The following is a 56,634-nucleotide window of genomic DNA, read 5'->3' as shown; positions in this document are numbered from 1 at the left end:
CGGTCTGGTTCCTGCTCGACGCCGGCTACCAGCTCATCAAGGGCCGGGTCGCCGCCCGCCGGATCGTCGCCCTGCTCACCCTGACCCCGGACGAGGTCGCCGATCCGGCGGCGGAGCCGGTCCCGGTCCCGGACCGGCCGGCCGAACTGCACGACCCGGTCACCGGTCTGACCGTCCGACCCGGACAGCTGGTCGCGGTCGCGGCCGACGACCCCGCCCAGGCGGCCGCGCTCGCCGACCGGCTCGGCCGGTACGTCGTCAGCGGGGCGACCTGGGGCGGCCGGCGGCTCACCGGGATGCCGCTGGCGCAGGTACGGTCCCGGATCCTCGTCGCCGACCACGACTCGTACCTCTTCGCCGGCACCCTGCGGGAGGTCCTGCGGATCCGGGACGACCAGGACGACCACCGGCTCCGGGACGCGGTACGGGTCGCCTCGGCCGACGACGTCGTCGACGCGCTACCCGACGGGCTCGACACCGCGCTCGACACCCGGGCCCGGCGACTCTCCGGCGGTCAACGGCAACGGGTACGCCTGGCCCGGGCCCTGCTGGCCGAACCGGAGGTGCTCATCCTGCTCGACCCGACGTCGGCGGTGGACGCGCACACCGAGGCGCGGATCGCCGCGCGGCTGCGGGACGCCCGGGCCGGCCGGACGACCCTGCTGCTCGGCACCTCGCCGCTGCTGCTCGGCCACGCCGACACGGTGGCGTACCTGGCCGGCGGTCGGATCGTCGCCATCGGCACCCACCCTGAACTGCTGGACCGGGAATCCGGCTACCGGGCCCTGGTCGCCCGCGACCCGCAGCCGCACCACGCCGACACCGACACCGTCGGCGAGCCCAACGGTGGTCCCGCCGGGCCCGGCCGTGAGGTCGACGGGTACCGCGACGTCGGCGAGCACGGCGGCACCCGGGAGGTGCTGCGGTGACGACCGGACCGGCACTGACCGAGCAGCCCCGGCTGCCGGTGGCGGAGAAGAGCACGGTCCGTGGGGCCGCGGTGGAACTGCTCCGCGGCGACCGCCGCACCGTCGTCGTGCTGCTCCTGTTGCACGCCGTCGCCGCGGTCGCCGGGCTGGCCTCACCGTGGCTGCTCGGTGTGATCGTGGACGAGGTCACCGCCGGGGCCGGGATCGGCACCATCGACCGGCTGGCCCTGGCGATCGTCGGCTGTGTGCTGGCCCAGGGCCTGCTCAACCGGTACGCCCAGTACGTCGGCTACCGGTTCGGCGAGCGGGCCGTGGCCCGGCTGCGCGAGGAGTTCGTCCGGCGTACCCTCGGGCTGCCCGTCGGGGTGGTCGAACGGGCCGGCACCGGTGACCTCGCCACCCGCAGCTCGGTCGACGTGAACATGGTCGGCACCATGGTCCGGGACGCGCTGCCGGTGGTGGTGATCTCCTCGGCGCAGCTGCTGCTGCTCTTCGGAGCGGTGTGCCTGCTGCATCCGATCTTCGGGTTGGTTGGGTTGGCCGGGGCGCCGACGATCGCCGTGGCGGTCCGCCACTACCTGCGCCGGGCCCGGGACGCGTACCTTGCCGAGGGTGCGGCGATGGCGGAGCTGACCGAGACGATGACCGCCACCGCCGAGGGGGCCCGGACCGTCGAGGGGCTGCGCCTCACCGACCAGCGGATCACGTACGGCACCGGGCGGATCGGCCGGCTCTGGGCGACCCGGCGGGCCACCCTCCGGCTGCGGTCGGTCTTCTTCCCGACGGTGGAGGCGAGCTACGCGCTGCCGGTCGCGATTGTGCTGCTGGTCGGCGGGTTCCTGCTGGACCGGGGCGCGGTCAGCCTCGGTGCGGTGGTCGCCGCCGCGCTCTACCTGCAACAGTCGATCGGGCCGCTCGACGCCCTGCTGCAGTGGATGGAACAGACCCAGCGGGGCGTGGCCTCGTTCGCCCGGGTGCTCGGCGTCGGCCAGGTGCCGCCGGAACCGCGCGGTGGTGCCGTCGTACCGTCCGACCAGCGGCTCGTGGTCCGCGACGCCCGCTTCGGTTACGCCGACGGCCCGGACGTGCTGCACGGCATCAACCTGGAGATCCGCCCCGGTGAACGGCTCGCGGTCGTCGGCCCGTCCGGGGCCGGCAAGTCGACCCTGGCCCGGCTGATCGCCGGCATCGACCGCCCCCGTACCGGCGAGGTGCTGCTCGGCGGCTGCCCGGTCACCGACCTCGACCCGGCACAGCGACGTCGGGAGATCGCCCTGGTCACCCAGGAACACCACGTCTTCATCGGCACGCTGCGGGACAACCTCGCCTTCGCCGCCCCGGAGGCCACCGACGGGCAGATGCGCTCCGCCCTGGTCGCGGTCGGCGCCGACTGGTACGCCGACCTGCCGGACGGTCTCGACACCGTGCTCGGGGACGGGGCCCGGGAACTCAGCCCGGCCGACGCCCAGCAGCTCGCCCTGGCCCGGATCGTCCTCGCCGACCCGCACACCCTGATCCTCGACGAGGCGACGGCGGCACTCGACCCGACCACGGCCCGGCGTACCGAGCGGGCGCTCGGCGCGGTGCTGGCCGGTCGTACCGTGATCGCGATCGCGCACCGGCTCAACACCGCGCACGACGCGGACCGGGTGGCGGTGCTGGACGACGGTCGGATCACCGAGCTGGGCAACCACCACGAACTGCTCGCCACCGGTGGCGCGTACGCGGCGCTCTGGCGCTCCTGGCACGCCTGAGGTGTCTCCTCACCGGTCCACAAGCCCGCGTTCCGTCCGGAGTGGACGGAAGAAGGCCCGTACGTCGGCGACGAAGAGGTCCGGCTCCTCCATCGCCGCGAAGTGCCCGCCACGGTCGAACTCCGACCAGTGCACGATGTGGTTGTCCCGTTCGGCGAGCCGACGGACCGGGGCGGCGAGGTCCGCGCCGAAGACCGCGACCCCGGTCGGCACGGTCGACCGGCGCGGCGGAGCCGGTGGCCCGGCCGGATGGGCGTGCTCGTAGTAGAGGTTCGCCGAGGTGCCGGCCGTGCCGGTCAGCCAGTAGACCATCACGTTGGTGAGCAGCAGGTCGCGGTCGACGGCCTGCTCGGGGGCGTCGACCGCGTCGGTCCACTCCAGGAACTTCTCCGCGATCCAGGCGAGCTGCCCGACCGGCGAGTCGGTCAGCGCGTACGCCAGGGTCTGCGGCCGGGTCGACTGGAGCGCGGCGTACCCGGCCATCTCCGGTAGCGCCGCGGCGACCCGGGCCAGCCGGGCCCGGTCGGCGTCGGTGAGCGCGGCGGCCTCGGCCGGATCGTCGGGCGGCAGGGTGAGCAGCGTGTTGAGGTGTACACCGACGACGTGCTTCGGGGCGAGGAGACCGAGGTCCCGGCTCACCGCGTGACCCCAGTCGCCGCCCTGGACGCCGTACCGGGAGTAGCCGAGCCGGTGCAGCAGCGCGGCCCAGGCACGGGCGATCCGGGGTACGTCCCAACCGGTGTCGACCGGCGGGCCGGAGAACCCGAAGCCGGGGAGCGACGGTACGACCAGGTGGAACGCGTCGGCCGGGTCGGCGTCGTACCGGCGTGGGTCGCTGAGCGGGCCGATCACGTCGAGGAACTCCACCACGGAGCCAGGCCAGCCGTGGGTGACCACCAGCGGCAGCGCGTCCGGTTCCGGGGAGCGTACGTGCAGCAGGTGGATGTCGGCACCGTCGATGGTGGCGGTGAACTGCGGAAACTCGTTGAGTCGCGCCTCGTGCCGTCGCCAGTCGTAGGTGCTGTGCCAGTAGTCGACGAGGTCCCGCAGGTACGCCTGCGGCACACCGCGCCGCCACGGGACGTCGGGCACCTCGGCGGGCCACCGGGTGGCGGCGAGCCGTCTGCGCAGCTCGACCAGGTCGGCCTCGGGTACGTCGAGCCGGAACGGTCGCAGGTCCACCGTCGGGGCGGTCATGACGACGCCCCCTCGGCGCGGTCCGGCCGTGCCGCGAGGTGGTGGTCGCCGCCGCGGGCGCCGGTTGCCGCCTCGTCGCCGGCCGGTTCCTGTTCCACGAGCCAGCGTTGGTGGGTCTCCCAGGCGGACTGTTTGCTGACGGTGAGGGCCGCACCGACCTGGGTCCAGGAGGCGCCGGTGGCCCGGGCGGTCCGGACGGCGAGCTGCCGCCCGTAGGCCGCCTTCCGGATCAGGACCTCGCCGAGGGCGAGTAGTTCCAGGGCCTCGTCACGGCTCAACGGTCTGGGTTGGTCAGGGTCGGGAGTGTCCTGATCGTCGGGGTCCGGGTGGGCCGGGGCCAGCGTGTCCCGCATCCGCAGCTGGTCGAACCGGGCCGCGGCGGTGAGCAGGGTGTGCTGGCGTTCGAGTTCGTCGGGGGTGATCGCCATGCCCCCAGCCTTCCGTCAGGCTGACTTGACGTCAAGTCAACCTGACGGAAGGGCCAGTGAATTCGCGGTCAGCGAACGGTCACCACGGCGCCGGCGCCGGCGGCACCACCACCGGCGGTCGGTCGTCGCAGGTGATGGTGTTCGGCAGCAGCCACGGCGCCAGCCACCGGCCGGTCGTACCGCCGCCGTCGTTGCCGCCCAGGTCGACGAGGGTGAACTCCGAACCGGTCGGCGGGAAGTGGAACGAGCCGCAGTTGTTCACCCCGACCGCGCCGACGTTGCGGGCGTCCACGTTCTCGAACGAGGCGGACCCGGCGACCCGGGCGCTGACCACCGAGGTGCCGGTCCCGTCGACCCGGATGTCCTTGAACCGCACCCCGGTGATCGACCAGAGATCCTTCACCGACCACTCGCTGACCAGCATGATCGCGTTGTACGTACTGTCCAGGTAGTGGTCGCCGGTGACCCGGACGTCCGCGTTGATGTCCCGGTCCAGGGCGTAGAGCCAGATCGCGCCGAGCCCGATGTTCCAGTTCAACTCGTACGTCCCGGCCCGCACCACCGTGTTGTCGGTGAATCGCAGCGTGCCGGTGAACGGCTCGGCGCCGAACCGGGATCCGGCGTGCAGCCCGCTGCCCTCCCGGACCGGGTCGGCGACCAGGTTGCCGGAGACGGTGTTGTCCCTACCGCCGTAGATGGCGATGCCGTTGGCCAGGGTCGGCGACTGGATCGTGTTGCGGCTGAACGTGTTGCCGGCGTTCGCGGTCCTCTCCGACCACATCGCCAGCGCGTCGTCGCCGGTGTTGCGGATGACGTTGTTGTGCACCACCGAGTTGGTGACCCCGGTGTGGAAGTTCAGTGCGTCGGCGATCTGGTCGACGATCATGTTGTCGGTGACCCGGACGTTGTCCATCGGCCCGTCGAACCAGATACCGACCTTGGTGTGCCGGATGTGCAGGCGGCTGATGGTGGAGTCGCTCATCGCCCCGCCGATGCCGTTGACCTGGTCGGTGTCGATCCGCTCCCGTACGTCGCCGGAGATGGCGAAGTCGGCGAGGTGGACGTTGCGGCTGCCGCCGTCCGCCGCGTCCCGGCCGTAGAAGCCGACCCCGGTGTGCACCGAGCCGTCCGGGGCGGGCTCGTCGAGCGCCACCGAACGTCCCTTGATGATCGTGTACCAGTTGCCGGCACCCTCGATCGTCACGTTGTCGACGATGATGTGCCGGTTCACCTGGTACGTCCCCGGCGGCACGTACACCTTGAGCCGGGTGCGCTGGGCGACGGCGATCGCCCGGTCGAAGGCGTCGGCGGAGTCCCGCCGCCCGGTCGGGTCGGCGCCGAGGGCGCGGACGTTCACGGCGAGCAGTCGTACCTTGGGCGGCGCGACGAGTTGGGAGTCGAGCAGGTCGACCACCGTCCAGGCCGCGTTGCTGCGGACCGGGGCGGTCAGCCGTACCGTGTCGCCGGCCCGGTAGGTCCGGTCCAGCAGCAGCCGTTGCTCGTCGTAGAAGTGCATCGGCCGGAACGGCTTGCTGATCGTCGGGTACGGCGTGGTAACCGCCGGTACGCAGCTGCACTCGGTGATCCACCAGTCCGAGTGCAGCAGGTCGGCGTTCGGGTCGTTGGTGAACGGGTACTGGTTGTAGAGCCAGGCGTACTCGGAGGTGAGCGTCATGGTCTTCCGGGCCTTGCCGTTCACCGTCACGTCCAGCGGCGCGGTGATGCCACCACCGTTCGGCGCGTCCGGAATGCTGTAGCGGACGGTGATCGCGTTCGCCGCCCTCGGCAGGACGAACTCGACGTACTGGCCGGGGAGCAGTTTGACCGCCCGCCGGCCGGACGCCTCCGACGGCAGGGTGTACGCCGTCCGGTCCGGCCCGATGACGCTGCCGTTCGTGCGGGCGTTCTCCGCCTCCTGTTCCAGGAAGTCCACGGTGGCGCCACGGTCGGCGACCAGGGCCGGGTCGAGCCCGGCGCGGGTCACCACCGGGGCGGGCTTGTTCTTCGGCCCGGCGTGGCCGGCCGCGGCGGCGGGACCGGCGGTCGCGCCGGCGGTGACGCCGATCGTGAGTAGGCCGGCCAGCGCGATCCGGCTGGACTTCCGGAGCACCTGGCTGGACCGCCGGAGCGTCCGGCCGGGTCGGTCTGTCGACTCCGGATCGGGGTTCGGCACTGCACTCGTCTGCTGGGGCATCGCGTGACTCGTCTCTGGTCGGGGGTGGGACGACGCGGTGAGTGCCGGTCATGTTATTTCACAGAGTTGTTCCGATCCAGACATTGAATGGTGCAGAACTTGCGCCGGGTCGGTGCCAGGGCCCACCCTCCCGGGCAGCCGGAACGGCTGGACACCCCGTACGCCGTCACGGAACGAGGATCGTCTTGCCCCTCATCCGGCCTGCCTCCGCGTCCCGGTGCACCCCGGCCAGGTCGGCGAGCGGACGGGACGCGGCGATGTCGAGTCGGAGTTCGCCGGAGTCGACCAGTTTCACCAGTTCGGTGAGCTGCGCCGGCTCGTTGCGGGTGACGAGGTGGGTGGTCGTCACGAGGCCTTCGGCGGGGGCCTCGACCGGGACGGTGACGGAGACCAGCCGGCCACCCGGCCGAACCAGGCGGAGCAGTTCCGCAGCCCGGGTCCGGTCGATCGGGACCAGGTTGAGCAGTACGTCCACCGGCCCGGTCAGCGCCCTGTCGAGGGCGGTGCCGGTGTAGTCGACGACCTGGTCGGCGCCGAGCTGGCGTACGGTGTCCGCGCTGCGCGGACTGGCGGTGGCGATGACCCGGGCACCGGCCCGGCCGGCGAGTTGCACGGTGAAACCGCCGACCCCGCCGCCCGCCCCGTTGACCAGCACCCGTTGCCCGGGGTGGAGGTCTGCGTGCTCGTACACCGCCTGCCAGGCGGTGAGCCCGGCGATCGGCAGGGCGGCGGCGTGCGCCAACGGAACCGTCCGCGGGGCGGGGACGACGGCGTCGGCGTCGGCGACGACGTACTCGGCCGCCGTGCCACCCGAGTCGACCCGGCCGACGACCCGGTCCCCGACCTTGTGGGTAGCCACCTCCGGGCCGGCCGCGACCACCGTGCCGGCCACGTCGACCCCGAGCGTGTACGGCAGGTCCAGCGCGAAGACGGCGCGGAGCAGGCCACGCCGCAGTCCGACCTCCGACGGGTTGAACGAGGTCGCGGCAACCTGGATCAGCACCTCACCCGGGCCGGGCGTCGGTACCGGCACGTCGTCGAGGCGGATCACGGAGGCGTCCCCGTACCGGTGGATTCTCGCTGGCCGTCGGGGATGTGCTGTTCCAACCGCACGGCCGGGGTCACGCGCTCGTGGACAGTCCGTCGACGCCGCTCACCGCCCCCGCGTGCGACCCCCGGGACCCGGCCGTCGCCGCCCGCACCGCGGTCGTCGACACCGTCGGTGTCCCGGTCCCCGGCGACGACACCCCAGCCACCGTGACCCTGTGCGGGGCGTACGAACTGGAGCCGTCCCGGGTCCATCCGCTGCTGGACGACCTGCCCGACCTGGTCCACCTCCCGGCCCACCTGGGCCGGCATCCCGAGTTGCGGGCCGCCGTGGAACTGCTCGCCGCCGAACTGCTCCGGCCCCGGCTCGGCGTCGATGCGCTGGTGCCCGCCCTGCTCGACACGCTGCTGGTCTACCTGCTGCGCACCTGGTTCGACGAGCAGGCCGCCACCGGGGTCGGCACCGGGTGGGCGGCGGCGCTCAACGACCCGGTGGTGTCCAGGGCGTTGCGGGCCATGCACGGCGAACCCGCCCGGCCCTGGACGGTCGCGACGCTGGCCGCCGAGGCGGGACTCTCCCGGGCCCCGTTCGCCCGTCGGTTCGCCGCGCTGCTCGGGCAGCCGCCGTTGACGTACCTGACGTGGTGGCGGATGACGCTGGCGGCCCGACTGCTCCGGGAATCCGACGCGCCGCTCAACGTGGTGGCGGCCCAGGTCGGCTACGGTTCCGAGTTCGCCTTCGGCAACGCCTTCAAGCGGCGGTACGGCACCGCCCCCGGACGGTACCGCCGGACGGCACCGGGGCAGGTAGGGTCCGCTCGTGCACATTCGGCCCTACCAGCCCGGTGACCGGGACGCCGTCCACGAGATCTGCATCCGTACCGCCGACGCGGGGCAGGACGCCTCCGGCTCGTACGTCGACCCGGGTGTGTTGCCGAACATCTTCGCCCACCCGTACACGCACCTGGAGCCGGAACTGGCGTTCGTGGTGGACGACGGCGGGCGGGCGGTCGGCTACGTGCTCGGTACCGCCGACACCGCCGTCTTCGTCCGGCGGTTCCGGGCCGAGTGGCTGCCCCTGGTCGGCGACCGGTACCCGGCGCCGGCGGGCGAGCCGGGTAACCCGGACGAGGTGATGGCCCACCTGCTGCACACCCCGGAGCGGATGATCCTGCCGGACCTGGCGGACTACCCGGCGCACCTGCACATCGACCTGTTGCCGGAGCACCAGCGCGCCGGCTGGGGGCGAAAGCTGATCGATACCTTCACGGACGCCCTGCGCCGGGCCGGTGCTCCCGGTGTCCACCTTGGGATGCTCAGTGAGAACCGGGCGGCCCGCGCCTTCTACGACCGTCTCGGGTTCCACGTCGTCGACGTCGTCGACCCCGGGCTGCTCACCTATCTCGGTCTGCGTCTCTGACCGACGGCGGTGCGGTTCAGGGCGATGGCGGCGTGGTCAGGGGCGGCGGCGGGTGTCGGCTCGGTACGGGGAACGGCGCGTCGTACCGGTCTGACAGGCTGGCGGCGTGACGGACACGGCAGCAGCACTGGAACGGCTCATCCGGCACGGTGGCCTGGTTGACGACGAAACCGATGGCGACGACCTGCCCGACGACGGTGACGACGGTTTCGGCGAAGCCATGGCGGTCGTCGACGCACTGGTGGCGAGTGGGGACCGCGGCCTCGTGCCCCGGGCGCGGGCGGCCTTGTTGACGTTCCTCGACGACCGCAACTTCTACGGCCGGGACCTGATGGCACAGCTTCTGGCTGGTCTGCTCGGCCCCGAGGCCCTGCCGATCCTGCTCGACGCGGCTGCCCGGGACCTCGGCGACGACCAGGACAGCCTGGCGGCAGAGATCGTCGACCTGTTGCAGGGGCACCGTGCGGTGGCCCGGTCGGTGGTACTCCGGTACGCGACCGACCCGGACCCGACCCGCCGCCGGGAAGGGCTGTGGGCCCTCGGTTTTGTGGTCGACGTGGCGGATCTGGACCTGCTGGCGTCGGCGGCGGTCGACCCCGACCCGGAGATCCGGTCTGTCGCCCTCGGCTCGCTCGGCGGCCTCTCCACCGAAGACCGGGCCTTCGCGGTCCTCGTCGCCGGGTTGAACGACGTCGCCGCGAGCGTCCGGAGCAGCGCGGTCAGTGCGCTCGGCTACTCCGGGCGGCGGGACGCGGTGGCACCGCTGCTCACCCGGGCCACCGACCCGGACGGGCAGGTGCGTCGGCTGCTCGCCCACGCGCTCGGTTCACTCGGCGAGCCGGCTGCGACGCCGGCCTAGGGACCCGGTACGGGAGTCCGGGTCGGTACGGCCGCAGGCGACACAGGTGGCCGGCGGACCGGATCGCCGGTCTCCGGTCAGCCCGCTGACTCGTTGGTCCCGGTGACGACCCCGTTCACGGACCAGGGAGCACCCGTGCCGACCCGACTCAACCCGTACCTCAGCTTCGACGGCAACGCCCGGCAGGCCATGGAGTTCTACCAGCGGGTCTTCGGCGGCTCGCTGCGGATCACCACGTTCGGCGAGTTCGGCGCCGAGGGCACCGTCGAGCCAGACAAGATCATGCACGCCATGCTGGAGACCGACAGCGGCTTCACCCTGATGGGCTCGGACACGCCGCCGGAGATGTCCCACCGTCCGGGCGACACCATCACCGTCAGCCTCAGCGGGGACGACGGCGACGAGTTGCGTGGCTACTGGCGCGAGCTCGCCGACGACGGCGTCGTCTCGGTGCCGCTGGAGCGGCAGATGTGGGGCGACGAGTTCGGCGCCTGCGTGGACCGGTTCGGCGTACCGTGGATGGTCAACATCAGCCAGCCGGGCTCCTGAGCTGTCGGGCAGTCCTGAGCTGGGCCACCGTGGCGAGGCTGACCCGGTCGCCCGGTCGGCGCTGGCTAGGCTGGTGACATGCCCGAGGGTCACACCGTCCATCGCCTGGCGGCACGGCACGCCGAGCTGTTCGCCGGGGACAAGGTGCTGGCCAGCAGCCCACAGGGTCGGTTCACCGAGGGCGCCGCGCTGCTCTCCGGCACCGTCCTCGACCGGACCGAGGCGTACGGGAAACATCTGCTGCACCACTACGACGGCGGCCAGATCCTGCACGTGCACCTCGGGCTGTACGGCAAGTTCGCCGACGGTGACGGGGAGCCGCCGGACCCGGTCGGTCAGGTACGGCTCCGGCTCACCAGCGACCTGCACTGGCTCGACCTGCGGGGTCCGACCGCCTGCGACCTGCTCACCCCACCCGAGGTCGAGGCGTTGCGGGCCCGGCTGGGGGCGGACCCGTTACGGGCCGACGCCGACCCGGACGCCGCGTACGCCCGGATCCGGCGCAGCCCGACCCCGCTCTTCGCGCTGCTGCTCGACCAGTCCGTGGTGGCCGGCACCGGGCTGATCTTCGTGACCGAGGCGCTGTTCCGGGCCGGTCTGCCGCCGACAACTCCCGGCCGGTCGCTGACCACGGAACAGTGGTCGCGGATCTGGGTCGATCTGCGGGAGCTGATGGTGCTCGCGGTCGCGTCCGGCCGGATCGACACCGTACGTCCGGAGCACCTGCCGGAGGCGATGGGCCGGCCGCCCCGGGTCGACCGGCACGGCGGCGAGGTGTACGTCTACCGCCGTGCCGGCCAACCGTGTCACGTCTGTGCCGGCCCGGTCCTCCGGGCCGACCTGGTGGGGCGGAACCTGTTCTGGTGTCCGTCCTGTCAGCCGGTCCGCCCGGCCGCATGAGTCAGCAGGGAGCCTTGCGTTACCGAACGCGTTGACAGGGGCCCCTTCCTTGCACCGCTCAGGCGGTGACGCGACGGATGGTGAGGTAGCCGGCACCGGCGGCGAGCGCGCCGAGGATCAGCGGCCAGCCGGCGACCAGCAGCGCGTCCGGCTGCTCGGTGATCCAGCGCCAGACGGCGCCCCACCAGTCCTGCCAGGTGGTCAGCACGATCAGTCCGCCGAAGACCACCACGGAGCTGGCGGTGAGCACGAACATGCCGGTCATCGCCCAGCGCAGGTAGCTGATGGAGAGGAACGCGGCGAGGAAGCCGAGCACGACAAACGGCACCGCGTAGACGACAACCTGGAGCAGCGGGTTGTCCTGGTTCAGCGGGCCGACGCCGAAGAAGGTCATCCCGATGCCCCAGCCGCCGGTGGCGTCCTCGGCGAGCTTGCAGAGGGTGAGCAGCAGGCCGAAGACCAGCGACTGGCCCAGCAGAAGCAGCGCGAAGGCGGCGTAGAAGGTGCGCCGGATCACGCTCAGCGCCAGGGCGAACGGGAAGACCTGGGTGAAGGTGGTGAGGCCGCCGACGAACATGATGATGTAGATCGAGATCACCGCGCCGGTCTGCGGACCGCTCTCGGTCATGTCGCCGATGTCACCGATGGCGACGAAGAGCCCGAGGTTGACCAGGAAGATGAGGGTGAGCAGCACCCAGGCTCCGCCCAGGCTGCTCGGCCAGCCGACGAGCTGGAGTCGGACGACGCTGCCGATGCGGTTCATCGGGCTGCCTCCCGGGTGGTGTGGCCGGCGTCGCCGGGTGCGGTGTCGAGGTCGGGCCGGGTGTCGGCGCGGCGGGCCCGGGCGGTGGTGAGTCGGATGACGATGTCCTGGAGCGAGACCGGTTCGACGTCGAGGCCGAGTTCCCGGGCGCGGTGGTGTTCGGCGGGGCCGAAGCTGCCGCGCAAAGTGGCCCGGGCGTACCGGCCGAGGGACTCGCGGTGCAGTTCCTCGGCGGCAGCGGCGAAGGTGTCGACCGCGGTGACCGGGCCGGACGCGGTGACCACCTGGCCCCGCAGTGCCTCGGCGGTGGTGTCGAGCAGGAGCCGGCCGTTGTCGAGCAGGAGCACGTTCTCCAGCAGGTCGCCGACCTCGTCGATGAGGTGGGTGGAGAGCACGACGGTGCGGGGGTGTGCGGCGAAGTCGGTGAGCAGGTGGTCGTAGAAGAGGTGCCGGGCCACCGCGTCGAGTCCGAGGTACGGCTCGTCGAAGAGGGTCAGCGGAGCCCGGGAGGCGAGCCCGATGGTGATGCCGAGCATGGAGTGCATGCCCCGGGAGAGTCTGCGGATCTTCCGACCCAGCGGTAGCCGGAAGTCCGCCAGCAGGGTGGCGGCGAACTCCTCGTCCCAGTGCGGGAAGAGCAGCCGGGCGGCGTCCAGGGCGTGCCGGACCTTGAAGTGCTGGGGGTACGTCTGGCTCTCCTTGATGAAGCAGACCCGGGAGAGGACCTTCTCGTTCTCGTACGGCGGTTCGCCGAAGACCGTGAGCCTGCCGCTGGTGGCGAAGTTCTGACCGGTCAGGATCTGCATCAGGGTGGTCTTGCCGGCGCCGTTGCGGCCCAGCAGGCCGTGGATCCGGTTCTCGGCCAGCGAGAAGCTGACCTGGTCCAGGGCGGTCACGTCGCCGTACCGCCGGGTGACGTCGTGGACGTCCACCACCGTGCTCATCGCCCCTGCTCCCATCGATCGATCAAACGCTTGAGCTCGTCGGCGCTGATGCCGAGCTTGTGCGCCTCGGTCAGCAACGGGTGGAGGAACTGCTGGGCGAACTCCTCGCGACGCCGGTCCCGTAGCCGGGTACGGGCTCCGGTGGCGACGAACATCCCGATACCTCGCTTCTTGTAGAGAATTCCGTCGTCCACCAGCTGGTTGACGCCCTTGCCGGCGGTCGCCGGGTTGATCCGGTGGAAGGCGGCGAGTTCGTTGGTGGAGGGCACCTGGCTCTCCTCGGCGAGCGTGCCGTCGATGATCGAGTTCTCGATCAGTTCCGCGATCTGCAGGAAGATCGGCCGCCCGTCGTCCATCACCGCGCCCCGGCCGGAGCTGACGCGACGCCGGGCGCGGGCCCCGGCTCTCGTCGCTTCCCTGGTTCACTACTCATGTAACTAACCATCTAACCAAGGGGTCCTGGTGTCAAGAGGTTTGTCCGGGTCATGCCGCGCGTTCGGCGATGCCGGGCACGGGCACCGGCGGTGCCGTTGCCCACCCGGGGGAACAGGGCGTTTCTCCGGAGAGGTCACACCGGGACGCCGACGGGAGCGCCGTCAGCACCGGCGCGCTGGCCCCGCCGTCAGTGGTGTGTCGGGGGACGTACCGTCACCGAGCCGAAGACCACCCGGACGTTGATCTCCAACACCGGCGCGCCGGGCGGCGGCGGCCCACCGCGCAGCTTCGACTCCTTGCTGCCGAAGACGGCGCTGCCGGTCAGCCGGACGTCCACACCCTCCGGTACGAAGACCGTCACCGACCCGAACACCACGGTCGCCTCGATCCGGGTCACCGGGGACTGCAGCTGGGCGTCCTGCAGCTCGATGTGACAGTCGCCGAAGACCGACCGGGCGGCCAGCCGGGCCGGGACCGACCAGTGTCCCTTGCGGGACTCGTTGCCGAAGATGGCGATCAGCCGCTCCGGCTCAGGACCAGCCAGCGTCGCGCCGGGACGCTGGACGGGCAGCCGGGCGGCCGGCAGCTCCGCCGGAAGGTCGTCGGTGAGCCGGGCCAGCTCACCACGGGTCTGGGCGGCGTGCGCCGCGCCGGCCCGGTCCGCGTACTCGTCGAGGGTCAACCGTCCCTCGGCCGCCGCCCGGCCGAGCAGCTCGACCACCTGCTCCCGCTCCCGGTCGGAGACGCGTACCCGGTCGGGATCGTCGCGTGGTTCGAGCGTCACGGTTGCCCAGCATATCGGCGTGCCGCCATTCCCGGGCTCCGCCGGACGGCGGATCAGCGCAGCTCGGCGGCGGCCTTCCGGGCCGCGACCAGCACCGGATCCCAGACCGGGGAGTACGGCGGCGCGTAGCCGAGATCCAGGTTCGCCATCTCCTCCACCGTCATCCGGTTCCACAGCGCCACCGCGAGTACGTCGATCCGCTTCGCCGCCTCCGAACGGCCGACGATCTGGGCCCCGAGCAGCCGACCGGTGTGCCGTTCGGCGATCAGCTTCACCGTCATCCGCTCCGCGCCCGGAAAGTAGCCGGCCCGGTTCGTCGACTCCACCCGGGCGGTGACAAACTCGAAGCCCGCCGCCGCCGCGTCCCGCTCGCGCAGCCCGGTCCGGCCCACCTCCAGGTCGCAGACCCGGGTGACGGCGGTGCCGACCACCCCGGCGAAGGTCGCGTACCCGCCGCCGATGTTGATCCCCGCGACCCGGCCCTGTTTGTTGGCGTGGGTGCCGAGCGGTACGAAGACCGGCTGACCGGAGACCCGGTGCACCGACTCCACGCAGTCGCCGGCCGCCCAGATCCCGTCCTGGCCCATCACCCGCATCCGCAGGTCGACCCGGATCGCCCCGGTCGGGCCGAGCGGCAGCCCGGCCCCGGCGGCGAGCCCGGTGTTCGGGCGTACCCCGATCCCGAGGACCACCACGTCGGCCGGGAACGTGCCGGCGTCGGTGTGCACGGCGACGACCCGCCCGTCGCGACTCTGCAGGCCGGTGACGCTGGCGCCACTGCGGACGTCCAACCCGAGCGCGCAGAGCGCCTCGCGGACCAGTACGCCCATGTCCGGGTCCACGGTGGACATCGGCTCCGGGCTCCGTTCGACCAGGGTCACGGTCAGCCCTCGCTGGATCAGTGCCTCGGCCATCTCGACGCCGATGTAGCCGCCGCCGACCACCACCGCCCGTCGTGGCGGCGGATCCTGGGTCAGCCAGTCCAGCAGCGCGGCACCGTTGTCGAGGGTCTGTACCCCGAAGACGCCGGCCGCGTCGGTCCGGGCCCACGCCGGGGTGACCGGAACCGCGCCGGCGGCGTACACCAGTTGGTCGAAGGGTTCCCGGACCTCGCGCCCGCCGTCGTCGAGGCTCCGGGCCACCACCTCGCGCCGGTCCAGGTCGATCGCGGTCACCTCGTGCCGGGTCCGGACGTCGATCCGGTACTCGTTCCGGAAGGTGTCCGGATCCCGGCTGATCAGGTCGTCGATCCTGCTGACCTGCCCACCCACCCAGTACGGGATGCCGCAGGCCGAGTACGAGGTGAAGTGGCCCCGTTCGAACGCCACGATCTCCAGTTCGTCCGGGCCACGGCGGCGTCGGGCCTGGGACGCGGCCGACATCCCGGCCGCGTCACCGCCGATCACCACCAGCCGGTCAGCCATGGTCGGCGGTGTCCCGGGTCCGCCGGATCAGGTCGTCGAGTACGTCGGAGAACTCCTGCCGGCGGGCGTACGCGGCGCGCTGCCGGGCGGCGCCGGTGCCGTGCGCCTGCAACCGGGTCAGCAGGGCGGTGACCACGGCCAGGTCACCGTGCCGTTCCAGGGCCGGCCGGAGCCGGTTGACCAGCCGGCGCAGCAGTTGCCAGGCGGGCCGCAGGCCGTGGCCGTCCAGGTCGACGGCGAGTCCCTCGAGACCGTCGTGCGCGGCCCGCCAGTGCGCCGCGGCCAGCAGGTGGTGCGGCACCGGATGTGCGGGCCGTCCGGCGGCGATGTCGGTGAGCGCGGTGTCGACCAGGGCCCGGACCAGGGCGGCGATCAGGATGGTGTCGTCCAGGCTCGGGCAGACGTCACCGATGCGGATCTCGACGGTCGGGTAGTTGGCCGACAGGCGGGCGTACCAGTAGAGCATGCCCTCGTCGAGCATCATCCCGGTCTCGATCAGTTTCGCGACCAGCCGCTCGTAGTGGGCGTGCGACTCCAGCCAGGGGGTCGGCGCCACCGAGGGCCAGCGCTCCCAGAGCACCGACCGCCAGCTCGCGTATCCGGTGTCCCGGCCGGCGTAGAACGGTGAGTTCGCGGTGGCCGCGTGCAGCAGGGGAAGGGCGGGGCGGAGATGGTTGAGCACCTGCACGCCGAGTTCCGGATCGGGGACTCCGACGTGGATGTGCATGCCGTTGACCCCCGGCGACGGTACGACCAGCCCGTACCGTTCGATCATCCGGTCGAACCGGGGGTTCTCCACCACCGGCGGCATCGGCCCGGCGACCGGACCCGTACCGACCGCCACCAGTCGGGTGCCGGCGGCCTCGGCGGCGTCGGCGAGCCCGGTCCGGAGCAGGCCGAGGGAGTGCCGCAGGGCGGCCAGGTCCAGTCCCGGCGGGGTGCCGATCTCGATCTGGCTGGTCTGGAACTCACGCTGGACCTGGCCGCGCAGCTCGTCCGGCACCTCGGCCAGCACCGCCTCGACCGCCGGGGCCGCCTCGCCGGTGGCCGGGTCGACCAGGAGAAACTCCTCCTCGACCCCGACCGTCAGCAGGTCGCAATCGACCTCCGACCGGTCGGCCGTCCCCGGCACCTCCGCTGACCCAGCGGTCCGGGCCGCCTCTGCCGTCTCGGCTGTCTCTGCCATCTCTGCCATCTCAGCTGTTTCCGCCGGTCCGCCGAGGACGTCGTGCACCGGACGGGCCTGCGCCGCCACCCCACCAACCATCGAACCCACCGCCTGTCGGTCGTTCGCTTCCGCGGCCGTCGCGTGACCCGCGTCGGTCTGGCTGGTGTGTACCCCGCTGAGAGCCGGTGGGAAACGCTGGGCGGTCACGATTGGTGAGGGCGTTTGCGCCGGCCGTTCCGGCCGGATCGTCACCGTCGTGGCCGACCGTCCCGTACTGTCCGGTGCCGGCGGTGACCGGGCGGGCCACGCGGTGCCGACCGTGCTGGCCCGCCCTGGTTTTCCGGCCCGGTCCGGTCAGCGGGCGGTACAGGTCGGGGTCATGCCTGTCCCGCTGCCGCTGGCCTGGAAGCCGAACTCGGTGGACTGCCCGGCGGCGATCCGACCGTTGTAGCTCACGTTCGTGAAGGTGACCGCGCCGCTGTTGCCGCTGCGCTCGGTGTTCCAGGAGTTGGAGATGGCGGCACCGGACGGCAGGGTGGCGCCGACCGTCCAGCCGGTGGTGCCGGACGAGCCGGCGGTGACCCGTACGGTGGCCACGAAGCCGCCGTTCCAGGAGTTCAGCGAGACGGCGGCGGTGCAGCCGGCGGTGGCCGGGGGAGTGGTCGCTGGCGGGGTGGTCGGCGGGGGCGTGGGACCGGTGGTCGGCGGGGTCGCCGTCGGCGTCGGGGTACCGCCCTCGGTCAGGCTGCCCGGTACGGCCAGCAGTGCGTTGTACCAGGTGGTGGCCATCTTGCTGTAGCCGGTCGCGTTCGGGTGCACACCGTCGGCCAGGTCGGCGGTGGTCAGCGCGGAGTACATGTCGACCAGGTACACCTGACGGCCGGCGTCCGCCCGGCTCCGGACGATCTGCGGTATCGCCGCGTTGAAGCTGCGTACCTGCGCGTCGGCGAACGAGAGCGGGACGATGGTGGCCACGAAGAGTTTCGTCTGCGGCGCGGTGGTGGTGATCCGGTCGATCAGCGCGGCGAGCCGGTTCGGGGCGTTCGGCAGGTCCCGGTTCTGCGAGATGTCGTTGGTGCCGATGTGCAACAGGATCGTCCGGGGCTGGTAGGTGTTCAGCCAGCCGACGATGTTGGCGTCGATCTGGTCGATCCGCCAGCCGGAGTGGCCCTCGTGGTTGCGGTCACCGAGGCTGGCCGGCCCGTTCGTGCCCGAGCCGACGAAGTCGACGGCGTAGCCGCCGGCCACCACCTTCTGCCAGAGGTCGATCCGGTATCCGCCGGGCACGTTGAAGCCGTCGGTGATCGAGTCACCGAGCGGCATCACCTTCACCCCGGAGTCCGCCCGCACATGGTCGACGGTGTACGTCAGGACGGCCACCGTCACCATCACGGCGGCGAGTAGTACGCCGGCGACCCGGCGAATTGTCGTGGTCACGACCCGCTCCTCCCAACTCTTCAATCAATAACTTTCGATTTAATGCGGAACGGCTCGATGCTGCCCACCGAGTTGCCGGTCGGAGCGGCGAACGGACGTCCGAGTGCGCCGAACGCATCTGGCGGTGTCGATTTGCCGGCGCCGGCTAGCCTGGCGGCGTGCCGGCGACCCGACCGAGGTTGACGTCCGGCCGGGCGGGTCAGCCCGGCGGGACGGCCTCGCCGCTGCGCCGGCCGGCAGCCCTGCTGTGCTGGCCGGTGCTGCTGCTCGGCTGGGTCGGCTACCTGCTCCTGCAGGTCGACGCGCCCGGCATCGGCACCTCGACCGGCCAGGCCGTCGAGTCCCTGGCCGGCGCCGCGATGGCCGCCGCGACGGCGCTGCTGCTCGCCGCTTCCGCCGGCTGGTTGCCGTCCGATCGCGATTCCGGCGGCCACCTGGTACGCCACGGCGTGGCGCTGCGGCACCGTTCGCGTCGGTTCCGGACGCCCCGGCAGCTCGACCCGGACGCGGCCGGCCGACCCCGTCCGCGAGCACCCTCGGCCCGCCGCTCGGTCCGGTAACCGCAGCTCCGTTCGCTGCGGTTCAGGCCGATCCGGTTTTCCCACCTCCCGTTCCCACCGTTCGCGGCCAGCGCGTCCGGTGAGGTCCGGTGCTGCCTGATCCCGCTGATCCGGGCGGCGCCGATCCCGGTCGCGTCCGCCCGACGGACCGGGGACGGGAGTTCCCGCGGATGTGCCTCCGCGCATCTGGCGTCTCCGGACCGAACCGAGGGGTATCCCCATGCTCGCCTTCGCACCACTGGACGGCACCGTAGGTGTCGCCGCCCATCTCGTCTCCCTGCTCGCCGGCCTGGTCGGGCCGGTCACCGGCAGCGCCGCCACCGCCGTCGCCGTCGTGCTGTTCACCGTCCTGGTCCGGCTGCTGATCTCGCCGTTGAGCTGGGCACAGATCCGTGGCCAGCAGCGCACCGCCGCGATCGCGCCCCGGATCCGAGAACTTCGCCGGCGGTACGCCGACCAGCCGGATCGGCTGCGCACCGAACTGCTCGACCTGCAGCGTCGTACCGGCGCGTCCCCGGTGGGTGGTTGCCTGCCGGCCCTGCTGCAGTGGCCGTTCTTCCTGGTCATGTATCGGCTGTTCGCCCTGCCGGGCGGGGCCGGTGACCAGGCCGGGCTGCTGCGCGAGCAGCTCTTCGGCGTGCCGCTCGGTCATCACGTCGCCGACGGTCTGGGCGGTTCGGCGGGGCCGTTGTACGCCGTACTGGTAGCCCTGCTGGTGCTGCTGGCCTGGCTGTCGTCACGCCGGATGCGTCAGGCCCAGGCGGCAGCGGGTCAGTTGTCGGCGGGTTCCGCCCCGGGGCGTTCCGGTTCGACGGGGGAGGAGGTGCTGCCGGGTGCCGCCACGCTGGCCCGGTTCTTGCCGCTGCTGCCGTACGCGACGGTGCTGGCGGCGGCGGTGGTGCCGCTGGCAGCCGTGATCTACCTCGTCACCACCACCGCGTGGACCGTGCTGGAGCAGACCCTGCTGCGTCGCCGGATCCAACCGGTCGGCGCCGACCGGTCCTGAGCGGTGTTCGGGGTCCGGCGGTCGGGTCGGCTGTCGACGGTGGGTTGCCCCGGGTCCCGACGATGGGTTCATGACGGACTGGGAGCCCCCGTACGAGTCGTCGGGCAAGCTCGGCCTGCGGATCCTCCTTGGCGTGGCCGGCCTGCTCCCGTTGGGTGGCTACCTCGCAACGCCGGGCCGCACCGTCGGGACCACCCTCGGTGTCGTGGGCTTCGTGGCCCTCTGGCAACTGCTCGTCTGGCGCATCCTCGCGGTCGACGTGTTCGTCGGGGCCAAGGGCGTGCGGGTGTGTCATCTGGCCCGGACCCGGACGATTCCCTGGTACGCGGTGCGGCAGATCTGGATCGGGCAGGCGCGTGACTTCGAGGCGACGGCAATCTGGATCACGGTCTCCGGCCCCGACGGGCCGTGGGAGCTGGAGACCCCGGTGTGGCGGCGTGGATCCGTCCGCCACCAGAACCGGATCATCCTCGAGCCGGACGAGTTCTACCAGGTGTACGTGCGGCTGCACGAGGCGTGGCGTCGGCACGCCGGGGCCGTGCCGCAGGCGTGACGGCAGAGGTCTGGACATCAACAGTTAACTATCCTAATAATTAGCGGACAGTTGATGGCGGTGGATGCCCGACCCCCGGTGGAGGAGCCCATGAGACGTCGCAGAAGCCTGGCCCTGTCCGTTGTCGTCGGCCTGTTGGCAGCGGTCGGCGTCGCCTGGGGCGCGGGCCCCGCGTACGCCGCCGGCCCGACCGCGACCTTCGTCAAGACCGCCGACTGGGGAACCGGCTGGGAGGCCAGGTACACGATCACCAACGGTGGGACCAGCACCATCAACGGCTGGACGCTCGCCTTCGACCTGCCGGCCGGCACCACCGTCGGCAGTTACTGGGACGCGCTGCTCAGCGTCAACGGCCAGCGGCACACCTTCACCAACCGGTCCTGGAACGGCACCCTCGCCCCCGGCGCGTCGCTCTCGTTCGGCTTCCTCGGCGCCGGCCCGGGCAGTCCGGGCAACTGCACCCTCAACGGCGCCGCGTGCGGCGGCGGGACCGACCCGACCACCCCACCGACCACCGGACCGCCGACCACCCCACCCACCACGCCGCCGACGACCCCGCCCACGACCCCGCCCACCACGAACCCACCGAGCCAGGGTCTGCCCCGGCACTTCCTCACCGGGTACTGGCACAACTTCGACAACCCGGCCGTCGAGCTGCGGCTGCGGGACGTGCCGGCGGAGTACGACCTGATCGCGGTCGCCTTCGCCGAGGCGACCAGCACGCCCGGTGCGGTCACCTTCGGCATCGACCCAGGCCTGTCCGCCTCGCTCGGCGGCTACACGAACACCGACTTCGGCACCGACGTACGCACCGTCCAGGCGCGGGGCAAGAAGGTCGTCCTCTCGGTCGGCGGTGAGACCGGTCGGGTTGCGGTCAACGACGCCGCCTCGGCCACCGCGTTCAGCACCAGCGTCCACAACCTGATCCAGCAGTACGGCTTCGACGGTGTCGACATCGACCTGGAGAACGGACTCAACCCGACGTACATGGCCCAGGCGCTGCGTACGCTGCGAAACCGGGTCGGCGCCAACCTGATCATCACGATGGCGCCGCAGACCATCGACATGCAGTCACCCTCGGTGTCGTACTTCAAGCTGGCGCTCGACATCCGGGACATCCTCACCGTGGTGCACACCCAGTTCTACAACTCCGGTTCGATGCTCGGCTGCGACCAGGCGTTCGCGTACAGCCAGGGCACGGTGAACTTCATGACCGCGCTCGCCTGCCTCCAGCTCGAGGCCGGACTCCGGCCCGACCAGGTGGCGCTCGGCCTGCCCGCCGGGCCCGGGGCGGCCGGCGGTGGCATCGTCGCCCCGACACTTGTCAACCAGGCACTCGACTGCCTGGCCAAGGGGACCAGCTGTGGCAGCTTCCGGCCGCCGCGCACCTATCCGGGGATCCGGGGCGCGATGACCTGGTCGATCAACTGGGACGTGGCGAACGGCAACGGCTTCGCCCGTACCGTGCGACCGCACCTCGACACGCTGCCCTGACCGGGTCGCCGGCCCGGCGCCGACGCTTCCGGACCTTCTTCGCCACCCACACCGTGATCATCAGTACGAAGGCCGCGAGCAGGCTGTAGTCGAAGAACCGGGTGTAGCGGTCGATCTGCTGCCACTGTGCGCCGAGCGCGTAGCCGAGCGCCACGAAGATCACGTTCCAGAGACCGCTGCCCAACGTGGTGAGCGCGACAAACCGGCCCAGCGGCATGTGGTTGGCGCCGGCCGGCACCGACACCAGGCTGCGGATCACCGGGATCATCCGTCCGAAGAGGACCGCCCAGCTGCCGTACCGCTCGAACCAGCGGTCGGCGCGGTCCAGGTCGTCGGTGTCGACCAGTGGGATCCGGTCGAGCCAGCGTTTCAACCGGTCCTCACCGAGCCGGGCGCCGACCCAGTAGAGCGCGAGCGCGCCGAGCACCGAACCGGCGGTCGCGGCGACGACCACGAGGAAGACGTTCGTCCGCCCCTCGCCGGCCAGGTAACCGGCCATCGCCAGGACGATCTCGCTGGGTATCGGCGGGACGATGTTCTCCAGCGCCACCAGCAGACCGACCCCGGCGGCACCGAGTGAGTCGATCACACCGGCGATCCAACCGGTCAGCCCGCCGAGTCGGGTCGGGCCGACGTCCTCGGCGAGGGCCACGGTTACTCCCCTCCGTCGGGGAACGTCTCCGTACCCGGGGTCGACGACGGCTACACCTGGGTGCCGGTGTGCCACCCGTACGGCGGACGGTTTGCGGACCGGCCGAACCGGAGAAGTTCCCGTCCCATGACGGACCGGTGGTACGCCGAGGCGGTGGTCTACTGCCTCGACATCGACACGTACGCGGACTCGGACGGTGACGGGGTCGGCGACATCAACGGGCTGATCGGCCGGCTCGACTATCTGGCCCGGCTCGGCGTGACCTGCCTGTGGCTGCATCCGATCCACCCGACCACGCACCGCGACGACGGCTACGACGCCACCGACTTCTACGCCGTCGACCCCCGGCTCGGCAGCCTCGGTGACTTCGCCGAACTGCTGCACCAGGCCGGCAACCGGGGCATCCGGGTGATCATCGACCTGGTGGTCAACCACACCTCGGACCAGCACCCGTGGTTCCGGTCCGCCCGCTCGGCACCGGACTCGCCGTACCGGGACTGGTACGTCTGGTCCGAGCAGGAGCCGCCGGACCGTCGACAGGGCATGGTCTTCCCCGGTGAACAGGACGAGACCTGGAGCTACGACCGGACCGGCAAGGCCTGGTTCTACCACCGTTTCTACCGGTTCCAGCCGGACCTGAACTTCGCCAACCCGGCGGTCCGGGCCGAGATCAAGAAGATCATGTCGTTCTGGCTGCAGCTCGGGGTCGCCGGGTTCCGGATCGACGCGGTGCCGTTCATCATCGAGCTGACCGAGCCCGGCAACCCCGACTCGCCGAAGGACTTCGACTTCCTCACCGAGCTGCGCCAGCACGTGCAGTGGCGGCGCGCCGACGCGCTGCTGCTCGCCGAGGCGAACGTGCCGCCGGCGCAGCTCGTCGAGTACTTCGCCGACCGGGGCGGCTCCGCCAACCGGCTGCACATGCTCTTCGACTTCATGCTCAACGGCCGGCTGATGCTGGCCCTGGCCCGCCAGGACCCCGAACCGATCATCGAGGCGCTGCGGGACACCCCGATGCTGCCGCCCGGTGCCCAGTGGGCCACCTTCCTGCGCAACCACGACGAGATCGACCTGTCCCGGCTCACCGCCGACCAGCGCGCCGACGTCTACCGGGAGTTCGGCCCGGAGGAGGAGATGCGGATCTACGAGCGGGGCATCCGACGCCGGCTCGCCCCGATGCTCGGCAACGACCGGCGTCGCATCGAGTTGGCGTACTCGCTGCAGTTCTCGCTGCGCGGGACCCCGGTTCTCCGCTACGGCGAGGAGATCGGCATGGGGGAGGACCTGTCGCTGCCCGGCCGGGAGGCGATCCGTACCCCGATGCAGTGGTCGACGAAGCCGAACGCCGGGTTCTCCAGTGCCGAACCGGAGCGGTTGGTCCGGCCGGTGGTCAGCAACGGCGAGTACGACTACCGCCGGGTCAACGTGACCGCACAGCGGCACGACCGGGGCTCGCTGCTCGGCTGGTTCGAGCGCATGATCCGTACCCTGCGGGAGGCGCCGGAGGTCGGCTCCGGCTCCTGCACCCACGTCGACCAGGAGCTGCCGCCCGGGGTGCTGGCCCACCGTGCCGACGGCCCGACCGGTTCGATGCTCTTCCTGCACAACCTCGGCACCGAGGCGGCGACCGTCGACCTCGGCAGCCTGTACGCCGACGCCGACCTGCCCAACGACGTCCTCGCCGACCAGGAGTACGCCCCGGTTGGCAAGCTCGACGCCCTGGAGATCGCCGGTTACGGCTACCGCTGGATCCGGTTGTGCCGCGCCGACAGCTACGCCTGACCGTCGCCGGTACCCGGGCCGGCCCGGCCCGCCGGTGGGCTCAGGTCCGTCCGGGGCGGGTGTGCCGCAGCCAGAGCAGGCCGAGCACCGGCAGCACCAGCGGGACGTACCCGTAGCCGCCGCCGAAGTCCGACCAGACCGTGTCGTCCGGGAAGAGCGCCGGGTCGACCAGGCTGAGCGCCCCGACGGCGAGCACCCCGGCGAACTCCACCGAGCAGCAGACCAGCGCCGTGCGCCGTCCGACCGCGTCACCCCGGGCCAGCCCGACGGTGGCCACGATGTAGATCGCCGCGGCGAGCGCGGAGAGCAGGTACGCCACCGGCGCCTCGTCGAACTTCGTGATGATCTGGACCGCCGCTCGGCAGCTCGCCGCGATCGCGAAGAGGATGTAGACGGCGACCAGGGCCCGTCCCGGGCCACTGTTGATCCGCCGCGTCCCGGTCGGCTCCGCGGCCTCGGGGCCGCCGTCCGGTGGCGTCGGGCGGGTGCCCGACCGGGGGGTCGGCTCAGACACCCGGTACCTGCCAGGTCTGCTGCAGGCGCAGCACGACAACCGGAATGACCAGGCAGACCACGGTGACGATGACGGATCCCCAGCGGGTCGGTTCCATCCGGCCCAGCACCCCGGCCAACGGCGGCAGGCAGACCAGGGTCAACAGGTAGCCGGCGAAGGTCCCGGCCTCGGCGGGCTGTGCGCCGCCGGCCCAGGAGACCAGCGCGGTGACCGCGAGCGCGAGCACGGCCAGCTCCACCACCGCCAGGCCGGCGAGGTGCGAACGGTCCGGCGGCCGGTTGCGGATCGTGGTGACCAGACTCCAGACCGCGAGTACGAGTGACAGGACGATCGTCAGCGCGACCAGGAACTCGTTCACCGGTCGACCCCGGGGCGGGAGCCCGCGCGAGACGGCGGCACGGCGGCGCGGGACCGGTATCGACTCACCGGCGCAGTCTACTAACCGGCGTAGTAGCGCGGGTCGAAGGGGTCCGCGAGGTGTGCGATCATGGCCAGGGCATCAGGATCTTCTATGATTGGGCCGCACCCGTACCCCCACCTCACCGGGAGCCCAGGGCGTGGACCTGTCCGGCATCGACGCGCCCTCCGCACTGCTGATCGCCGGTGGCGCGGTGCTGTTCTCCCTGCTCTTCCTCGCCGTGGTGACGGACCGGCAGCCGAGGAAGCGGCGACCCGACCCGGAGCGGCTGCGCGCCGCCGCCGAGCAACTCGAGGCGTACGCGATCGGGGTCCAGACCGACGCCGGCCGCGCCGCCGCGATCGCCGGCGCGGCCCGGGTCGCGCTCGCGGCGGCGGAGCGGGAGCGGCACACGGCGTGGCTGGCCCAGGAGGCGGCCGAGCGGGACTACGAACGGGCCTGGCAGGCGGTGCTCGCCGGCCGGGAGGCCGCCGACCGGGCGCCGGCGCCCGCCGAGCCCGACCCGGAACAGGACCGCGCGGTGTCCCGGGCCGCCCTGGCGGCGTACAAGCGCGGGGACCTCTCGTTGGCGCAACTGCGTGAGGTGTTCGGTCGCTCCGGGCACCGGGACCCGGCGCAGGAGCAGCGGGAGCGGCTACTCGAACGCAGCCGGATGCTGCTGGCCGAGGCACGCCGGGCGTACGAGCGGGCGGCGGCGATGGCCCGGCGCGCCGAACAGGAAACCTCGGCCGCCGAGGCCGTCGCCTGGGAACTGCACTCCGAGGCGAACCGGGCGGTCGCCGAGGCGCGGGAGGCGTACGACATGGTGCGGCGGTTCGGTCAGCGGCGCGGCGGCCGGAACCGGCGGCGCAGGCGGCGGGCTGGTTAGGTCTGCCCGGTTCGTCCGACCAGGTGTGTTAGGAAGATCTGGCCACCCGACGCCCAACCACAGAGGGGCCCCGCCTTGCTCACGTTCGGACTCTTCGGCACCGGTCACTGGGCCGCCCAGGTGCACGCCCCGGCGCTCGCCGCCCACCCCGGGGCCCGGCTCGCCGGCGTCTGGGGCCGAGACCCGGTCAAGACCCGGGCGCTGGCCGACCAGTACGACGTACCGGCCTTCGACGACGTCGACGCCCTGATCGGGGCCGTGGACGCGGTGGCCGTCGCGTTGCCGCCGGACGTGCAGGCCGACATCGCGGTGCGGGCCGCCACCGCCGGCCGGCACCTGCTGCTGGACAAGCCGCTCGCGTTGACCCTGCCGGCCGCCGACCGGGTGGTGACCGCCGCGCAGACGTCCGGCGTCGCCTCGATCGTCTTCTTCACCAACCGGTTCCATCCCACGATCGCCGGCTTCCTCGCCGCCGCGGCGGCCACCGGGGGCTGGCACGGCGCCCGGGGCGCCATCTACGCGTCGATCTTCCAGCCCGGCAACCCGTACGGCGGGTCGGCCTGGCGCCGCGCCCACGGCGGACTCTGGGACATCGGCCCGCACGCGCTCTCGTTGATCATCCCGGTGCTCGGCCAGGTCGTCCGGGTCGCCGCGATGGACGGTCCCCGGGACAGCGTCCACCTGATGCTGGGCCACGCCGACGGCGCGACGAGCACGCTGTCCCTGGCCCTCGACGCCCCACCCGCCTCCACCACGTTCGACGTCGTCTTCCATGGCGAGAACGGCATCGAGGTGGTACCCCAGCGGGACGCCCCGGCGGTGCAGGCGTACGGCCTGGCGGTCGAGCAACTGCTCGCGGAGGTGAACGCCGGCACCCGGGACCACCGCTGCGACGTACGGTTCGGCCGCGAGGTGGTGGCGGTGCTCGCCGCCGCCCAGACCGCCCGGGAGCAGGGCCGGACCGTCGCCATCCCCGCCTGACGGCGGCCGACCCGGTACATTCGGCGGCGTCGTCGAACCGCGCCGCCGTCGTGACCGTGGAGGGCCCCGTGCGTGTTGTCCTCGCCGAGGACCTCTACCTGCTGCGGGACGGCCTGTCCCGGATGCTGACCGCACACGGGTTCGAGGTGGTGGCGGCGGTCGAGACCGGACCGGAGCTGTTGGCGGCGCTGCTCCGGCTCCGCCCCGACGTCGCCGTGGTGGACGTACGGCTGCCGCCCACCCAGACCGACGAGGGGCTGCAGGCCGCGCTGGCCGCCCGTCGGGAGGTCCCCGGGCTGCCGGTGCTCGTCCTCTCCCAGCATGTGGAGCAGCTCTACGCCCGAGAACTGCTCGCCGACGGCAGCGGTGGGGTCGGCTACCTTCTGAAGGACCGGGTCTTCAACGCGGAGCAGTTCGTCGACGCGGTACGCCGGGTGGCCGGCGGTGGGATGGCGATGGATCCGGACGTGATCGCCAAGCTGCTCGTCCGTCACGGCCGGAACGCGCCGATGACCCGGCTCACGCCCCGGGAACGGGAGGTGCTGGGACTGATGGCCGAGGGGCGCTCCAACCACGCCATCGGCCAGCGGCTCCACCTCAGCGAGAGCGCGGTCGGCAAGCACACCGCGAGCATCTTCGGCAAGCTCGACCTGATCCAGTCCGACGATGACAACCGGCGGGTGCTGGCGGTGTTGGCGTACCTGAACAGCGCCGGGGAGTGACGGTCTCGGCCGGTTCGACGGTCGGCCGACGAACCCGAACCGGCCGATCCTTGCGGGCTGGTTCGGGATAATCCTTTTCCGGTTCGCCGCGCAATCACTTTTCCGACAATGGTCGTGATGACATTGGATGATGTCCGACCTGTTCATGGGGCGAACCGGGACAACTGCCATAACTGACCTGATCGGCCCGTGATGCCGTGTTTCGATCGTGCTAAATCGAAATTGACGATGATCAACGTCTTGACAGGCGTGAGACGGCCGTACGACTATTGCTTCTGGCTGGCCGGCCTTCACTCCTCATTCGGGGAAGGAGGTGAACGGAAGATGGCTGAAGTCATGGTCCAGGAGACCACTCGCGAGGCCGCCGTGGAGGAAACCGCGACGGCGATGGAGAACCTCGACGTGGTCGAGGAGACGTCGGCGTACGACGTCATGCTGATCCAGTCCAGCGCGTACTGATCCGCTGGTGATGGCCGGCGTCATGGTGCCGGTGTGGATGCCCGCACCATGGCGTCACCGTACGGTGGATTGCGAGGAGAGCTGATGGTCGTGCGCCTGAACCCCGCGGTGCGCCTGATCCCTCCGTCCGAGGTCTCAGGTGAACAGTGGGTCGCCGAGAATCTGTTGGAACGCAAGCGTTACCGAATTTCGCCTGCTGCGGCGGCGGCCCTGGTGGCCGCGAATCGCCCGCAGAAGCAGCAGGATCTTGCCAAGCGCCTGATGGAGATATCGGACAACGAATCCGGCGACTCCTGGGAACGTCTGATCGTCTCACTGTGCGATCGCGGGCTCATTGTCCAGGCGGCTTCGATCAGAGACGATCCGCAGTTGGCGTGGCTGGTCGCGCTTCGGCGCAATTGGAGCAGGTTCGGCTGGCACGAAGCGGCTGAATATCACCTTCTGTCGTACGACTATCCGTGTATCGACTACTCCGAAGCCGTCGCCTTCCTGACCGACCAGGCGCGGATGCGGGAGTACCAGACCACGGAACCCGACGCCGACCGGTACAAGCTCGACTACGTCGACCGGCCCGCGACGACACTGCCCGAGCCGACAGTGCAACTGCCCACCGCCGGCGCCGACGCGGCGTGGAGTGGCACGGTGACCCCGGTCGCGGTGGACGCCAGCACGCTGTCCACGGTGCTCTCCCTGACGTTCGGGCAGACCGGCACGCTCGTGCCGCGAACCGACTCCGCGCCGTTGCTGCGGCGCACCAGTCCCTCCGGCGGTGGTCGGCACCCGTCCGAGGGTTACCTGGCGGTCCTCGACGTCCCGGGACTCGACAACGGCTGGCATCACGTCACGATGAAGCCGTTCAGTCTCCGGCGGCTCGACCTGCCGCCCCCGGACGACGTGCTCGGCGAGCTGTTCCCGGAGACCGTCGAGCGCTTCCCGTTCCCCGCCCGGGCGCTTCTCGTCGTCACCAGCGTGTTCGAACGCAACATGTACCGCTACCGCGAGCCCCGCACCTTCCGCACCGTCCACATGGACGCCGGGCATCTCGCCGGAACGGCCTGGATCGCCGCCCGTTCATGCGGGCTCACCGCCGGCATCTACTACTGCGACCACGCGCCCCGGATAGAGGCGGCGCTCGGGCTGGACGGCATGGAGGAGGGCTACATGCTCACCGTGGCGATCGCGGACGGCGTCACCACCGGGAGGCCGTCGTGACCGGCTGGCCGGTGGGCTTCCGGGTACGCCCGAGCGCGGATCCGGACAGCGCCGACGTCGAGGTGACCGACACCGTGACCGGTCGGCGGTTCCGGTGGTCGCCGGAGGCGCTGGCCCGCTACATCCGGCATGGTGCGGACTGGGCGCCGACCGGCGACGGCGGAGGGTGGGCGACCGCCGTCCACGCCGACGACGATCGTCGCCACCTGGTCGCCGGCTGGCGGCATTGGCAGCGCCGCGGCTGGTACCCGTCCGACCAGTACTACGTCGCCTCCCGCCGGTGGGACTACGCCGACACGGTCGACGCGGACGAGGCGATCCGCACCGCGACCCTGCAGCGCTACCTCGAGGTCGACGGTCGACCGCCGGAGGAGCGCCCGCTCGACGGGCTCCGTACCGCGCTGGGGAAGCCCGCCGAGCCGACCGGGGATCCGGTCGCGCAGCTGATGGTCAGCCGCCGTAGCGGCCGGGCGTACGTGCCGAAGCCGGTCCCGGTCGAGCGGCTCTCCGGCCTGCTCTGGTACGGCCTCGCCGACGTGCGGGCCCGCCGCCACGGCACCGACCACGCCCGCCCGATGTCCTACTTGGACAGCTACGGCTCGGCGTGGGACTTCCACGTCTGTGTCTACGATGTCGCCGGGGTGGAACCGGGGGCGTACCGGTACGACATCCGAACCCACGAGCTGATCTCGGTCCGGCCCGGCAACCACCGGCAGGCGATGACAGACGTGCTGCAGGGCATGCGTTCCCCGGCGACGGCGGCGTGGACCCTCGGCATGGTGGCCGACTTTCCCCGCTACCAGTGGCGGTACCGGCATGAGCACGGTCTGCGTCGGCTGTACCTGGAGAGCGGGATCCTCGGCCAGCAGCTGGTCGTGCTCGGTTCCGCATACGGGCTGAGCACCCTGGTCACTCCGGCCCAGCGGGATCGGCCCTATCTGGCGTTGCACGGGCTGACCGAGGATCGGTACGCCCCGGTGTACACACTCACCACGGGCTGGTCCCGGGGTAGCGCCGGGGTCGACTTCATGGACGAGTCACGTCGTACGGATCTTCTGGCCCGCACGGACGCGTCGGGTCGATGAGCACGCTCGCCGAACTGAGACGGGAACTGCTCGCCTACGAGCGGAACACCTCGCTGCGACTCTCCCCGGACGGGCTCTCGATAGGGTTCGTGCGTACCGTCGACGCCGGGCAGGAACTCTGGCTGCGGACCGCCGACGGAGCGGAGGAGCGGCTCGCGGCGCATCACGGGGAGATGCTCGCGGACCTGCGCTGGGCCACCGACGGCACCACGTTGCTCTACCGGGCCACCCAACGGGGTCGGGAGGCCTGGCGGCTGCTGGCGTTCCGGTGTGCCGGGCAGGGCCAGGTGGAGTTGGCCGACCGGGTCTCCGAGTACTGGCTGTCCGTCGACGACCCCGACGCGGTGGTGTACTGCAGCCGGGGCGAGCTGTACCGGGTCCGGCTCGGCGGGCAGCCGGAGCAGGTGGCGCAGAGCGCCGGCTACCACCGCTGGCTGGTCGACGGCTCGCTGCGGCCGCGCGGCGGCACCCGGTTCACCCGGAGCGGGTCACTGCAGGTCCTCCTCGGCGAGGATCCAGGCGCGGCACGGGTCGTACTGGAGATCGACGTCGAGGGGGTCGTGGACCTCGCCATCGCGGGCTTCGGCCGGGACGGACGGCGGCTGTACCTGCTGACCAGCCACGGTGCCAAGACCCGGCGGTTGATCACGATCGACGCCGCCAGCGCGGTGGTGACCACGGTTTTCGAGGACCCGGAGCTGGACGTCGACAGTTATCCGATCGCCGGAGAGGGTGTCTGGTTCGATCCGACGACCGGCGAGCCCGACCTCTGCGCGGTGATGGACCAGCGGCTGCGATACCGACCGCTGGGACCCGGGCCGCGGGCCGCGCTCGCCGTGCTCGCCCGGACCCCGGACGAACCGCTGGTTCTCGTCGACCGTAGTGCCGACGACCGGACCTGGCTGGTGGTCCAGGTCCGGGACGACGGCCCGATCCGATATCGGCTGTTCAGCCCGGGCACAGGACGGTTTCGGGAGGTCTTTGTCAACCGTCCGGGACTGTCCGGGCGGCGGTTGCCCCGGCTCGCGGACTTCCACTTCGTCACCGGCGACGGCTGGAAACTCGGCGGATACCTGATGCGCCCGCTCGACACCAACCCGCCCCTGCCCACGGTCGTCATGGTGCACGGCGGGCCGGCCGGGCGGGACCTGTGGCGGTTCCACGCGGACGCGCAGTACCTCGCCTCGCTCGGATACCTGTCCCTACACGTCAACTACCGGGGGTCGAAGGGGTTCGGCATCGACTTCCGGCAGGCCGGCAACGGTGAGTGGGGTGGACGGATGCAGGACGACCTCTACGAGGCGCTCGGCGCCGGAGTGGCCGCCGGCCTCGTCGACCCGGCCCGGACAGCCTTCCTCGGCGCGTCGTACGGCGGCTACGCCTCGCTACTCGCCGCCTGCCTGCGCCCGGACCTGGTGCGGTGCGCCGTGGCGATCAGCGCCCCCTGCGACCTGGTGTCCTTCGTGGAGAAGCCACCGGTGTACTGGCAGCCGTTGTCGATCCTGCTCCAACGGCAGGTCGGCCGGGCCGGGCTGGAGCAACGCTCGCCGCAGCACGTACTGACCCCACGGTGCGCACCCGTGCTGCTCGCGCACGGAACCCGCGACCCCCGGGTGCCGATCGCCGAGATGGACCGGTTCGCCGCCCGGGCCGAGGAGATCGGCGTGCCGGTGCGCTATCTGCGCTTCGCGGACGAGGGCCACCACGTCAGGTCGAACGTCAATCGGGTCCGACTCTTCGCGGCCATCAAGGACTTCTTGGAGGAACACCTTGCAGACCGCTAGATTGCAGCTGCGTCGGCGCTACACACGTAGCGACCCCAAGGGCATCTTCCCGCACGTCGACGGCGTTCAGCCGGTCGAACACAACCGGCTTGCGGCGTTCTGGCGCCCGATCATCGACATGACCGACAGCGACCTGGCGCCGATGCGGCTGCGGATGGTCCAGCCGGTCTCGCAGTGGCTGGCCGAGCCGCCGGCGGACGGCTGGTCCTGGTTCGCGATGATCGGGGTGGCCGGACTACGCCACCAGGTGCTCCGGCACGCCGGCCTGACCGGGTACGACTGCCGTGAGCCGACCGGCCTCGACCCCGAACTGCGTACCCCGCAGTGGCAGCGGCTGCTCGACGCGATCGCCCGGTTCCCAGCCCTCGACCACCTCACCCGGTCACTGGTCGTCTTCCAGTTGGCGCAGCTCTCCTACTGCGAGTACGTGTTCAAGTTGGCCGGCGTCGTGACACCTGACGGCGACCCGGCCCACGACCGGTACGCCTACGAGGTGGCCCGGGTGCACGCACGGTTCCCCGGTCATGCCGCCCGGGCGCTGCCCGTCTTCGAGCAGCTCGCGACGATGGCCAAGGATCCCCTGCTCGCCCTCGCCTCCTGCGCGCAGGGCATCGGCCACACCATCCGCAGCGGCACCGAGATCCAGCTGGCCCAGCGGTTCGAGCGGTACGGTCAGCAACTCATCGACGCGGGCCTGCCCGACCGGTGGCACGCCTGGCTGGTACGCAGCCGGTTTCACCGGGCGGTGGCGCTGCTGCGCCTTGCCGAGCGGCGGGCGCCGATGATGCGGGCCGAGCTGGACCTGGCGCTGGAATACAGCGACCGGCTGTTCCCGGCGGTCGGCACCGACCTGACGGTGGCCCAGGAGAACCTGCGGATCCTCACCGAGTCGCAGATCAAGGCGGCGGCGCGGGCGCGGAGCCGGGAGTCGGCCGACGAGGTACGACGACTCTGCGAGCGGCTGGACGCGCTCGACCCGTACTGCATCGAGGCCCGACTGGTCGTGGCGGACGGGTTCGTCGAGATCGGCGACTACCCGGAGGCGGCCCGGCGGTACGCGCACGCCGGCGAACTCGGCACAGTCTCCGGTGCGATGGGCTGGTTCCGCGCGGCGCAGTGCTACGACTTCGTCGGCGACCGGGCCAACGCGGTGAACGCGATGGGACGCTGTCTGGAACTCGACGCCGCCGCGGTCGAGCCGCGTGAGCACCTTGCGGCGAGGGCGTCGTGACCGGCCCCGACCCGGGGCGTCCGGGCCGGCAGATCGTCACGCTGGCCGTGCCGATGCTGGTCGGTGCCCTCTCCTCGGCGCTGGCCGGGGCGGTCGACATCGGGATGATGGGCCACTACGCCGAGCCCGATCTGGCGGCCGTCGCCGCCGGGGCGGCGCTGTTCGACATCTTCGGTGGCGTCGTGCTCGCGTCGGTGACCGGCCACCAGATCCTCGCGGCCCGCTTCGCCGGTCGCGACGACATGGGCGGGATCCGACGGTCGCTACGGTCGTCCGCGGTCTTCTGCGGGGCCATCGCGGCGGCGCTCACCGCCGCGTGCCTGGCCGCCGGTGGACCGTTGGCCGCCCTGCTGGTCGGTGGCGACCGCCGGCTCACCCCGATCGCGGCGCAGTACCTCGCGGCGCGCGCCCCGACCCTGCTGCTGCTGGTCGGGTTCGCGCTGCTCGCGGCCGGCTTCAACGCGTACCGGCGGCCGCGCTATCCGATGGTCGCCGGGCTGGTCGTCGCCGGGACGAACGTCACCCTCGACTGGCTGCTGATCTATGGGCCGGGGCCCGCGCCCCGGCTCGGCGCTGCCGGCAACGGGCTCGCCACCACCCTGTCCTGGGCGGTCGGGGTGGCCTTCCTGCTGATGGCGGTACGGCGATCCGGGCTGATGTCGATGCTGCGCGGGCCAGCCGAGGCGGGGCCAGCGGACTTCGTCACCTCGGTGCCGCGGCTCAGTTGGCCGGCGATCGTCTCGACCGGCCTCGACTATCTCGGCGTGGCGGTGTTCTTCGCGGTCATCGGCGGACTCGGCGCCGTCGAACTCGGCGGGGGCCGGATCGCCTTCGAGGTGATGATCCTGATCTTCGGCGTGGCCAGCACCTTCGCCGCCGCCGGCCGGATCCTCATCGGTCGGGCGCTCGGCGCCGGGCGGACCCACGACGTACGCCGGTTCTGGCGGGCGGGACAGCTCACCCTCGTACTGCCCGCCGCCGCCCTCGGCCTGGGAATGGCCGTCTTTCCCGCAGCGGTGGCCCGGGTCTTCACCGCCATCCCGTCGGTGGTCGAGGCGGCCGGGCCGGCCCTGCTCCTGGTGGCACTCAGCCTGCCGGCGCTGGCCTGGGCGCTCGGCAACGTGAGCCTGCTGCGCGCGCTCGGCCACACCGACCGGGACATGTACGCCAATCTCGTCGCGGCGCTCGGCGTCCAACTGCCGCTGGCCTGGGTGCTGGCGGGGCCGGCGGGGCTCGGCCTCACCGGCGCGTTCCTCGGCGTGGCCGGGTACTGGCTGGCCCGCGCGGTGAGCACCGAGATCCTGGCCCGCAGAGCCGCCCCGCGCCCGATACCCGTACCAGCACAGGAAGGTGTCTCGGCATGACTGGTGACCTCCCGATCGACATTCCTCCTCTGGCGGCGAAGGCGCAGGCGATCGCGGACCGGGGACAGTGGCGGCTCTCCTCCGAACCCCGGACCGGCGCCCTGCTGCGTACCCTCGCCGCCAGCAAGCCCGGCGGGCGGATCCTCGAAGTCGGTGCCGGGCTCGGCGTGGGCTCGGCCTGGTTGCTCGCCGGGATGGACCCGGACGCCCGGCTGATCGGCCTGGAGGTCCATGCCAAGGTCGCCGGGATCTGCCGCGACGTCCTCGCGGCCGACCCGCGTGCGGAGATCATCACCACCAACGCCACCACCTGGCTGGAGGAGTACGACGGCCCGCCGTTCGATCTTGTCTTCGTCGACACCACCGAGGCGAAGTTCCACCGGCGTGACGTGGTCTTCAAGAACCTGGCCGACGGGGCCTTGTTCGTGGCGGACGACCTGCTCCCCAACGACACCTGGACGGCCGACCATCCGGCCCGGGTGGAGCGCTTCCGCAAGGAGATCCTGACCGAGCCGGACCTGGTGGTCACCATGCTGGACTGGGCCTCCGGCCTGGTGGTCGGCACCTACCGCAAGCGCCGGGGATGAGCGGCGTCGACACCCGGGACCCGGCGCTGCTGCCGGTGGCGCTCGACCCGACGGCGTTCCGGGCCGCGATGAGCCGCTTCCCTACCGGCGTCACGCTGGTCACCCGGGGCGGACCCGCGGCGCTCGAGGCGGTCACGATCAACTCCTTCGTATCGGTGTCACTCGACCCTCTGCTGGTCCTGGTGACGCTCCGAACGACCAGCCGGATGCGGGCGGAGCTGGACACCTGCGCCGGGTTCGCCGTACACGTCCTGGACGCCGCCCAGACCGAGTTGGCCGCGCTCTTCGCCCGCCCGGACCGGCCGACGGGCTCGGCGGCGGCCCGCCGGCTCGGCGCGGTCGCCAGCCCGGCCGGCAACGTGCTCCTCCCCGGCGTGTTGGCCACCTTCGAGTGCGAGCACTGGGCGAGGCATCCCGCCGGCGACCACGTGCTGTACGTCGGCGGGGTGGTCGCGATCCACCTGGCGCAGGGCGAGCGGACCCCACTGCTGTTCCACCGGGGTCGCTACGGGGCTCCCCGGTGACTCCCCTGAACCGGTTCTACCGGCGTAGCGACCCGCGCGGCCTGTTTCCCTACCTGCCGGGGGAGCCGACGCTTGCCCACAACCGGCTGGCGCAGTTCTGGCGACCGGTGATCGACCTGTCCGACACCGGGTACGCGTCGCTGCGGCTGCGTATGGTGGCGCCGTTGGCGGAGCGCCTCGCCCGGGGCGACGGTCGGTGGCCGTGGTACTCCAGGATCGCCGTGCCGGGGTTACGCAGCCAGGTGCTGCGGCACGCCGGGCTGCGCCGGTACGACTGTCGGGCACCGGACGGCCTGCCGGAGCAGCTGCGGACACCGGCGTGGACGAACCTGCTGCGGTACGTCGGCGAGTTCGCCGAGCACGACTACCCGGTCCGGTCCCAGGTGCTCTTCCACCTCGCCCAACTGTCGTACGTCGGTCCGGCACTCGCACTGGCCGGTGAGGTCGCGGTGACCGGGCAGCCGAGTCACGACCGGTACGTCTACGACGTGGCCCGGCTGCACGCCCGGTATCCCGGTCGGGCTCGCCACGCGCTGAGTCTGTTCACCGCGCTGGCCGACCACGGCAACCCGCTGATCGCGCTGAGCGCGAGGTTCCAGGGGATCGGCCACGGGTTGCGGGCCGGCGACACCACCCGAGCGGCGTGGTTCGCCGCGCCGGTCAAGCCGGCGGGGCTGGACGACTGGTACGGCACGCTGGTGCGTAGCCGTTTCCACCGGGCGCTCGCGTTGCTGCGTCTGCGGCAGGGGGACAGATCGTCGGCGGTCAAGGAGCTGGAGGTGGCCGGGCGCCTCGACGTCGAGCTCGCGGCCGACCCGGTCGAGCCGCTGGTGGCCCGGGAAAACACCCGGTACCTGCTGGAGTCACGGATCGAGGTCACCGGCGAGGGTGCGGCCGCCCTGGTCGCGCTCGACCCGTACTGCGTGGAAGCCTGGCTTGTCGCCGGAGACGGCCATGCCGCGAAGGGGGAGCTGGCCGTGGCCGCGGAACGGTACGCCCGGGCGGGTGAGTTCGGCACTGCCTCGGGCGCCATCGGCTGGTACCGGGCCGGGCAGTGTTTCCACCTGCTCGGCGACACCGGCCGGGCGGTCAACGCGATGGGTCGATGCCTCGAACTCGACCGTACGGCTGTCGAGCCGCAGGAGTACCTGAGCCGCCACAGCCCGACGGCGCGGCAGGCACCGCTACCCGGCGGTTGATCGTCGAGCACGGGTTCTCGTTCGTGGTGGTGCAGACCCGGGCCGAGGCGTCCGCGACCGTGGTCGAACGGGTCGAGGCGCTGGTCTACCCGGCCGGCTGAGACCCGGCCGGACCGGTCAGGAGAGTTCGATGATCGCGTCGCCGACGTCGTTCGGGGACTGGAACTGGTCGACGGGGAGGGAACGCAGCAGTTGCAGGGTCTCGGTGTCCAGGCCGGTCTCCTGGCCCCACCGGATGAGATCCTCCTTCGACACCGGATAGTCCAGGCCGGAGAGGTAGTCCTGCAACTGCATCGCGTCCAGCTTCATGACCGGGGAGATACCCCGGGGGGCCGTCCGTATGCCAGGGCGGTCCGGCCGGGTGGCCGCTGCCGCGTTTGTTCACCGGCCGGCCGGGGTAGCCGTGGGCATGTTGGTGGAGCGGCTCGGGGCGCCGGGCGACTTCGACCCGCTGCTGGAGCGGGTCGGCTCGGCCCGGGTGGTGATGCTGGGCGAGGCCAGCCACGGCACGTACGACTACTACCGGCTGCGCGAGCAGTTCACCCGACGGCTGATCGTCGAGCACGGGTTCTCGTTCGTGGCGGTGGAGGGCGACTGGCCGGACTGCGACCTGGTGCACCGGTCGGTCACCGCCGCGCCCGGCGCCGACGCCGACCCGCAGAGCGCGCTGGAACGGTTCGTCCGCTGGCCGACCTGGATGTGGGCGAACGCCGAGGTGGTCCGGTTCTGCCGCTGGTTGCGCGCCTGGAACCTGGAGCGGCCCGAGCCGGCCCGGGTCGGCTTCCACGGCCTCGACGTCTACAGCCTCTGGGAGTCGATGCAGTCCATCCTCGACTACCTTGGGGAGGAGGACCCGGCGACGCTTGAGGCTGCCGCCGAGGCGTACCGCTGCTTCGAGCCGTACGGCAGCCGGATCGAGGAGTACGGCGTGGCCAGCCGGTTCGTCTCGGCCCGCTGCGAGGACGAGGTGGTACGGCTGTTGGCGCGTACCCGGGAACGGGCCGCCCGGGACGGCGCGGACAGCTTCTCGGCGTGGCAGAACGCCGCCGTGGTCGCCGGAGCGGAGAAGTACTACCGGGCGATGGTCGGCGGCGGCCCGCAGTCGTGGAACGTCCGGGACACCCACATGGCCGACACCCTGGACCGGCTGTTGGACCGGTACGGCCGGGACGCGAAGGCGGTGGTCTGGGCGCACAACACCCACGTCGGCGACGCCCGGGCCACCGACATGTCCCCGAACGGGATGGTCAACATCGGGCAACTCGCCCGGGAACGGTACGGTGCCGACGACGTTGTCCTCGTCGGCTTCGGCAGCTACGAGGGAACGGTGGTCGCCGCGCCGCGCTGGGGTGCCCCGTGCGAGGTGATGACCGTGCCGCCGGCCCGGGGAGGTTCGCTGGAGGAGCGGTTCCACACCCTGCTCCCGGACCGGGCGCTGCTGATCCTCTCGCACGGCGACCAGCCGGAATGGCTGGTGCAGGAGGCCGACCACCGGGCGATCGGCGTGGTCTACGACCCGTCGTTCGAGGCGTGGGGCAACTACGTGCCGACCCGGCTCGGCGACCGCTACGACGCCTTCGTCTGGTGCGACCACACCACTGCCCTGCACCCGCTGCCGACCTGGGTCGCCTCCGGTGAACTCGAGACGTACCCGTCCGGGGTCTGACCGAGCAGGTTTCGAAGTCGTGCGCTGACCGCCGCCGACATGCTCCGCCCGTGAACCTTTTTCCCGCGGCCTGCGGATAACAGGTGATGAGTTTCGGGCCCGCGGAAGGTCGTGCATGAGTTGGTCACAACGAGTCAAGGCTGCCGATGTCGGCGTGCTGACGGGCGCGGCGGTGATCGCGCGGTCCGTCCGGGATCCCGAGAGCTTCGCGACGATCTCCGTTAGGTGTGCGCCGTACGTCCGCCGCTACCTGGCGAGGCGGCTCGGATCCGGGATCGCCGACGACCTACTCGGCATCTCGGGCGTCGCGGGAACCTTCGCCGCACTGGTCCTCACCGTCGTCGACGAGGTCGGTCAGACCGGCTGAGCCGCGTCCATCCGGGTGGTCTGCGTCGGTGCGGCCCGCTCTCCCTCGTTTGTCCACAGTAGAGTCGGAGTTGTCGATGCGAATGAGACCGGCCCTGTCGGGGCTCCTGGCCGCCGTCACGGTGTCATCCGGTGCGGTCGTGCCGGAGGCGGTGGCCAGCCCTGTGGTGGCACAGCCACCCGTTTCTGCGGGGGTGACCGTCACGTTGTTGACCGGGGACACCGTGACGGTCAGCGGTACCCGGGTGCTGAACGTGCGGGCGGCGCACGGCCGGGAACACATGGTGTTCCACACCTACACCGACGAACGGGGCGACATCAACGTCGTACCCGAGGACGCGCAGGCGCTTCTGGCGCAGGGCAAACTGGATCCGCGGCTCTTCAACGTCACCGAGCTTGTCGAGGCCGGGTTCGACGACACGTTGGCCGACCGGCTGCCGCTGATCGTCGACCACGCCGGGCCGGCGCCGCGCAGCACGGCCGCCCGGGTGAGCCGTGAGCTGCCAGCCGTGGGCGCCACGGCTCTCTCCGTGGAGCGTTCCGCCGCGTACTGGCCGACGGCACGCACCGCCGACCGGGTCTGGCTCGACGGGCGGGTCCGGGCGGCGCTGGAACACTCGGTGCCGCAGGTCGGCGCGCCGGCGGCCTGGGCTGCCGGACACACCGGCGCGGGCACCACGGTCGCGGTGCTCGACACCGGGGTCGACGCCACCCACCCGGATCTCGCCGACGCGGTGGTGGACGCCCGCGACTTCACCGGCGGTGCCGACCCTGACGACCGGAACGGGCACGGTACCCACGTCGCGTCCATCGTCACCGGTGCGGATCCCCGGCACCGGGGAGTCGCGCCGGACACCCGGATCCTCAACGTGAAGGTGCTCGCCGACGACGGCTTCGGGAGTGAGTCCGCAGTGCTCGCGGGCATGGAGTGGGCCGCGTCGCAGGGCGCCGATGTGATCAACATGAGTCTGGGCGGCGGCCCCAGCGACGGCACGGACCCGTTGTCACAGGCGGTGAACGAACTCACCGCCCGGACGGGGGCGCTGTTCGTGGTCGCGGCGGGCAACGAACCGGCTTACGTCGACCTGCCGGGCACGGCTGATGCCGCACTGACCGTGGGCGCGGTCAACCGCGACGACGAACTCGCGGAGTTCTCCGGGCGCGGCCCGCGGCTCCTCGACGGCGCGATCAAACCGGACATCACCGCGCCCGGCGTCGACATCGTCGCGGCCCGGGCCAGCAACGGCGTGCTCGGTGAACCGGGGCAGAGCCACATGCCGCTCTCCGGCACCTCCATGGCCGCCCCGCACGTCGCCGGCGCGGCCGCGATCCTCGCCGGAGCACACCCGGACTGGAGCCCGGACCAGATCAAGGCCACGCTGATGGGCAACGCCGTGCCGAAGGACGGACTGACCGTCTTCGAGCAGGGCGCCGGTCGTCTGGACCTCGCCGCGGCCGTCAGATCGACGGTGGTCGCCTCGCCGACGAACCTCAACCTGGGCGCGGTGCGGTGGCCGCACCACGACAACACCCCGATCAGCAGGACCCTCACCTACACCAACCTCGGCACCGGCCCGGTCTCGCTCGACCTCGCGGCCGACGTGGTCAGCGAGGACGGGGCCCCGGCCCCGGAGGGCATGTTCACCTTCGCCCCCGCGTCGCTGACCGTGCCGGCCGGTGGCCAGGCGAGCACCACGGTCACCGCCGACACCAGCTTCGACGGACCCACCGGCGCCTTCACGGGCGTGGTCGTCGCGACCCGGGACGCGTCGAGCGGTGGCGGTGCGCTCCGCACACCGGTCGCGGTCCACCGGGAGATCGAGAGCTACGACGTCACCGTGAGCGCGATCGGGTACGACGGAGCGCCGAGCGACGAGTACCGCTACCGGTTCGTCCCGATCGATCACGTCGGCATCTACAAGGGCTTCGCCACCGGCCCGATCACGCTCCGGCTGCCTCGCGGGGAATACACCTACACCGGGTACGTCCCGGACGCGGCGACCGGTCGCCTGGCGGACTTCGCCGAGCCGACGTTCATGGTCACCCAGGACACCGAGGTGGTCTACGACGTCCGGGAGACGGTGCCGGTCGACATCACGATCGACGATCCGACCGCCCGGCACGTCCACAGCCAGCTCGACTACGGACGCGAACTCGGAAACGGACGCGGCTACGTCGGCACGACGACCCTGGTGCCGGCCGGGCGACTCCCCGACCTGACCGTCAAACCGTCGGCCACCCGGCACGACGACTTCACCTTCACCGTCGAGACCCTCATGGCGCGGTGGAACGGCGAATCGTTCGACAACAGTCCCTACCTGTACCAGCTGAAACGTGTGGACAACGGCATTTCGCGTACACCTGGATGGCACGACCGGCGACAGGAGCTCGCGCATGTCCGGTCCGAGCACGCGACGAGCACACCCGGCGCGACCGGGCTCCGCGAGTTCGACGTCACCGTCCCACTGCCCGTCACCCTGGACGAGTACTACACCCCGGACGTGCCGTGGAACTTCCGCAGCTTCAACGAGGTGATCGACGGCGACATCCGTACCCAGTTCATGCAGTACGCGCCGACGGTGTTCCGCCGGGGCAGGACCACCGCCGTCCGCTGGAACGTCGGCGTGTTCGGACCCGCCATGGCCGGCGCCCAGTACGGCGGCGGAGCGTCATTCCGGAACCAGGACCAGCTGTACCTCCAGCAGACGCTGGTGTCCGACCAGGGTCGAGGTCGCTGGGGTGACGGGTTCCTGCCCGGCAAGACCCAGCTGCTGCGCGACGGTGAGGTCATCGGCGAGTCCGACGAGGCGACCCGTGGCGTGTTCGAGGTCGGACCGGAAGACGCGGTGTACACCGTACGTACCACCGCGGACCGGTCCGCCTACGCCCGCCTCTCCACCCGGATCGACGTGGAGTGGACGTTCGCCTCGCAGCGCCACGACGATCCCCTGTACGCCAGCTACCTGCCGCTGCTGGCGGTACGGTACGCACCGGACCTCGACAACGAGAACGCCGCCCCCGCCGGCGAGCCGTTCACCATCCCGGTCTCGGTGCAGCGCAACGGCAGCGACCACCCCGGGCAGATCTCCACGCTGACCGTCGAGGTCTCCTACGACGACGGCCGGAGCTGGAAACCGGTGACGGTCACGCGGCAGCGCGGTCAGTGGGCGGTCACCGTCGACCACCCGGTGGGCGCGGAGTTCGTCTCGCTGCGCTCGGCGGTCACCGACTCCGACGGCAACGCACAGGACCAGACCATCATCCGGGCCTACGCCCTGCGGTGACGGAACTGGAGACCTGACCCTCGGGGGTCCGGCCCGGCACGTCGCCGGCGGCCGGGCCCCCGACGGGGGTCGGGTCGGCGTACGGGAGTGATCAGGTCTCGTGGACGCCGTACAGGCGCAGGATGCTGTGTCGCAGCGCCGTCGCCGTCTCCGTGGTGGTCATGCGGCCGGCGGCCACCTCGCCACCGGCGGCGTGACCGAGTGCGATGGTCGCGGAGACCAACCAGGCCGGGCTGAGGCTGCTGTCGAACTCGCCGGCGGTCTGGCCGTGTCTGATCAGCCGCTCCAGCCGCTCAACAACCGGGGCATGCTGACGGTCGGCGTCCGCCTGGTCGACGGCGGCGACCGACGGGTGCAGGAGCAGCGGGTACCGGTCGAACAGTCGCCAGGTGACGTCGAGCCAGCGCAGCAGTGCCTCGGTGACGCTGTCGGTGTCGGAATCGGCGGCGTCGAGGGCGGCGACGGCTTCGGCGGTGATGCGGTCGACGACCGCGGCCACCAGCAGCGGTCGGGAAGGGTAGTGGGCGTACACGGTCTGGCGGGTGACGCCGGCCGCGGCGGCGACCTGTTCCACTTTCGCGTCGGGATGCCGACCGAGCACGTGGACGGCGGCGTCGAGCACGGCTGCGGCACTGCGCTCGGCATCCGAGCGCCGCCGCCGGCGCCGACCGTCTGCTATCTCTGACACGTTGTCTAATCTACCGGGCGGCGTTATCGTGGACAGCATGTCAAAGATAAGAGGGATGGCATGACGCCCCGTACCGACCTGACCGGTTATCTGCTGAGGTACCCGGAGGAGGCCGGGCTGGGCGAGGAGGACCCGGCGACCGTGCTGGACCGCTACCACACGCCGGACTACGAGCTGATCAACGACGGCGTGCTGTTGGACCGGAAGCGGCTGCTGGACCACATCCGTCCGGCCCGCAAACGGGCCACCGCCCTCCGGGTCGAGGTGGAGCAGGCGTTGGTGGACGGCGACCAGGTCGCCGCCCGGTACCGGCTCATCGCCGAGCTGCGCAAGGGCGGCACTATCAGCACCGAGATCTACATGTTCGGCGAGTTGGCTGCCGACGGTCGGCTGCGCCGCGCCATCCAGGCCACCCGCACGATCCCATCCGACTAGGTTCTGTCTTCACCCGGTCGGCGTCCTCGCGGGCCACCCGGATGTCCCGGCACTGCAGTTCCGTCTCATCCGCCAGCCGGTCCGGAAACCCGTACACCTCGTCCGGGTCGAGGCCACGCCGTCACTTCCCCCGACCGAAACGTACGGCTCGGATCTCCGTCGGGGCCGGCAGCGCTCGATGAGTCGCCGCCGTCCCTCGACGCTCAACGGAGCGGTCGCATACGACCCTCCCATGGTGGGGGCGCCTGCTGCCTCATAGAGCACTCTCGCGATCAGGGTGCTGCCCAACGCGAAGGAGAGCGTGCCCTGCACGAACACGAGGAGCAGAAGCGCCACCGGTTGGGCAGCCAGGGTCGCCAACGCGACCCAGCCGAGCAGCAGCAGCGGGCCACCGACTGCGATCACCATGCCGGAACGTTGATCGGAGAGCCGTCCCGCGAGGGTGACGCCGACGAAGGACCCGCCACCAAAGAGCACCAGCACGACCGAGACCCACAGCTCACCCAGGCCGGCGGTGTCGGTCACGATCGGTGCCAGGAAGGTGAACGTGGCGAAGGTGGCAGCGTTGACCAGGGCGCCGAGCAGCATGACCAGGACCGGTCTGGGCATCGCGAGCTGGGCGATCTCGTCCCGAAGAGACGGGCCGGCCGACGTGTCTCGAGGGGTCTTTCCGACCCGGGCCGGGATGCCTTTCACGACGCCGAAGGCAGCGGGAAGGCAGAGCAGTGCGATCGCCCAGAAGGTTGCCCGCCAGCTGAAGACTGTGCCGAGCACCGCACCGCTGGGAACTCCAGCGATGGTGGCCGCCGTCGTACCCGAGAGCAGCACCGCCAGCGCGCGCCCTTTCTGGTCAAATGGGACGAGGTTGGCCGCCGTGCTCAGTGCCACGGCCAGGAAGCCCGCGTTGGCCCCGGCGGCGACCACCCGGGTGACAAGCAAAACTGCGAGACTCGTCGTGAGGGCCCCCACGACGTGGACTATGGCGAAAACCAGCACGAAGCCCAGCAGGCTGGCCCGGGCAGGCCACCGGCGCGCGAGCGCCGCCATCAGCGGTGCGCCGATGATCATCCCGACAGCGAACGCCGAGGTCAGAAGCCCGGCGGCCCCGATTGACACGTCGAGGCTTGTGGCGATGTCTGGCACCAGGCCAGCGAGCATGAACTCCGAGGTGCCCATGGCAAAGACCGCCACGGCAAGCAGGTAGAGCGGCAGAGGCATCAAGAACTCCGAGGTGAGAGAGAACGGGGAGACGTCTCGTCACCGCGGCCAGCGCCCAAGGGTGTGCGCAGATGCCCATGCAGCGAAGGCTGCTGGGAAGCGGACTATGAACTCAGTGGTTCAGGGGGCTGGCGGCGTGACCGAAAGCCCCCACCTTGGATGCCTCAGGGCTCGACATGGCGCAAAGACTACTCAAATCCACCGGTCATCACGCAACTGGGTTCCGCCCGGGGCGCGTGTCGTCAACCTCGTGCCTCCCAACTTCTAGGGACCGGCCCAAAGGCGGGGCAGGTCATCGAGGCGACCGGCGAGGACCAGTCGCTCGTACGCCCAGCGCCATTCGTCACAGCGGTTTCGACCGCACCGCACACAGACGCCGGATTCCCGATCGTTGGCGTGTTCAAGCAGCGTGTCCCGGAAGCGCGCGGCCATCTCGTCGGTGACCTCGACAGCCGCTGACGGTCGTCTGCCCGAGGGCTCGCTCATCGCTGCCGCCCACCACGCCAGCGTTGGTCGACCGCCCGGGCGTTCCGGGTCTGCCAGGTCCGCAACGCGGCCTTCACCCGGTCGGCGTCCTCGCGGGCCACCCGGATGTCCCGGCGCAGCAACTCCATCTCGTCCGCGAGCCGGTCCAGGAACCCGTACACCTCGTCCGGGTCGAGACCACGCCGCCACCGACCACGACCGAAACGAACAGATCTGACCTCCGCCGGGGTCGGCCTCGGATAGCGTGCGCTCACCGTCGCCCACCACCATCCGGAAGTACGCCCGGCAACTCGACAGACGCAACACCATCGGATTCCGCCCTCCGGGCGGCTGCCACCAACACCACGTTGCCCCCTGTTGTCGATCCGCTTCTGGGTGGCGCCGAGGCGGACGGGGTCGGCAGCCCGCCACGCCGGCTTGGCGGGAACCGGTGGCCCAGCATCCGCCCCGGGCCGTGTCATCAGCCTGCTGCCCAAACGGTGGGCCGGCCCAGCGCGTGACTTCGGCGGAAATGGCGTAGGAACGTTGCAATACGATCAGCGATATGCGTAACTGTCCGAGGCTGTTTCCGTGACATGTGGGCGGGGAGTTCACTGATGGCCTTGAAAAGGCAGCGCCTCGCGGACAGACGCAGGGCGGTCGGACACACCCAGGAGAGCCTCGCCGAGAAGCTCGGGGTGGACCGCACGACGGTGGTTCGCTGGGAGCGGGCGGAATCCGATCCGCAGCCGTGGGCCCGCCCACGCCTCGCGGACGCACTCCAGGTTCCGTTGGAGAAGATCACCGAACTGTTGGAGGATATCGGCGAGGTCAATACTCGCCGCACCGAACGCCTCGGGCATGCCCTGAGATCGCCCCGGGCTGTGGACCTGGCTACCGCGGCTCAACTCCGCGACGAACTGGATGTGCTGACGTTGCGCTACGACAGCACCCCGTCCACAGCGCTCCTGCCGAACGCCGTCCGACTGCATGCCGACATCGCGTTGTTCCGGGCACACGCCTCGGCGGTCGAGGTGCGGCGTGCCTTGGCCCGAGTACACGCCACCTCGTTGATTCTGCTGGGTCAACTCGTCTGGGACGCCTCGCAGCGTCGGGACCGTACGACCACGGTGGCCTACTACGAGCAGGCGACCAGTGCGGCGCGGCAGGGAGACGACCTGCTGCAGGAGGCACACGCACGGCTGCGGAGCGGTTATGTCGCCCTCTACGCCGACCGGGACCCGAGGCGCGGCCTCGCCCAGGCAGCGCAGGCGACCGAATTGGCGCACCGCTTCGGAAGCCACGCGCTCGCCGGACTGGCCACGCTGCACGTCGGTGAAGCCCACGCCATGCTCGGAGACCGATCGGCGTGCGATCGGGCGCTCGGCGATGCCGGACGCGAGCTGGGCGTGACACCCGAGACCGACCCCTGTCGTCCGTTGGTGGCGGCCGCCCAGTTTGCCCGGGTGGCTGGCTCCTGTTACCTCTCCCTCGGGGATGCGCGGAAGGCGGAAACCCTGCTCGAAGCGGCGATGACGCAGCTGTCGGACCGGACGAAGTCCCGAGCGATCACCTCCGGCAACCTCGCGCTGGCGCGGTTGCGGCAGCGCGAGATCGACGGGGCGGTTGTCGCGTTGCACGCGGGCGTTGACGTGGTCGAGCGGACCCGTGCGGGCGGCGGTATGAACGTCCTGTTCAAGGTAGGACGCGAGCTGCGTCCATGGCGCGGCCGTGTTGACGTACAGGAAGTTACGGACCGACTGTTCCAGCTGATGGCTGGGTGAGGACACCCGATGGAAACGGAGCAGGAAAAGCGGCGCGTACGCGATGAGGTCTGGGGCCGGCTGGATCGCCTGGGCGCCGTTCCGCCCCCTGGACCGTACGGTCGTATCCCCAACTTCGTCGGCGCGGAGGCCGCCGCCCGGCGTCTCGCGGACCTGCCGGAGTGGCACCGTGCACGCGTTGTCAAGTCGAATCCGGACAAGGCCCAGTTCGCAGTTCGGATGCGGGCGCTGGCCGAGGCGAAGTTGGTTTATATGGCTGTGCCGAAGCTTGCCGACGCACAACCCTTCTACCTTCTCGATCCGGCGATTGTGGGAGACGACTCCGCTAGGGTCGCTACCAGCGCTGGTGCGGCGGCAAACGCGCCGAAGGTCGGGGTTGACCAGATGCGGCCGGTTGACCTCGTGATCTGCGGCAGTGTCGCGGTCAACCGAGACGGCGTGCGCGTGGGCAAGGGGGCTGGCTACTCCGACATCGAGGTCGCCCTGCTCATGGAGGCCGGCCTCATCGGACCAGAAACCATCCTGGCAACCACGGTTCACGCGGCGCAGGTGCTCGACCGTCCGCTTCCGGAGTCACCCCACGATTTCAGAGTCGACCTGATCGTGACTCCGGACGAGGTGATCCGGTGCGGGTCTTCCCGTCGCCCGGGCGGGATCTACTGGGATGCGCTGGATGCTGGCAAAATCGACGCCATCCCGGTGCTCGCCCTCAATCCAGGACGCCCCATTTTCCTGACACCGGTCGACCAACGACGGTCCGAGTGACCGTGACAGAGCGAGGATCATGTTCGGAAGCAAACGCCGACCGTTGTGGGACGACCTGCCGCCGACGCTGCGTACCGGCGTCGAGGAACTGGTCGGCAGCCCGGTCACCCGGTCCGACAACTGCTCGGGCGGGTTTTCGCCGGGCTTCGCCTCGCGGCTCGGCCTGCGGGACGGCCGTCGCGTCTTCGTCAAGGCCGTCGACGGGACGCGCTGGCCGGTCGAGGCCGGCCACTACCGGGCCGAGGCGGTGGTCACCGGGCATCTGCCGGCGGACGTGCCGGCCGCCCGGCTGTTGAGCAGTTCCGAGATCACCGGGTGGACGGTGCTCGCCTTCGAGTGTGTCGACGGTGCCGAGCCGGCCCGGCCGTGGACGGACGGGGAGTTGGGGCGTACGGTGCGGGCCGTGGCGAGGCTCGCCGGGGCGGTGACCCCGTCACCGGTACCGCTCGGCACCGACCATCCACGACTCGGCGGGTGGGCCGAACTCGACCGCGACCGGCTGTCGGCCGTTTCGCCCTGGTCCGCCGCCAATCTGACCCGGCTGACCGAACTCGAGGCGCGCGGGCTGCGCGCCGCGCAGGGAGACTCGCTGGTCCACTTCGACCTGTACCCGCACAACATCCTGCTCACCGAGGACAGGGTGGTTTTTGTCGACTGGCCGCACGCCCGACTCGGCGCACCCGTGGTCGACCTGGTCACCGTGCTCGGCAGCGCGGCGGCGGACGGTCTCGATCCCGAGCCGTACCTGTCCAGCGTCGCGTCGACCATGCCGGTCGAGCCCGGCGACGTCGACGCGGTCCTGGCCGCGTACACCGGGTTCCTGGTCGCCGGCGGGATGACGCTGATGCCGCCGGGGCTGGAACCGATCGCCCTCGAGAAACGCCGGCTCGGCGTCGGTGCCCTGCGCTGGCTGCGGCAGCGGCTCGGCTGACGGGCTCCGGAGCCAGGTCGGCTACCGCACCTCCTCGACGGCGCTGGTGCCGGAACCGGCCCGGGACTCCCAGGACCAGGTCTCGTCGAGCCGCAGCCGCCCGTCCGGCAGTTGGGACAGCGTCGAGACGCAGTGCCCGGTCGACGTCTCGCCGGAGCGGTTGAGCTGCACGTACCGGAAGTCCAGGGTGTTGCCGTCCCGGGTGCCGACCAGGTGCCCGGTCCGGATCGCACCCCCGGTGTACGTCGCCGAGACCTCGCCGTTCCGCTCCCGGTAGTCGAACCGGGTGGCGGTGTCGACCTCCCCGCCGGCCACCTCGTCGACGGCGGCGAACCGGCGGCCGTCCAGCGACGGCAGCACGTCGTCGCCGACCAGCACCCGTTCAAAGGCGAGGTGGTTGTACGGCGAGTTGTCGTACGTCGGGATCTCCCGGTACCCCGAGGCGCGGTAGAGCGTCGCCGCCTCGGTCAGCACCCGGTGCGTGCCGAGCCGCACGGTGTGCAGGCCGCGTAGCTCCGCCTGCCGTTCCAGTTCCCGGAGCAGTCGGCGGCCCAGGCCCAGTCCACGGGCGTCGGCGTGCACCCAGAGGTGGCGGATTTCGCCGACGCCGGGGGAGTGGGTACGTACCGCCCCGCAGCCGACCGGTTCGCCGTGCTCGTACGCGACCAGGAAGGCACCCCGGTCGCCGTCGACCTCGGCGTCGGCGACCAGCGCCCCGGTGTCGTACCCCTCCGGAAAGCGGGCGGTCAGCTCGGTGGCGTACCCGGACAGGCAGTGCCGCACGACCGCCGAGTCGGGCGCGACCACCTCGACCGTGACGGCGGCCAGCCGCAGCAGCCGTCGGGTCTGTTGTTGCGCCGCGACGAGTTCGTCCCGCTGGGCGGCGGTGAGCGGTTCGAGCAGTTCGACGGCGCGGGTGGTGGAGAGCCGGTCGAGTTCGGCGAGTTCGGTACGGCCGGCGTCGGTGAGCCCGGCGACCCGTACCCGTCCGTCTGTCTGGTGTGGATGGAGTTCGACCAGACCCTGACCTTCCAGGGAACGGAGCGAGCGGCTGAGGTATCCGGAGTCCCAGCCGAGTCGGGCGCGCAGGTCGCGGACGTCCGCGCCGGTGCCGATCTCGAAGAGCAGCCGGGCCTCGCTGAGTGGGCGGGCCTGGCCGAGATAGCGGTCGGTGAGCAGGCCGATCCGTCGGGAGTAGTAGCGGTTGAAGTCGCGGACCAGGGCTGCCTGCTCGCTCAGCGTCGCCATATCTCTGACAATAGTCAGAGAAGTGTGCCGGACACCTCAACTGAGACCGAGCTGTTGCCGGACCGTCGAGCTGAGCGGGACCGGGTTGTCCTCACCGGCGACCGCCCGGCCGCCCTCGATCCGGTAGAAGCCCTGGGTGGTGTTGACCAGGCTCGACCCGCCCTCCGGCCAGACCACCAGCAGGAAGACGTACTCGCCGCCGTCCGGGTCCAGCCCGTCCGGGGCGTCCGGCCCGGAGCCCGGCCGGGCGTACGAGACCTCGACCGTGTCGCCGACGCTCACCTCGCCCTTGGCCACCGCGTCGACCCTGAGCGTCGCGGTGACCTCCGGCCAACCCCGGTCGGAGTGCTCCCGGCTGTCGACAAAACCGCCCCGGACGATCAGGTCGGCGCCGCCCTCCAGGTCGACGGTGGAGTTGTAGTACGGCTCGTCAGCGGAGGAGGACCCGGACGACAGCAGGCGGCCCCCGTCCCACAGCAGTACGCCGAACACCCCGGCCAGGGCCAGGACGCCAACCACCAGCGCGATCCACGGTCGCCGCTGCACCGGAGAAGCTGCCACGTCGTCCCCCCGAAGGCCCGGAGCCGAACATCGGCCACCCGGTACGACGCCGGCCCGGCCACCCCGGTTCCCAGGGCGGCCGGGCCGAACGGGTTCGGTCCGGTCAGCCGTAGAAGTTCCGCAGCCAGCGGTGCCCGGCCACGACCGCGAGCTGGTCGGCGGTCAGCGGCCGGCCGTCACTCACCGCCACGTTGCGCTCGACGTTGCGGACCGAACGCATGCCCGGGATGACCGTCGAGACCGCCGGCGAACTCAGCACGAACCGCAGCGCGTACTCGGCGATCTGGTCGGCGGTGATGCCGAGGTCGGCGACGATCGCGGCCACCCGCCGCTCGACCTGCGCCGGCCGGTCGTCCCGGAAGTAGCGGTTGCGGAAGTCGCCCTCCGGGAACGTCGTGTCGGCGGTGATCCGCCCGGTCAGCCCACCCTCGTCCAACGCCACCCGGACGATCACCCCGACCCCGTGCTCCTGGCAGGCCGGCAGCAGCGCGTCGGCCGGCGCCTGGTCGAAGATGTTGTAGATGACCTGCACGCTGTCCACCGCACCGCTGCGGACCAACTCCAGCGCGTTGTCCGGCTGGTGGTCGTTGATCGAGACGCCGAAGAGCCGAATCTTGCCCTCCCGCTTCAGCTCGGCGACCGTCTCCAGCCAGTCGCCCCGACCCACCCAGTCGTCGCTCCAGACGTGGAACTGCAGCACGTCGAAGTGGTCCAGGCCGCTGGCCCGCAGACTGGTGTCCAGGCTGGCCCGGATGTGCTCGCCCGGGAACGTCTCGGCCGGGTCGAGGCCGTCCGGCGCCGGCCAGATCCCGTTCTTCGGCGGCACCTTCGTTGCCACCAGCACCTCGTCGCCGGCCCGCTCTCGGACCACCCGGCCGACGATCCGCTCGCTCTCGCCGTAGCCCCGGGCGGTGTCGATCAGGTTCACCCCGAGGTCGACGGCCCGGTGCAGGGCGCGTACCGACTCGTCCTCGGTCGCACCCACCCAGGCCGACTCGCCGATACCCCACGCGCCGTAGCCGATCTCGGACACCGACAGCCCACTGCGTCCCAATTCGCGGTACCGCACCCTGTCCTCCACCTCATGATCCTCTTTTGTCCGAGGGTAGCCGGCGGGCGGTCAGTGGGTTGGCCGGTCGTACCGGAACTCCGGCGGGTCGTGCATCAGGAAGTCGCGGTGGCTGATGTTCCAGGCGTACGCCCCGGCCATGCCGAACACGATCGTGTCGCCGACCGCGATCCGCCCCGGAGCCGGCAGGGCGGCCGCGTCCGGCACCCGGGCCAGTACGTCCTTCGGGGTGCAGAGCTGCCCGACCAGGGTCACCGGCCCGGCCCCGGTCACCGGACGCGGGTACGGCCGCGTCCACCGCTCCCGCGGGCGTACCCGGAACGGCTGGGAGTGCTGCTTCGCCGCCGGGGTACGCAGGTGGTGCGTACCGCCGGCGACCACCACGAACCACTCGTCACCGGACCGTTTCACGTCCAGCACCTCGGTCACGTACCAGCCGCAGTAGACGGTCAACGCCCGGCCCGGCTCGATCCGCAACACCCGGCCCGGGAACTCGGCGACCAGCCCGCCGAGGGCGGCGCCGTAGCCGGGCCAGTCGAAGCGGGCCGTCGGATCGGCGTAGTCGACCGCCATCCCACCCCCGACGTTGACCTCGGCGGCGTCGAGTTCGTCGACCGCCCAGCCGACGACCGCCCGGGCCAGGTCGGCGGCGGCCGGCGCGGCGAGCCCGCTGCCGAGGTGGGCGTGCACACCCCGGACCCGGATCCCGGGCAGACCGAGGCGGAGACACTCCCGCGCCTGCTCCGGCGACATCCCGAACGGACCCGGCCGGCCCCCCATCACCAGCACCGCGCCGTCGGCGGCGAACGGCAGGTTCACCCGGAGCAGCACGTCGGCGACGGCACCCCGGGCGGTGGCGAGCAGGGCGAGCCGGTGCAGCTCGGTCACCGACTCGACGTGGAACCGGCGTACCCCGGTGGCGAGCGCGGCGGCCAGCTCGGCGTCGGTCTTGCCCGGCCCGCCGAACGCGGCCGGTACGGTCCCCGGCAGCACCTCGGCCAGGTGCCGCAGCTCGCCGCCACTGGCCACCTCGAACCCGGCCAGGTGGGGCGCCAGGGTACGCAGCACCTCCGGATCCGGGTTCGCCTTCATCGCGTACAGCAGCTCCACCCCGGCCGGCAACGCGGCCCGGACCCATCCGACGTGCGCGGCCAGCCCGGCGAGGTCGTAGTGGTAGACCGGCCGGGGGCCGGTGTCACCGCCGCCGGTCGCCGGCCGGTCGGTCCCGTTCACCAGCGTCCTCCGATCGGGTTGGGGAACGGCAGGTAGTCGGCCTCCCGGTCGGCGGCCCGACGCCAGCGCAGCAGCAGGTTCGCCTTCGCCGGCAGTGGCTCGCCGGCGAGCAGCGCCCGCAACGGGGCCGGGTCGCCGAGCCCGGCCGACGTCTCGGCGACCACCTCGCGGACCACCGCCCAGAGCGCCGGCTCGACCCCGGGGTGGGCGTCGGCGAGCGCACCGGCCAGCTCGACCAGATGGTTGACGAAGAGGCAGTAGGCGACCCGCTGGAACGCCCGCTCCGGCCGGTAGCCCACGGACGCCGGCAGCCCGGTCAGCCAGTCGGCCCGGCGGTCGACGTCGAGCTTGACCCCCTCCAGGTCGCGCAGCAGCATCCGGACCGGCCACCGGTGGCGGTCGAGGACCACCACCACGTTCTGCAGGTGCGCCTCGTGCACCACCCCGTGCCGACCCCACAGTTCCAGCACGGCCGGGACCAGCAGCCGGACGTACCGACCCCACCAGCCGACCGGATCGGGTACGTCGAGCGGCCCGGCGGCCAGCGCGGCGGCGACCGCCGGCGTACCGCCACCAGCCAGGTGCGGACCGAGCCCACCACGCAGGATCACCCCGTACGTCTCGTCCAGCCCCGGCACGTCCACCGTCCGGTATGCCGGCTCGGGCAGCAGCGCAACCCCGGCCGGCATCGGCAGCCGGGCGAGCAGCCGGGTCAACGCCACCGCCCCGGTCAACTCGTAGCGGGCGTTCTTCCGCAGACAGTTGGTGATCCGCACGTGCAGGCTGGTCTTGACGAACAGGTCGGCGGTCGGCGCGTACAGGGTCCGGACACTCACCGTCGGCCGCAGCACGACACCGCCGGGGCCGAGGTCGCGCAGCCGCGGGTCGAGCGGCCCGGCCAGGGCGAACTGCCACGGGTGTACCGGTAGGACGGCGTATCCGCCCGGTGCGGTCGGCGGGTCGAGGACCTCGACCAGCGTGTCGAACGGTCCGTCCTCGGCGAGCAGTGACCGAGGTACGGCCAGCCAGCGCAGCCGCAGGCTGGTCCGCAGTTCGGGGGCGTACGCGTTCCAGGCCGCCACGTCCCCGGTCCGCCACTTCGGGGTGGGATGCCGGGGGTGCCCGTACACCAGGGACTGCTCGGAGTCCACGTAGGAATCGACGGCCGGATCGCCGGTCGGCTCCGGATCGACGGCCGGACGCAGCCGCAGCACCCGGTCGAGCGCGTCCCGGCTGGCGCTGACCTGCCCGGCGAACTCCGGGTTGGCCCGGCCGGTCCGTCGGGTCAGCTCGGCGCCGACCAGACCGGATAGCTCGACGGCGTCGACGTCGGTCCAGCCGCCGCCGGCGAGCCGTTGCACCGGCCCGACGTACCGGTGGGCGCCGACCATCGACACCCGGGCCACCGCACAGCGCAGCAGTACGTCGGTGCGGGCCAGCCGGACCAGCGCGTACCCGTCGGCGAGGCTCGCCTGCCGGTCCGGCCCGGCGACCTCCCGCGCGACGCAGCCGAGTAGCGTGTGTGCGCTGGCGAGGTCGGCGGCGGACCGGGACACCGCGGCGGTCACCGGTCCGGCCGCAGATAGTTGGGGCCGGTACGCCGGTAGTACTTGTTGACGTCGGCGCAGCCGGTGCGGCTCTTCGGCAGCAGGGTGCCGGCGGTGACCATCGCCTTCACCGGCAGCCGGTTGGCGTCCAGCACCCGTTCGGTGAGCATCCGGGCAGCGGCCGCCACGTCCCACCCGTCGAGCCCGGTCGGCGTGTCGACGCCGGCGGTCCAGCGGTCCCGGACCCTGACCAGCCGGGGACGCAGGGCGGCGCCCGGCGACGGCACCGGCACCCCGTGCCCGGCGAGGTCGCGCAGCGGCGCGGTGGCGGCCAGGTGCAGGGTGATCGTGGTGAAGACGTCGGCCAACTCGCCCCGATCCGTGATCCACATCCGGGTGTCGGCCAGGTCCACCCCGGGACGCGGCGCCAACCGGGCCCCGTCGTTGTCCTGGTAGAGCAGCCGCAGGCTGGCGCCGTCCCGGTCGGCCGGGTCGAGCACACAATGGATGTTCTGCTGGTGCGCCTCCAGGGCGATCCCGTGCCGCAACCACAGGTAGCCGTGCCAGTCGAGCAGCAGATCCAGGTACGCGTCGAGCAGCGGGCGCGGATCCGGCCCGCCGACCCGCTGCGCCACCGTACCGCCGTCCGGGTCGGCGGCGGCCAGCGCGGAGACCGGCACCACCCGGCACCCGGCCAGCCCGCCCGGAAAGCGGCGGAGCAGGAACGCCCGCCGGGCGTCGGCCCCGGCCTGCCCGTGACAGCTCTCGTCGGCGTGCAGGATCCGGTCGGCGAACGCCGGCTCGGCGGCGGCGATCCGGTCGAGCAGCCGGTGCAGCGCGGCGCCGTCGGCCAGGGTGCCGGGCGAGATCGTCCGCAGGTTACGGGCGCCGAGGGTCGCGGTCGGCAGCGGCAGCTTCAACCGGAGCGCCGGGTCGTCGACCAGGGCCGCGGTTCGCATCGACAGGGTCGGCCGGACCGGTACGTCGGGTACGTCGTCGACCACCGGCAGGTCGTACCGGGCGGCGGTGAGCGGGTGCACCGGCAGCAGCCCGGTCTCCGGTGACGGTGCGGCGGGCCACCAGGCCGGCAATTGTCCGGTCACCGTCAACTCGCTGACCGGCACCGGGGTCCAGCGCAGCACGAAGGTGGGGGCGTGCTCGGGGGCGTACCGGAGCAGGTCCCGCTCGTCGAGCCCGTGCCGGCAGCGGCTGGTCGGGTACACCGGATGATCGGTCCGGGCGGCCAGGACGTCGTCGCACAACGCCCCCGCCATCCCGTCCGGTTCGGTACGCCGGGCGGCGCGCAGCTCTGCGTACACCCGGGGTGCGGTCCGGGCGGCGAGCCGCCGCGCGGCGAGGTCGGCCCGGCACTCGGCCCGGAAGTCCGCCCAGCCCGCCTCGGCCTCCGGATCGTCGGTCGGGGCCAGCAGGTCGAGCAGCCCGTCCAGGGTCCGGACCGGCCGCGGCGCACCGGTCTCCGCCAGCACCGTGAGTTCCGGGCCGGCACAACGCAGCGGGTGCTGGAAGCCGTCCGGCCGGACCGGGATCCGCAACCGGACGGCCGGGGTACGGGTCAGCCACTGGCCCGGGCCGTCCGTCCGGCCGTTGTGCCACAGTCCGAGGTGGTCCTCGCGGAGCAGGGCGTCCAACACCCGCTGGAAGAGCAGCCGTTCCGCGTCGTCCACCCCGGCCGGCGTCCGCCCGACGGTCATCCGGTGATCTCCCAGCGGTGGGCGGCCCGGAGGTCGCGTAACGCGCGGCTGGCGCTCCCGGCGTCCGGTCCGATCGCGTGCAGGACCGCCAGGTAGTCGCGGTTGGTCCGGCTCAGCGGCGCGCTCACCCCGAGCTGACGCAGTGGTCGGATGCCGAGCCGGACGTCGTCCGGGGTGACCACGTCCAGCCGGTCCGGTGCGGCGATCAGGGTGCCGGACCGGTCGGCGCAGACGTACTCGACCCGGGCGTGCCGGTCCACCCGCAGTGGGTCGGGTCGGGGGAGTCCCGGCGCGGCCGGCGACGACAGGGTCTCGCCGGCGTGCACCCGGATGACGTACTCGAAGAGCGGGACGTCGAGCAGTTCGGCAAGGACCAGGTCCATCCGGTCGCCGATCAGCCGGTAGTTGACCTCGACGATCCGGGCCCGGCCGTCG

General features: G+C 71.7%; 56 protein-coding genes (2 of these 56 running past the window's edge). 31 read left to right on the top strand and 25 right to left on the bottom strand.

Features of this window, described 5'->3' with window-relative positions; translation table 11 throughout:
- Positions 1-929: the 3' portion of an ABC transporter ATP-binding protein gene (locus ABGB21_RS18715; protein ID WP_347678712.1), read on the top strand. Its footprint begins 904 nt before the window's first position; 929 of the gene's 1,833 nt are visible here — the last part of the coding sequence; its start codon lies off the left edge, out of view; the stop codon is at positions 927-929.
- On the top strand, positions 926-2,683 hold the full coding sequence (locus ABGB21_RS18710) for an ABC transporter ATP-binding protein (RefSeq protein WP_347678710.1): 1,758 nt from the start codon (positions 926-928) through the stop codon (positions 2,681-2,683). Before ABGB21_RS18715 ends, ABGB21_RS18710 begins: the two co-directional genes overlap by 4 nt.
- Before the next feature lie 9 nt (positions 2,684-2,692).
- Here ABGB21_RS18710 and ABGB21_RS18705 read toward each other — a convergent pair whose 3' ends face one another.
- From ABGB21_RS18705 to ABGB21_RS18690, 4 genes are all read right to left on the bottom strand, one after another.
- Positions 2,693-3,859, bottom strand: a complete 1,167-nt coding sequence (locus tag ABGB21_RS18705; RefSeq protein ID WP_347678730.1) for an epoxide hydrolase family protein — start codon at positions 3,857-3,859, stop codon at positions 2,693-2,695.
- 17 nt (positions 3,860-3,876) lie between these two features.
- Positions 3,877-4,308: a hypothetical protein gene (locus ABGB21_RS18700; protein ID WP_347678708.1), complete on the bottom strand. Its 432-nt coding sequence runs from the start codon at positions 4,306-4,308 to the stop codon at positions 3,877-3,879.
- 79 nt (positions 4,309-4,387) lie between these two features.
- Complete coding sequence (locus tag ABGB21_RS18695) at positions 4,388-6,502, bottom strand: glycosyl hydrolase family 28-related protein (protein WP_347678706.1); 2,115 nt, start codon at positions 6,500-6,502, stop codon at positions 4,388-4,390.
- A gap of 166 nt (positions 6,503-6,668) precedes the next feature.
- Complete coding sequence (locus ABGB21_RS18690) at positions 6,669-7,553, bottom strand: NADP-dependent oxidoreductase (RefSeq protein WP_347678704.1); 885 nt, start codon at positions 7,551-7,553, stop codon at positions 6,669-6,671.
- 80 nt (positions 7,554-7,633) lie between these two features.
- Here ABGB21_RS18690 and ABGB21_RS18685 point away from each other — a divergent pair, with 80 nt between their 5' ends.
- The 5 genes from ABGB21_RS18685 (at position 7,634) to ABGB21_RS18665 (ending at position 11,277) form a co-directional block, all read left to right on the top strand.
- Positions 7,634-8,398, top strand: a complete 765-nt coding sequence (locus ABGB21_RS18685) for an AraC family transcriptional regulator (protein WP_347653512.1) — start codon at positions 7,634-7,636, stop codon at positions 8,396-8,398.
- Complete coding sequence (locus ABGB21_RS18680) at positions 8,370-8,969, top strand: GNAT family N-acetyltransferase (protein WP_347678702.1); 600 nt, start codon at positions 8,370-8,372, stop codon at positions 8,967-8,969. The genes ABGB21_RS18685 and ABGB21_RS18680 overlap by 29 nt, the downstream gene beginning before the upstream one ends.
- A gap of 106 nt (positions 8,970-9,075) precedes the next feature.
- Positions 9,076-9,828 carry a HEAT repeat domain-containing protein gene (locus tag ABGB21_RS18675; RefSeq protein WP_347653514.1) on the top strand — a complete coding sequence of 251 codons (753 nt, stop codon included), beginning with the start codon at positions 9,076-9,078 and terminating at the stop codon, positions 9,826-9,828.
- 135 nt (positions 9,829-9,963) lie between these two features.
- Positions 9,964-10,377 (top strand): VOC family protein, encoded by a 414-nt coding sequence (locus tag ABGB21_RS18670; RefSeq protein ID WP_347653515.1) that lies wholly within the window; start codon positions 9,964-9,966, stop codon positions 10,375-10,377.
- A gap of 78 nt (positions 10,378-10,455) precedes the next feature.
- Positions 10,456-11,277, top strand: a complete 822-nt coding sequence (locus ABGB21_RS18665) for a DNA-formamidopyrimidine glycosylase family protein (RefSeq protein WP_347653516.1) — start codon at positions 10,456-10,458, stop codon at positions 11,275-11,277.
- A 58-nt stretch (positions 11,278-11,335) separates the two neighbouring features.
- Here the strand turns inward: ABGB21_RS18665 and ABGB21_RS18660 are convergent, their stop codons facing one another.
- The 7 genes from ABGB21_RS18660 to ABGB21_RS18630 all read right to left on the bottom strand — a co-directional run bounded on the left by ABGB21_RS18660 (position 11,336) and on the right by ABGB21_RS18630 (position 18,184).
- Entirely contained in the window at positions 11,336-12,040 is a 705-nt protein-coding gene (locus ABGB21_RS18660) for a hypothetical protein (protein ID WP_347653517.1), read from the bottom strand.
- Positions 12,037-12,984: an ABC transporter ATP-binding protein gene (locus ABGB21_RS18655; protein ID WP_347653518.1), complete on the bottom strand. Its 948-nt coding sequence runs from the start codon at positions 12,982-12,984 to the stop codon at positions 12,037-12,039. The genes ABGB21_RS18660 and ABGB21_RS18655 overlap by 4 nt, the downstream gene beginning before the upstream one ends.
- Entirely contained in the window at positions 12,981-13,340 is a 360-nt protein-coding gene (locus ABGB21_RS18650; RefSeq protein WP_347653519.1) for a GntR family transcriptional regulator, read from the bottom strand. The genes ABGB21_RS18655 and ABGB21_RS18650 overlap by 4 nt, the downstream gene beginning before the upstream one ends.
- 266 nt (positions 13,341-13,606) lie before the next feature.
- The gene (locus ABGB21_RS18645) at positions 13,607-14,203 is read right to left on the bottom strand and encodes a DUF1707 domain-containing protein (protein ID WP_347653520.1); all 597 of its coding nucleotides are present in this window, start codon (positions 14,201-14,203) and stop codon (positions 13,607-13,609) included.
- Between the two features lie 53 nt (positions 14,204-14,256).
- On the bottom strand, positions 14,257-15,627 hold the full coding sequence (locus ABGB21_RS18640; protein WP_347678700.1) for an FAD-dependent oxidoreductase: 1,371 nt from the start codon (positions 15,625-15,627) through the stop codon (positions 14,257-14,259).
- The gene (locus ABGB21_RS18635) at positions 15,620-16,822 is read right to left on the bottom strand and encodes a glutamate--cysteine ligase (RefSeq protein ID WP_347678698.1); all 1,203 of its coding nucleotides are present in this window, start codon (positions 16,820-16,822) and stop codon (positions 15,620-15,622) included. Before ABGB21_RS18635 ends, ABGB21_RS18640 begins: the two co-directional genes overlap by 8 nt.
- Positions 16,823-17,149: 327 nt before the next feature.
- Positions 17,150-18,184 (bottom strand): GDSL-type esterase/lipase family protein, encoded by a 1,035-nt coding sequence (locus ABGB21_RS18630; RefSeq protein WP_347678728.1) that lies wholly within the window; start codon positions 18,182-18,184, stop codon positions 17,150-17,152.
- 206 nt (positions 18,185-18,390) lie between these two features.
- On the opposite strand from ABGB21_RS18630, the gene ABGB21_RS18625 reads away from it, so the two are divergent.
- From ABGB21_RS18625 to ABGB21_RS18610, 4 genes are all read left to right on the top strand, one after another.
- Positions 18,391-18,792, top strand: coding sequence for a DUF6412 domain-containing protein (locus ABGB21_RS18625; protein ID WP_347653523.1), 402 nt, complete (start codon positions 18,391-18,393; stop codon positions 18,790-18,792).
- Positions 18,793-19,012: 220 nt separating this feature from the next.
- Positions 19,013-19,798: a membrane protein insertase YidC gene (locus ABGB21_RS18620; RefSeq protein WP_347653524.1), complete on the top strand. Its 786-nt coding sequence runs from the start codon at positions 19,013-19,015 to the stop codon at positions 19,796-19,798.
- Between the two features lie 70 nt (positions 19,799-19,868).
- Positions 19,869-20,351 carry a hypothetical protein gene (locus tag ABGB21_RS18615; protein WP_347678696.1) on the top strand — a complete coding sequence of 161 codons (483 nt, stop codon included), beginning with the start codon at positions 19,869-19,871 and terminating at the stop codon, positions 20,349-20,351.
- A 90-nt stretch (positions 20,352-20,441) separates the two neighbouring features.
- A complete protein-coding gene (locus tag ABGB21_RS18610; RefSeq protein WP_347653526.1) occupies positions 20,442-21,845 on the top strand; it encodes a cellulose binding domain-containing protein in 1,404 nt (467 codons plus the stop codon).
- Here ABGB21_RS18610 and ABGB21_RS18605 read toward each other — a convergent pair.
- Positions 21,775-22,497, bottom strand: coding sequence for a DedA family protein (locus ABGB21_RS18605; protein ID WP_347653527.1), 723 nt, complete (start codon positions 22,495-22,497; stop codon positions 21,775-21,777). The two genes, ABGB21_RS18610 and ABGB21_RS18605, sit on opposite strands and share 71 nt — an antisense overlap.
- Before the next feature lie 126 nt (positions 22,498-22,623).
- Between ABGB21_RS18605 and ABGB21_RS18600 the strand changes: the two genes are divergently transcribed.
- Complete coding sequence (locus tag ABGB21_RS18600; protein ID WP_347678694.1) at positions 22,624-24,279, top strand: alpha-amylase family protein; 1,656 nt, start codon at positions 22,624-22,626, stop codon at positions 24,277-24,279.
- Positions 24,280-24,319: 40 nt separating this feature from the next.
- Here the strand turns inward: ABGB21_RS18600 and ABGB21_RS18595 are convergent, their stop codons facing one another.
- Together ABGB21_RS18595 and ABGB21_RS18590 are read right to left on the bottom strand one after the other, a co-directional pair.
- A complete protein-coding gene (locus ABGB21_RS18595) occupies positions 24,320-24,706 on the bottom strand; it encodes a hypothetical protein (RefSeq protein ID WP_347653593.1) in 387 nt (128 codons plus the stop codon).
- A 79-nt stretch (positions 24,707-24,785) separates the two neighbouring features.
- Positions 24,786-25,151: a hypothetical protein gene (locus tag ABGB21_RS18590; protein ID WP_347653529.1), complete on the bottom strand. Its 366-nt coding sequence runs from the start codon at positions 25,149-25,151 to the stop codon at positions 24,786-24,788.
- 199 nt (positions 25,152-25,350) lie between these two features.
- Between ABGB21_RS18590 and ABGB21_RS18585 the strand changes: the two genes are divergently transcribed.
- The 12 genes from ABGB21_RS18585 to ABGB21_RS18530 all read left to right on the top strand — a co-directional run bounded on the left by ABGB21_RS18585 (position 25,351) and on the right by ABGB21_RS18530 (position 37,227).
- Complete coding sequence (locus tag ABGB21_RS18585) at positions 25,351-26,079, top strand: hypothetical protein (RefSeq protein WP_347653530.1); 729 nt, start codon at positions 25,351-25,353, stop codon at positions 26,077-26,079.
- A gap of 75 nt (positions 26,080-26,154) precedes the next feature.
- A complete protein-coding gene (locus ABGB21_RS18580) occupies positions 26,155-27,060 on the top strand; it encodes a Gfo/Idh/MocA family oxidoreductase (RefSeq protein ID WP_347653531.1) in 906 nt (301 codons plus the stop codon).
- Positions 27,061-27,128: 68 nt separating this feature from the next.
- Positions 27,129-27,782: a response regulator transcription factor gene (locus ABGB21_RS18575; RefSeq protein WP_347678692.1), complete on the top strand. Its 654-nt coding sequence runs from the start codon at positions 27,129-27,131 to the stop codon at positions 27,780-27,782.
- Between the two features lie 324 nt (positions 27,783-28,106).
- Positions 28,107-28,241 carry a hypothetical protein gene (locus tag ABGB21_RS18570; RefSeq protein ID WP_347678690.1) on the top strand — a complete coding sequence of 45 codons (135 nt, stop codon included), beginning with the start codon at positions 28,107-28,109 and terminating at the stop codon, positions 28,239-28,241.
- 84 nt (positions 28,242-28,325) lie between these two features.
- Positions 28,326-29,453: a SagB/ThcOx family dehydrogenase gene (locus ABGB21_RS18565; RefSeq protein WP_347678688.1), complete on the top strand. Its 1,128-nt coding sequence runs from the start codon at positions 28,326-28,328 to the stop codon at positions 29,451-29,453.
- Entirely contained in the window at positions 29,450-30,538 is a 1,089-nt protein-coding gene (locus tag ABGB21_RS18560) for a SagB/ThcOx family dehydrogenase (RefSeq protein ID WP_347678686.1), read from the top strand. The genes ABGB21_RS18565 and ABGB21_RS18560 overlap by 4 nt, the downstream gene beginning before the upstream one ends.
- Positions 30,535-32,322, top strand: coding sequence for an alpha/beta fold hydrolase (locus ABGB21_RS18555; RefSeq protein WP_347678684.1), 1,788 nt, complete (start codon positions 30,535-30,537; stop codon positions 32,320-32,322). The genes ABGB21_RS18560 and ABGB21_RS18555 overlap by 4 nt, the downstream gene beginning before the upstream one ends.
- A complete protein-coding gene (locus ABGB21_RS18550) occupies positions 32,309-33,553 on the top strand; it encodes a hypothetical protein (RefSeq protein ID WP_347678682.1) in 1,245 nt (414 codons plus the stop codon). Before ABGB21_RS18555 ends, ABGB21_RS18550 begins: the two co-directional genes overlap by 14 nt.
- Entirely contained in the window at positions 33,550-34,917 is a 1,368-nt protein-coding gene (locus ABGB21_RS18545; RefSeq protein WP_347678680.1) for an MATE family efflux transporter, read from the top strand. The genes ABGB21_RS18550 and ABGB21_RS18545 overlap by 4 nt, the downstream gene beginning before the upstream one ends.
- Entirely contained in the window at positions 34,914-35,504 is a 591-nt protein-coding gene (locus ABGB21_RS18540) for a class I SAM-dependent methyltransferase (protein ID WP_347678678.1), read from the top strand. The genes ABGB21_RS18545 and ABGB21_RS18540 overlap by 4 nt, the downstream gene beginning before the upstream one ends.
- Positions 35,501-36,028, top strand: coding sequence for a flavin reductase family protein (locus tag ABGB21_RS18535; protein WP_347678676.1), 528 nt, complete (start codon positions 35,501-35,503; stop codon positions 36,026-36,028). Before ABGB21_RS18540 ends, ABGB21_RS18535 begins: the two co-directional genes overlap by 4 nt.
- The gene (locus ABGB21_RS18530) at positions 36,025-37,227 is read left to right on the top strand and encodes a hypothetical protein (protein WP_347678674.1); all 1,203 of its coding nucleotides are present in this window, start codon (positions 36,025-36,027) and stop codon (positions 37,225-37,227) included. Before ABGB21_RS18535 ends, ABGB21_RS18530 begins: the two co-directional genes overlap by 4 nt.
- Before the next feature lie 117 nt (positions 37,228-37,344).
- Here the strand turns inward: ABGB21_RS18530 and ABGB21_RS18525 are convergent, their stop codons facing one another.
- Entirely contained in the window at positions 37,345-37,536 is a 192-nt protein-coding gene (locus tag ABGB21_RS18525; protein WP_347653533.1) for a DUF2795 domain-containing protein, read from the bottom strand.
- 100 nt (positions 37,537-37,636) lie between these two features.
- Here ABGB21_RS18525 and ABGB21_RS18520 point away from each other — a divergent pair, with 100 nt between their 5' ends.
- The 3 genes from ABGB21_RS18520 (at position 37,637) to ABGB21_RS18510 (ending at position 42,543) form a co-directional block, all read left to right on the top strand.
- Positions 37,637-38,893, top strand: coding sequence for an erythromycin esterase family protein (locus ABGB21_RS18520; protein WP_347653534.1), 1,257 nt, complete (start codon positions 37,637-37,639; stop codon positions 38,891-38,893).
- A 115-nt stretch (positions 38,894-39,008) separates the two neighbouring features.
- Positions 39,009-39,260 carry a hypothetical protein gene (locus ABGB21_RS18515; RefSeq protein ID WP_347653535.1) on the top strand — a complete coding sequence of 84 codons (252 nt, stop codon included), beginning with the start codon at positions 39,009-39,011 and terminating at the stop codon, positions 39,258-39,260.
- 76 nt (positions 39,261-39,336) lie between these two features.
- Positions 39,337-42,543 carry a S8 family serine peptidase gene (locus tag ABGB21_RS18510; protein ID WP_347678672.1) on the top strand — a complete coding sequence of 1,069 codons (3,207 nt, stop codon included), beginning with the start codon at positions 39,337-39,339 and terminating at the stop codon, positions 42,541-42,543.
- A gap of 91 nt (positions 42,544-42,634) precedes the next feature.
- Here ABGB21_RS18510 and ABGB21_RS18505 read toward each other — a convergent pair whose 3' ends face one another.
- Positions 42,635-43,231: a TetR/AcrR family transcriptional regulator gene (locus ABGB21_RS18505; protein ID WP_347678670.1), complete on the bottom strand. Its 597-nt coding sequence runs from the start codon at positions 43,229-43,231 to the stop codon at positions 42,635-42,637.
- Positions 43,232-43,291: 60 nt separating this feature from the next.
- Here ABGB21_RS18505 and ABGB21_RS18500 point away from each other — a divergent pair, with 60 nt between their 5' ends.
- The gene (locus tag ABGB21_RS18500) at positions 43,292-43,666 is read left to right on the top strand and encodes a nuclear transport factor 2 family protein (protein ID WP_347653538.1); all 375 of its coding nucleotides are present in this window, start codon (positions 43,292-43,294) and stop codon (positions 43,664-43,666) included.
- A gap of 9 nt (positions 43,667-43,675) precedes the next feature.
- Here the strand turns inward: ABGB21_RS18500 and ABGB21_RS18495 are convergent, their stop codons facing one another.
- Together ABGB21_RS18495 and ABGB21_RS18490 are read right to left on the bottom strand one after the other, a co-directional pair.
- The gene (locus ABGB21_RS18495) at positions 43,676-44,884 is read right to left on the bottom strand and encodes a Cmx/CmrA family chloramphenicol efflux MFS transporter (protein WP_347678668.1); all 1,209 of its coding nucleotides are present in this window, start codon (positions 44,882-44,884) and stop codon (positions 43,676-43,678) included.
- Between the two features lie 482 nt (positions 44,885-45,366).
- Positions 45,367-45,624 (bottom strand): DivIVA domain-containing protein, encoded by a 258-nt coding sequence (locus ABGB21_RS18490; protein WP_347653541.1) that lies wholly within the window; start codon positions 45,622-45,624, stop codon positions 45,367-45,369.
- A 342-nt stretch (positions 45,625-45,966) separates the two neighbouring features.
- On the opposite strand from ABGB21_RS18490, the gene ABGB21_RS18485 reads away from it, so the two are divergent.
- Genes ABGB21_RS18485 through ABGB21_RS18475 form a run of 3 tightly spaced genes read left to right on the top strand, consistent with a single transcriptional unit; the run spans position 45,967 to position 48,829 of the window.
- Entirely contained in the window at positions 45,967-47,133 is a 1,167-nt protein-coding gene (locus tag ABGB21_RS18485) for a helix-turn-helix transcriptional regulator (RefSeq protein WP_347678666.1), read from the top strand.
- 9 nt (positions 47,134-47,142) lie between these two features.
- A complete protein-coding gene (locus ABGB21_RS18480; protein WP_347678664.1) occupies positions 47,143-47,898 on the top strand; it encodes a 5-formyltetrahydrofolate cyclo-ligase in 756 nt (251 codons plus the stop codon).
- Positions 47,899-47,917: 19 nt separating this feature from the next.
- Positions 47,918-48,829 carry an aminoglycoside phosphotransferase family protein gene (locus ABGB21_RS18475; RefSeq protein ID WP_347678662.1) on the top strand — a complete coding sequence of 304 codons (912 nt, stop codon included), beginning with the start codon at positions 47,918-47,920 and terminating at the stop codon, positions 48,827-48,829.
- 21 nt (positions 48,830-48,850) lie between these two features.
- On the opposite strand, the gene ABGB21_RS18470 is transcribed toward ABGB21_RS18475, so the two are convergent.
- The 7 genes from ABGB21_RS18470 to ABGB21_RS18440 form a co-directional block, all read right to left on the bottom strand.
- A complete protein-coding gene (locus tag ABGB21_RS18470; protein WP_347678660.1) occupies positions 48,851-50,077 on the bottom strand; it encodes a MarR family winged helix-turn-helix transcriptional regulator in 1,227 nt (408 codons plus the stop codon).
- 36 nt (positions 50,078-50,113) lie between these two features.
- Positions 50,114-50,638 (bottom strand): hypothetical protein, encoded by a 525-nt coding sequence (locus ABGB21_RS18465; protein ID WP_347678658.1) that lies wholly within the window; start codon positions 50,636-50,638, stop codon positions 50,114-50,116.
- A 103-nt stretch (positions 50,639-50,741) separates the two neighbouring features.
- Positions 50,742-51,719: an aldo/keto reductase gene (locus ABGB21_RS18460; protein ID WP_347653546.1), complete on the bottom strand. Its 978-nt coding sequence runs from the start codon at positions 51,717-51,719 to the stop codon at positions 50,742-50,744.
- Between the two features lie 39 nt (positions 51,720-51,758).
- Entirely contained in the window at positions 51,759-52,940 is a 1,182-nt protein-coding gene (locus tag ABGB21_RS18455) for a type III PLP-dependent enzyme (protein ID WP_347678656.1), read from the bottom strand.
- A complete protein-coding gene (locus ABGB21_RS18450; protein WP_347678654.1) occupies positions 52,937-54,508 on the bottom strand; it encodes an IucA/IucC family protein in 1,572 nt (523 codons plus the stop codon). The genes ABGB21_RS18455 and ABGB21_RS18450 overlap by 4 nt, the downstream gene beginning before the upstream one ends.
- Complete coding sequence (locus ABGB21_RS18445; RefSeq protein WP_347678652.1) at positions 54,505-56,199, bottom strand: IucA/IucC family protein; 1,695 nt, start codon at positions 56,197-56,199, stop codon at positions 54,505-54,507. The genes ABGB21_RS18450 and ABGB21_RS18445 overlap by 4 nt, the downstream gene beginning before the upstream one ends.
- Positions 56,196-56,634, bottom strand: partial view of a siderophore biosynthesis protein gene (locus ABGB21_RS18440; RefSeq protein ID WP_347678650.1) — the 3' portion only. Its footprint extends 770 nt past the window's final position; only the last 439 of its 1,209 coding nucleotides appear in the window; the start codon falls outside the window, past its right edge; it ends in the stop codon at positions 56,196-56,198. The genes ABGB21_RS18445 and ABGB21_RS18440 overlap by 4 nt, the downstream gene beginning before the upstream one ends.

Origin of the sequence: Plantactinospora sp. B24E8, from assembly GCF_039871735.1 — a bacterium.
Taxonomy (GTDB): domain Bacteria; phylum Actinomycetota; class Actinomycetes; order Mycobacteriales; family Micromonosporaceae; genus Plantactinospora.
Note: the sequence above shows the minus strand (reverse complement) of the source record. Positions and strands in the feature narration are given on the sequence as shown.

Coding starts and splice junctions, on each gene's coding strand:
- ABGB21_RS18570 (WP_347678690.1), top strand. CDS start 28,107: ATGGCTGAAGTCATGGTCCAGGAGACCACTCGCGAGGCCGCCGTGGAG.
- ABGB21_RS18660 (WP_347653517.1), bottom strand. CDS start 12,040: ATGAACCGCATCGGCAGCGTCGTCCGACTCCAGCTCGTCGGCTGGCCG.
- ABGB21_RS18555 (WP_347678684.1), top strand. CDS start 30,535: ATGAGCACGCTCGCCGAACTGAGACGGGAACTGCTCGCCTACGAGCGG.
- ABGB21_RS18515 (WP_347653535.1), top strand. CDS start 39,009: ATGAGTTGGTCACAACGAGTCAAGGCTGCCGATGTCGGCGTGCTGACG.
- ABGB21_RS18650 (WP_347653519.1), bottom strand. CDS start 13,340: ATGGACGACGGGCGGCCGATCTTCCTGCAGATCGCGGAACTGATCGAG.
- ABGB21_RS18485 (WP_347678666.1), top strand. CDS start 45,967: ATGGCCTTGAAAAGGCAGCGCCTCGCGGACAGACGCAGGGCGGTCGGA.
- ABGB21_RS18480 (WP_347678664.1), top strand. CDS start 47,143: ATGGAAACGGAGCAGGAAAAGCGGCGCGTACGCGATGAGGTCTGGGGC.
- ABGB21_RS18535 (WP_347678676.1), top strand. CDS start 35,501: ATGAGCGGCGTCGACACCCGGGACCCGGCGCTGCTGCCGGTGGCGCTC.
- ABGB21_RS18620 (WP_347653524.1), top strand. CDS start 19,013: ATGCTCGCCTTCGCACCACTGGACGGCACCGTAGGTGTCGCCGCCCAT.
- ABGB21_RS18475 (WP_347678662.1), top strand. CDS start 47,918: ATGTTCGGAAGCAAACGCCGACCGTTGTGGGACGACCTGCCGCCGACG.
- ABGB21_RS18695 (WP_347678706.1), bottom strand. CDS start 6,502: ATGCCCCAGCAGACGAGTGCAGTGCCGAACCCCGATCCGGAGTCGACA.
- ABGB21_RS18610 (WP_347653526.1), top strand. CDS start 20,442: ATGAGACGTCGCAGAAGCCTGGCCCTGTCCGTTGTCGTCGGCCTGTTG.
- ABGB21_RS18510 (WP_347678672.1), top strand. CDS start 39,337: ATGCGAATGAGACCGGCCCTGTCGGGGCTCCTGGCCGCCGTCACGGTG.
- ABGB21_RS18665 (WP_347653516.1), top strand. CDS start 10,456: ATGCCCGAGGGTCACACCGTCCATCGCCTGGCGGCACGGCACGCCGAG.
- ABGB21_RS18655 (WP_347653518.1), bottom strand. CDS start 12,984: ATGAGCACGGTGGTGGACGTCCACGACGTCACCCGGCGGTACGGCGAC.
- ABGB21_RS18500 (WP_347653538.1), top strand. CDS start 43,292: ATGACGCCCCGTACCGACCTGACCGGTTATCTGCTGAGGTACCCGGAG.
- ABGB21_RS18700 (WP_347678708.1), bottom strand. CDS start 4,308: ATGGCGATCACCCCCGACGAACTCGAACGCCAGCACACCCTGCTCACC.
- ABGB21_RS18600 (WP_347678694.1), top strand. CDS start 22,624: ATGACGGACCGGTGGTACGCCGAGGCGGTGGTCTACTGCCTCGACATC.
- ABGB21_RS18445 (WP_347678652.1), bottom strand. CDS start 56,199: ATGACCGTCGGGCGGACGCCGGCCGGGGTGGACGACGCGGAACGGCTG.
- ABGB21_RS18640 (WP_347678700.1), bottom strand. CDS start 15,627: ATGGCTGACCGGCTGGTGGTGATCGGCGGTGACGCGGCCGGGATGTCG.
- ABGB21_RS18470 (WP_347678660.1), bottom strand. CDS start 50,077: ATGGCGACGCTGAGCGAGCAGGCAGCCCTGGTCCGCGACTTCAACCGC.
- ABGB21_RS18520 (WP_347653534.1), top strand. CDS start 37,637: ATGTTGGTGGAGCGGCTCGGGGCGCCGGGCGACTTCGACCCGCTGCTG.
- ABGB21_RS18635 (WP_347678698.1), bottom strand. CDS start 16,822: ATGGCAGAGATGGCAGAGACAGCCGAGACGGCAGAGGCGGCCCGGACC.
- ABGB21_RS18525 (WP_347653533.1), bottom strand. CDS start 37,536: ATGAAGCTGGACGCGATGCAGTTGCAGGACTACCTCTCCGGCCTGGAC.
- ABGB21_RS18565 (WP_347678688.1), top strand. CDS start 28,326: ATGGTCGTGCGCCTGAACCCCGCGGTGCGCCTGATCCCTCCGTCCGAG.
- ABGB21_RS18540 (WP_347678678.1), top strand. CDS start 34,914: ATGACTGGTGACCTCCCGATCGACATTCCTCCTCTGGCGGCGAAGGCG.
- ABGB21_RS18630 (WP_347678728.1), bottom strand. CDS start 18,184: ATGGTGACGGTGGCCGTCCTGACGTACACCGTCGACCATGTGCGGGCG.
- ABGB21_RS18495 (WP_347678668.1), bottom strand. CDS start 44,884: ATGCCTCTGCCGCTCTACCTGCTTGCCGTGGCGGTCTTTGCCATGGGC.
- ABGB21_RS18615 (WP_347678696.1), top strand. CDS start 19,869: ATGACGGACTGGGAGCCCCCGTACGAGTCGTCGGGCAAGCTCGGCCTG.